Origin of the sequence: Mesorhizobium sp. M1217 (genome assembly GCF_040318275.1) — a bacterium.
Classification (GTDB): domain Bacteria; phylum Pseudomonadota; class Alphaproteobacteria; order Rhizobiales; family Rhizobiaceae; genus Mesorhizobium.
This window is the reverse complement of sequence record NZ_JAMYMA010000009.1, coordinates 57,672-111,793: the sequence shown is the minus strand read 5'-3', so window position 1 is coordinate 111,793 and position 54,122 is coordinate 57,672. Positions and strand designations below refer to the sequence as shown.

General features: G+C 61.4%; 62 protein-coding genes (2 of these 62 cut by a window edge). 28 read left to right on the top strand and 34 right to left on the bottom strand.

The window, feature by feature from the left end; genetic code table 11:
• The 9 genes from NKH37_RS17120 to NKH37_RS17080 all read right to left on the bottom strand — a co-directional run.
• Positions 1 to 518, bottom strand: the 5' portion of a protein-coding gene (locus NKH37_RS17120) for a hypothetical protein (RefSeq protein ID WP_352789699.1). 397 nt of this gene lie to the left of the window's left edge; only the first 518 of its 915 coding nucleotides appear in the window; its start codon is at positions 516 to 518; the stop codon falls past the left edge of the window.
• Positions 515 to 910: a phage holin family protein gene (locus NKH37_RS17115; protein WP_352590405.1), complete on the bottom strand. Its 396-nt coding sequence runs from the start codon at positions 908 to 910 to the stop codon at positions 515 to 517. Before NKH37_RS17115 ends, NKH37_RS17120 begins: the two co-directional genes overlap by 4 nt.
• Complete coding sequence (locus NKH37_RS17110) at positions 907 to 1,545, bottom strand: hypothetical protein (protein WP_353041242.1); 639 nt, start codon at positions 1,543 to 1,545, stop codon at positions 907 to 909. Before NKH37_RS17110 ends, NKH37_RS17115 begins: the two co-directional genes overlap by 4 nt.
• A gap of 360 nt (positions 1,546 to 1,905) precedes the next feature.
• Positions 1,906 to 2,379 carry a DUF2269 family protein gene (locus tag NKH37_RS17105; RefSeq protein ID WP_353005024.1) on the bottom strand — a complete coding sequence of 158 codons (474 nt, stop codon included), beginning with the start codon at positions 2,377 to 2,379 and terminating at the stop codon, positions 1,906 to 1,908.
• Positions 2,379 to 3,677, bottom strand: a complete 1,299-nt coding sequence (locus tag NKH37_RS17100) for an SDR family oxidoreductase (RefSeq protein WP_353041240.1) — start codon at positions 3,675 to 3,677, stop codon at positions 2,379 to 2,381. Before NKH37_RS17100 ends, NKH37_RS17105 begins: the two co-directional genes overlap by 1 nt.
• Before the next feature lie 24 nt (positions 3,678 to 3,701).
• Positions 3,702 to 4,040 carry a hypothetical protein gene (locus NKH37_RS17095; RefSeq protein WP_023716577.1) on the bottom strand — a complete coding sequence of 113 codons (339 nt, stop codon included), beginning with the start codon at positions 4,038 to 4,040 and terminating at the stop codon, positions 3,702 to 3,704.
• The gene (locus NKH37_RS17090; protein WP_353005027.1) at positions 4,040 to 4,402 is read right to left on the bottom strand and encodes a hypothetical protein; all 363 of its coding nucleotides are present in this window, start codon (positions 4,400 to 4,402) and stop codon (positions 4,040 to 4,042) included. Before NKH37_RS17090 ends, NKH37_RS17095 begins: the two co-directional genes overlap by 1 nt.
• Entirely contained in the window at positions 4,402 to 5,622 is a 1,221-nt protein-coding gene (locus NKH37_RS17085; protein WP_353005029.1) for an NRAMP family divalent metal transporter, read from the bottom strand. Before NKH37_RS17085 ends, NKH37_RS17090 begins: the two co-directional genes overlap by 1 nt.
• Positions 5,619 to 6,008, bottom strand: a complete 390-nt coding sequence (locus NKH37_RS17080) for a hypothetical protein (protein WP_245278505.1) — start codon at positions 6,006 to 6,008, stop codon at positions 5,619 to 5,621. Before NKH37_RS17080 ends, NKH37_RS17085 begins: the two co-directional genes overlap by 4 nt.
• A gap of 227 nt (positions 6,009 to 6,235) precedes the next feature.
• Here NKH37_RS17080 and NKH37_RS17075 point away from each other — a divergent pair, with 227 nt between their 5' ends.
• Genes NKH37_RS17075 through NKH37_RS17065 form a run of 3 tightly spaced genes read left to right on the top strand, consistent with a single transcriptional unit; the run spans position 6,236 to position 6,777 of the window.
• The gene (locus tag NKH37_RS17075) at positions 6,236 to 6,448 is read left to right on the top strand and encodes a DUF2934 domain-containing protein (protein ID WP_353005031.1); all 213 of its coding nucleotides are present in this window, start codon (positions 6,236 to 6,238) and stop codon (positions 6,446 to 6,448) included.
• A gap of 6 nt (positions 6,449 to 6,454) precedes the next feature.
• The gene (locus tag NKH37_RS17070; RefSeq protein WP_353005034.1) at positions 6,455 to 6,583 is read left to right on the top strand and encodes a hypothetical protein; all 129 of its coding nucleotides are present in this window, start codon (positions 6,455 to 6,457) and stop codon (positions 6,581 to 6,583) included.
• A gap of 8 nt (positions 6,584 to 6,591) precedes the next feature.
• Positions 6,592 to 6,777: a hypothetical protein gene (locus NKH37_RS17065; protein WP_353005036.1), complete on the top strand. Its 186-nt coding sequence runs from the start codon at positions 6,592 to 6,594 to the stop codon at positions 6,775 to 6,777.
• A gap of 17 nt (positions 6,778 to 6,794) precedes the next feature.
• Here NKH37_RS17065 and NKH37_RS17060 read toward each other — a convergent pair whose 3' ends face one another.
• From NKH37_RS17060 to NKH37_RS17035, 6 genes are all read right to left on the bottom strand, one after another.
• Positions 6,795 to 7,580, bottom strand: coding sequence for a GntR family transcriptional regulator (locus tag NKH37_RS17060; protein ID WP_352590418.1), 786 nt, complete (start codon positions 7,578 to 7,580; stop codon positions 6,795 to 6,797).
• A gap of 76 nt (positions 7,581 to 7,656) precedes the next feature.
• Positions 7,657 to 8,439: an SDR family NAD(P)-dependent oxidoreductase gene (locus NKH37_RS17055; RefSeq protein WP_353005037.1), complete on the bottom strand. Its 783-nt coding sequence runs from the start codon at positions 8,437 to 8,439 to the stop codon at positions 7,657 to 7,659.
• Positions 8,440 to 8,535: 96 nt separating this feature from the next.
• Positions 8,536 to 9,450 carry a PfkB family carbohydrate kinase gene (locus NKH37_RS17050; RefSeq protein ID WP_353005039.1) on the bottom strand — a complete coding sequence of 305 codons (915 nt, stop codon included), beginning with the start codon at positions 9,448 to 9,450 and terminating at the stop codon, positions 8,536 to 8,538.
• On the bottom strand, positions 9,447 to 10,646 hold the full coding sequence (gene uxuA, locus NKH37_RS17045) for a mannonate dehydratase (protein WP_353005041.1): 1,200 nt from the start codon (positions 10,644 to 10,646) through the stop codon (positions 9,447 to 9,449). The genes NKH37_RS17050 and uxuA overlap by 4 nt, the downstream gene beginning before the upstream one ends.
• A 157-nt stretch (positions 10,647 to 10,803) precedes the next feature.
• Complete coding sequence (locus NKH37_RS17040; protein WP_353005043.1) at positions 10,804 to 11,463, bottom strand: ThuA domain-containing protein; 660 nt, start codon at positions 11,461 to 11,463, stop codon at positions 10,804 to 10,806.
• An 11-nt stretch (positions 11,464 to 11,474) separates the two neighbouring features.
• Complete coding sequence (locus NKH37_RS17035; RefSeq protein WP_353005044.1) at positions 11,475 to 12,572, bottom strand: Gfo/Idh/MocA family protein; 1,098 nt, start codon at positions 12,570 to 12,572, stop codon at positions 11,475 to 11,477.
• A 265-nt stretch (positions 12,573 to 12,837) separates the two neighbouring features.
• Between NKH37_RS17035 and NKH37_RS17030 the strand changes: the two genes are divergently transcribed.
• On the top strand, positions 12,838 to 13,746 hold the full coding sequence (locus NKH37_RS17030) for a dihydrodipicolinate synthase family protein (RefSeq protein WP_352590435.1): 909 nt from the start codon (positions 12,838 to 12,840) through the stop codon (positions 13,744 to 13,746).
• Here the strand turns inward: NKH37_RS17030 and NKH37_RS17025 are convergent, their stop codons facing one another.
• The 6 genes from NKH37_RS17025 to NKH37_RS17000 all read right to left on the bottom strand — a co-directional run bounded on the left by NKH37_RS17025 (position 13,747) and on the right by NKH37_RS17000 (position 16,227).
• Positions 13,747 to 14,148, bottom strand: coding sequence for a DUF1801 domain-containing protein (locus NKH37_RS17025; protein ID WP_198030445.1), 402 nt, complete (start codon positions 14,146 to 14,148; stop codon positions 13,747 to 13,749).
• Positions 14,149 to 14,237: 89 nt separating this feature from the next.
• A complete protein-coding gene (locus NKH37_RS17020; protein WP_023716564.1) occupies positions 14,238 to 14,708 on the bottom strand; it encodes a DUF1801 domain-containing protein in 471 nt (156 codons plus the stop codon).
• A gap of 4 nt (positions 14,709 to 14,712) precedes the next feature.
• Positions 14,713 to 14,943 (bottom strand): hypothetical protein, encoded by a 231-nt coding sequence (locus tag NKH37_RS17015; protein ID WP_023716563.1) that lies wholly within the window; start codon positions 14,941 to 14,943, stop codon positions 14,713 to 14,715.
• Between the two features lie 86 nt (positions 14,944 to 15,029).
• Positions 15,030 to 15,422, bottom strand: a complete 393-nt coding sequence (locus NKH37_RS17010; RefSeq protein ID WP_353041238.1) for a VOC family protein — start codon at positions 15,420 to 15,422, stop codon at positions 15,030 to 15,032.
• 74 nt (positions 15,423 to 15,496) lie between these two features.
• A complete protein-coding gene (locus tag NKH37_RS17005; protein ID WP_353005047.1) occupies positions 15,497 to 15,907 on the bottom strand; it encodes an SRPBCC family protein in 411 nt (136 codons plus the stop codon).
• Positions 15,904 to 16,227: an ArsR/SmtB family transcription factor gene (locus tag NKH37_RS17000; protein WP_023716560.1), complete on the bottom strand. Its 324-nt coding sequence runs from the start codon at positions 16,225 to 16,227 to the stop codon at positions 15,904 to 15,906. Before NKH37_RS17000 ends, NKH37_RS17005 begins: the two co-directional genes overlap by 4 nt.
• 199 nt (positions 16,228 to 16,426) lie before the next feature.
• On the opposite strand from NKH37_RS17000, the gene NKH37_RS16995 reads away from it, so the two are divergent.
• The 4 genes from NKH37_RS16995 to NKH37_RS16980 all read left to right on the top strand — a co-directional run bounded on the left by NKH37_RS16995 (position 16,427) and on the right by NKH37_RS16980 (position 17,822).
• Positions 16,427 to 16,669, top strand: coding sequence for a type II toxin-antitoxin system Phd/YefM family antitoxin (locus NKH37_RS16995; protein WP_352493885.1), 243 nt, complete (start codon positions 16,427 to 16,429; stop codon positions 16,667 to 16,669).
• The gene (locus NKH37_RS16990; protein ID WP_353005048.1) at positions 16,669 to 17,094 is read left to right on the top strand and encodes a type II toxin-antitoxin system VapC family toxin; all 426 of its coding nucleotides are present in this window, start codon (positions 16,669 to 16,671) and stop codon (positions 17,092 to 17,094) included. Before NKH37_RS16995 ends, NKH37_RS16990 begins: the two co-directional genes overlap by 1 nt.
• Positions 17,095 to 17,194: 100 nt before the next feature.
• Positions 17,195 to 17,425, top strand: coding sequence for an AbrB/MazE/SpoVT family DNA-binding domain-containing protein (locus NKH37_RS16985; RefSeq protein WP_023676182.1), 231 nt, complete (start codon positions 17,195 to 17,197; stop codon positions 17,423 to 17,425).
• A complete protein-coding gene (locus NKH37_RS16980) occupies positions 17,415 to 17,822 on the top strand; it encodes a PIN domain-containing protein (RefSeq protein ID WP_352482870.1) in 408 nt (135 codons plus the stop codon). Before NKH37_RS16985 ends, NKH37_RS16980 begins: the two co-directional genes overlap by 11 nt.
• A 64-nt stretch (positions 17,823 to 17,886) precedes the next feature.
• Here the strand turns inward: NKH37_RS16980 and NKH37_RS16975 are convergent, their stop codons facing one another.
• From NKH37_RS16975 to NKH37_RS16935, 9 genes are all read right to left on the bottom strand, one after another.
• On the bottom strand, positions 17,887 to 19,143 hold the full coding sequence (locus NKH37_RS16975; protein WP_353005051.1) for an RNA polymerase sigma factor: 1,257 nt from the start codon (positions 19,141 to 19,143) through the stop codon (positions 17,887 to 17,889).
• 118 nt (positions 19,144 to 19,261) lie between these two features.
• Positions 19,262 to 19,630: a YciI family protein gene (locus NKH37_RS16970; protein ID WP_352482873.1), complete on the bottom strand. Its 369-nt coding sequence runs from the start codon at positions 19,628 to 19,630 to the stop codon at positions 19,262 to 19,264.
• A 399-nt stretch (positions 19,631 to 20,029) separates the two neighbouring features.
• Positions 20,030 to 20,812: an ABC transporter ATP-binding protein gene (locus tag NKH37_RS16965; RefSeq protein WP_352493882.1), complete on the bottom strand. Its 783-nt coding sequence runs from the start codon at positions 20,810 to 20,812 to the stop codon at positions 20,030 to 20,032.
• 10 nt (positions 20,813 to 20,822) lie between these two features.
• Positions 20,823 to 21,620 carry an ABC transporter permease gene (locus NKH37_RS16960; protein WP_245278504.1) on the bottom strand — a complete coding sequence of 266 codons (798 nt, stop codon included), beginning with the start codon at positions 21,618 to 21,620 and terminating at the stop codon, positions 20,823 to 20,825.
• Positions 21,621 to 21,717: 97 nt separating this feature from the next.
• Entirely contained in the window at positions 21,718 to 22,719 is a 1,002-nt protein-coding gene (locus NKH37_RS16955) for an ABC transporter substrate-binding protein (RefSeq protein ID WP_353005053.1), read from the bottom strand.
• 215 nt (positions 22,720 to 22,934) lie between these two features.
• Entirely contained in the window at positions 22,935 to 23,666 is a 732-nt protein-coding gene (gene hutC / locus NKH37_RS16950; RefSeq protein ID WP_352547392.1) for a histidine utilization transcriptional repressor HutC, read from the bottom strand.
• 31 nt (positions 23,667 to 23,697) lie between these two features.
• The gene (locus tag NKH37_RS16945; protein WP_353005055.1) at positions 23,698 to 24,720 is read right to left on the bottom strand and encodes a zinc-dependent alcohol dehydrogenase; all 1,023 of its coding nucleotides are present in this window, start codon (positions 24,718 to 24,720) and stop codon (positions 23,698 to 23,700) included.
• Between the two features lie 15 nt (positions 24,721 to 24,735).
• Positions 24,736 to 26,058 carry a histidinol dehydrogenase gene (gene hisD, locus NKH37_RS16940; RefSeq protein WP_352482878.1) on the bottom strand — a complete coding sequence of 441 codons (1,323 nt, stop codon included), beginning with the start codon at positions 26,056 to 26,058 and terminating at the stop codon, positions 24,736 to 24,738.
• 80 nt (positions 26,059 to 26,138) lie between these two features.
• Positions 26,139 to 26,912 carry an SDR family NAD(P)-dependent oxidoreductase gene (locus NKH37_RS16935; RefSeq protein WP_023716546.1) on the bottom strand — a complete coding sequence of 258 codons (774 nt, stop codon included), beginning with the start codon at positions 26,910 to 26,912 and terminating at the stop codon, positions 26,139 to 26,141.
• 197 nt (positions 26,913 to 27,109) lie between these two features.
• Here NKH37_RS16935 and NKH37_RS16930 point away from each other — a divergent pair, with 197 nt between their 5' ends.
• On the top strand, positions 27,110 to 29,215 hold the full coding sequence (locus tag NKH37_RS16930) for a N,N-dimethylformamidase beta subunit family domain-containing protein (RefSeq protein ID WP_353041236.1): 2,106 nt from the start codon (positions 27,110 to 27,112) through the stop codon (positions 29,213 to 29,215).
• Positions 29,216 to 29,224: 9 nt separating this feature from the next.
• Here the strand turns inward: NKH37_RS16930 and NKH37_RS16925 are convergent, their stop codons facing one another.
• Positions 29,225 to 30,079: an SDR family oxidoreductase gene (locus tag NKH37_RS16925; RefSeq protein ID WP_352493880.1), complete on the bottom strand. Its 855-nt coding sequence runs from the start codon at positions 30,077 to 30,079 to the stop codon at positions 29,225 to 29,227.
• Positions 30,080 to 30,273: 194 nt separating this feature from the next.
• On the opposite strand from NKH37_RS16925, the gene NKH37_RS16920 reads away from it, so the two are divergent.
• The 8 genes from NKH37_RS16920 to NKH37_RS16885 all read left to right on the top strand — a co-directional run bounded on the left by NKH37_RS16920 (position 30,274) and on the right by NKH37_RS16885 (position 36,675).
• A complete protein-coding gene (locus NKH37_RS16920) occupies positions 30,274 to 30,561 on the top strand; it encodes a winged helix-turn-helix transcriptional regulator (protein WP_245278483.1) in 288 nt (95 codons plus the stop codon).
• Positions 30,562 to 30,840: 279 nt separating this feature from the next.
• Positions 30,841 to 31,194 carry a hypothetical protein gene (locus tag NKH37_RS16915; protein WP_023716542.1) on the top strand — a complete coding sequence of 118 codons (354 nt, stop codon included), beginning with the start codon at positions 30,841 to 30,843 and terminating at the stop codon, positions 31,192 to 31,194.
• A 104-nt stretch (positions 31,195 to 31,298) separates the two neighbouring features.
• Complete coding sequence (locus NKH37_RS16910; protein WP_023716541.1) at positions 31,299 to 31,661, top strand: ArsR/SmtB family transcription factor; 363 nt, start codon at positions 31,299 to 31,301, stop codon at positions 31,659 to 31,661.
• Positions 31,642 to 32,160: an SRPBCC family protein gene (locus NKH37_RS16905; RefSeq protein ID WP_352590452.1), complete on the top strand. Its 519-nt coding sequence runs from the start codon at positions 31,642 to 31,644 to the stop codon at positions 32,158 to 32,160. Before NKH37_RS16910 ends, NKH37_RS16905 begins: the two co-directional genes overlap by 20 nt.
• 344 nt (positions 32,161 to 32,504) lie before the next feature.
• Entirely contained in the window at positions 32,505 to 32,918 is a 414-nt protein-coding gene (locus NKH37_RS16900) for a hypothetical protein (protein ID WP_353005057.1), read from the top strand.
• Positions 32,919 to 33,021: 103 nt separating this feature from the next.
• Positions 33,022 to 34,236, top strand: coding sequence for a glycosyltransferase family protein (locus tag NKH37_RS16895; RefSeq protein WP_023716538.1), 1,215 nt, complete (start codon positions 33,022 to 33,024; stop codon positions 34,234 to 34,236).
• A 1-nt stretch (position 34,237) separates the two neighbouring features.
• Positions 34,238 to 35,482 carry a glycosyltransferase gene (locus NKH37_RS16890; protein ID WP_353005060.1) on the top strand — a complete coding sequence of 415 codons (1,245 nt, stop codon included), beginning with the start codon at positions 34,238 to 34,240 and terminating at the stop codon, positions 35,480 to 35,482.
• The gene (locus NKH37_RS16885) at positions 35,479 to 36,675 is read left to right on the top strand and encodes a glycosyltransferase family protein (RefSeq protein WP_353041235.1); all 1,197 of its coding nucleotides are present in this window, start codon (positions 35,479 to 35,481) and stop codon (positions 36,673 to 36,675) included. Before NKH37_RS16890 ends, NKH37_RS16885 begins: the two co-directional genes overlap by 4 nt.
• Before the next feature lie 129 nt (positions 36,676 to 36,804).
• Here the strand turns inward: NKH37_RS16885 and NKH37_RS16880 are convergent, their stop codons facing one another.
• A complete protein-coding gene (locus tag NKH37_RS16880) occupies positions 36,805 to 37,476 on the bottom strand; it encodes a class I SAM-dependent methyltransferase (RefSeq protein ID WP_031193291.1) in 672 nt (223 codons plus the stop codon).
• Here NKH37_RS16880 and NKH37_RS16875 point away from each other — a divergent pair.
• The 4 genes from NKH37_RS16875 (at position 37,462) to NKH37_RS16860 (ending at position 42,241) form a co-directional block, all read left to right on the top strand.
• Entirely contained in the window at positions 37,462 to 37,926 is a 465-nt protein-coding gene (locus NKH37_RS16875; protein WP_353005062.1) for a hypothetical protein, read from the top strand. The two genes, NKH37_RS16880 and NKH37_RS16875, sit on opposite strands and share 15 nt — an antisense overlap.
• Positions 37,927 to 37,943: 17 nt before the next feature.
• Entirely contained in the window at positions 37,944 to 40,658 is a 2,715-nt protein-coding gene (locus NKH37_RS16870; protein ID WP_353005064.1) for an ABC transporter transmembrane domain-containing protein, read from the top strand.
• A 157-nt stretch (positions 40,659 to 40,815) separates the two neighbouring features.
• Positions 40,816 to 41,265: a cyclic nucleotide-binding domain-containing protein gene (locus NKH37_RS16865; protein ID WP_254023581.1), complete on the top strand. Its 450-nt coding sequence runs from the start codon at positions 40,816 to 40,818 to the stop codon at positions 41,263 to 41,265.
• A gap of 121 nt (positions 41,266 to 41,386) precedes the next feature.
• Positions 41,387 to 42,241 carry an MBL fold metallo-hydrolase gene (locus NKH37_RS16860; protein WP_352715985.1) on the top strand — a complete coding sequence of 285 codons (855 nt, stop codon included), beginning with the start codon at positions 41,387 to 41,389 and terminating at the stop codon, positions 42,239 to 42,241.
• A 90-nt stretch (positions 42,242 to 42,331) separates the two neighbouring features.
• Here NKH37_RS16860 and NKH37_RS16855 read toward each other — a convergent pair whose 3' ends face one another.
• Together NKH37_RS16855 and NKH37_RS16850 are read right to left on the bottom strand one after the other, a co-directional pair.
• Positions 42,332 to 43,108 (bottom strand): polysaccharide deacetylase family protein, encoded by a 777-nt coding sequence (locus tag NKH37_RS16855; protein WP_352590461.1) that lies wholly within the window; start codon positions 43,106 to 43,108, stop codon positions 42,332 to 42,334.
• Positions 43,105 to 44,193, bottom strand: a complete 1,089-nt coding sequence (locus tag NKH37_RS16850; RefSeq protein WP_352715988.1) for a glycosyltransferase family 4 protein — start codon at positions 44,191 to 44,193, stop codon at positions 43,105 to 43,107. Before NKH37_RS16850 ends, NKH37_RS16855 begins: the two co-directional genes overlap by 4 nt.
• Before the next feature lie 92 nt (positions 44,194 to 44,285).
• Between NKH37_RS16850 and NKH37_RS16845 the strand changes: the two genes are divergently transcribed.
• From NKH37_RS16845 to NKH37_RS16815, 7 genes are all read left to right on the top strand, one after another.
• Positions 44,286 to 45,446: a DUF3095 domain-containing protein gene (locus tag NKH37_RS16845; RefSeq protein ID WP_353005092.1), complete on the top strand. Its 1,161-nt coding sequence runs from the start codon at positions 44,286 to 44,288 to the stop codon at positions 45,444 to 45,446.
• 107 nt (positions 45,447 to 45,553) lie between these two features.
• Positions 45,554 to 46,897 (top strand): nucleotide sugar dehydrogenase, encoded by a 1,344-nt coding sequence (locus NKH37_RS16840; protein WP_031193288.1) that lies wholly within the window; start codon positions 45,554 to 45,556, stop codon positions 46,895 to 46,897.
• A gap of 51 nt (positions 46,898 to 46,948) precedes the next feature.
• Entirely contained in the window at positions 46,949 to 48,289 is a 1,341-nt protein-coding gene (locus NKH37_RS16835) for an adenylate/guanylate cyclase domain-containing protein (protein ID WP_352590470.1), read from the top strand.
• Positions 48,290 to 48,454: 165 nt separating this feature from the next.
• A complete protein-coding gene (locus NKH37_RS16830; protein ID WP_352715995.1) occupies positions 48,455 to 50,350 on the top strand; it encodes an ABC transporter ATP-binding protein in 1,896 nt (631 codons plus the stop codon).
• The gene (locus NKH37_RS16825; protein WP_023716524.1) at positions 50,347 to 52,245 is read left to right on the top strand and encodes an ABC transporter substrate-binding protein; all 1,899 of its coding nucleotides are present in this window, start codon (positions 50,347 to 50,349) and stop codon (positions 52,243 to 52,245) included. Before NKH37_RS16830 ends, NKH37_RS16825 begins: the two co-directional genes overlap by 4 nt.
• 2 nt (positions 52,246 to 52,247) lie before the next feature.
• Positions 52,248 to 53,246, top strand: coding sequence for an ABC transporter permease (locus NKH37_RS16820; protein WP_023716523.1), 999 nt, complete (start codon positions 52,248 to 52,250; stop codon positions 53,244 to 53,246).
• A protein-coding gene (locus NKH37_RS16815) for an ABC transporter permease (protein WP_353005066.1) crosses the window boundary here: on the top strand, positions 53,243 to 54,122 show its 5' portion. It continues 302 nt past the right edge of the window; only the first 880 of its 1,182 coding nucleotides appear in the window; it begins with the start codon at positions 53,243 to 53,245; the stop codon falls past the right edge of the window. The genes NKH37_RS16820 and NKH37_RS16815 overlap by 4 nt, the downstream gene beginning before the upstream one ends.

Sequence of the window (54,122 nt, the reverse complement as noted above, 5' to 3'; positions counted from 1 at the left end):
GCCGAGCCGACGTGCCCGGCTGTGCTTCTCAATCTTTCTTTGGCGCCGCTCGCAACGTCTGCCACAGCCTCAGTCGCACCGCCTGCCACGGACGCAACCGAACGAGCGGCATCGGAGAGCATGGAGCCGGCGGAACCTTCGCCCTCGGCACCGTACTCATCGCCGCGTGAGTCCTGCCAGGCCCCGCCCAAGCCCCTCTGGTCAGAGAAGTTTCGGGTGCCGTCAGGCTCCCTGCCGGTCGAATAGGCATCAAGTGCTGAACTGTCTACCGACGTGCCCTTGCCAAGCATCAGCCAGGCTAGGCCCGCGCCGACCAATGTAAGCGGCAACGGATTGTCCCTGACCTGAGTCTTAAGATTGCTGAGCATGGCGGATCCCTCGCCGCTGAACATCCCGGTGAATTCGTCGATCAGTTGGCCCGGTGTCATCTTGCTGCGGATCGTGTCTGCGGTATCTGCCACTCTGGCGCGCGCAATATCAGCATCGCGTTCCAACTCGGCTGCGGATTTCTCGGTCATCTTATCTGTTCCTTGATCACGCGTGCGTCGCGTTTAAGTTGGTCTTGTGTCCGGTCGGGGGTCAACTCGGAGGGAGCCATGCTTGCCTTGCCCGAGCGCAAGAGTATGACGCCCAGTACTGCCACCACGACGCCGACGAGCAGCGAGGACCATCCGGCTCCCAGGCCGGCGCTCGCCAAGGCAATCACCAGCGCCTGCAAAAGCACCATCAGGGCGGCAAGCAGGCAAATGACGCCTCCCATTACCTCCACGGCGCCGGCGCCGACCTTGCTTACCTTTTCCGACATTTCAGCCCGCAACAGCCTGCTTTCGGTTTGAAGCAGTGTTGTGACCTGCTGTGCCAGATCGCTGACAAGGGTTGTCAGGCTGCGAGTGTCCTGATTGTCAGTCATGGGTTTCGCTCCAGGCTTGCATTGGCCCAGTCATCGCCGGACTGATCGGATCCTAGCGGGGCCGGCTCAACTGCCTCTGCCGATTGCCATCCGAACTCATTCGAGCGAGGACCCGTCTCGGGCGCCCGGCCTGTTTCCGACTGGCCCGGTGCTCCGGTTTGGGCAGAGGGTGGCGAGCTCTTGATGAACCGTCCCAACGCCAGGCCTGCCAATACCGAACCGGCGATCAGCGCGCCCGAGTTTTCGCGTCCGAACGACTGAATTTCGCCAAGCACCTCGTCGAACGGTTTATCCTTCAGGGACGAGGAAAGCCGATCGAGCCCGCCTGCGGCGTCAAGGGCGAATTTCGAAGCGGTCCGTTGATCATTGTTGGCAAGATGCTCGCTTGCCGCGCGCAATGCGCCGCTGAAGGCCTTGAGATTGGCGCTCACGTCGCGCTGCGTTCCCTCCGCCTTGTTAAACAACGCTTGCTTTGCTTCCAAAGCGTAATCTCCCGCTTTCCTGGTGATCTCGTCACGCGCATCGTGGAGCGCTTCCGTCGCGGTCTGCTTTTCCCGTTGTAGTCTTTCCGAAAGCTCGCTTCTGGCTGTCTCGAAATCGGCCGTCTGACGGCCCTGATCGTCCTGGTCCTGCATGGTGTCTCCTAGTGGAATCCGAGGAAGGAGAGGATCGCAAGCACGACGACGACGAGGCCGATGAGATAAATAACACTGTTCATGGCGCAATCTCCTCCACTGCGCACCGAACTTGCCTGTGCTTCCCGTGTTCCCTCAGACGTCATCTTTTTTGGTAAGCGAAGCCTAACCAGCCTTAAGACGGGATCTTGTCCTGTGCCGATGGCGGTGAGCGCGGTTGGAAATGATACGAGACCGGACTCCGGTGCGACTTACAGGTCGAGACGCAGGTCCGTTCCGGCAGATATTCGCGCTGCATGGGCCGGGAATTTTTCCGCAGTGCTTTGACTGGGCATTATCGCAGTGGGACCTGCCTGCGACCTACCACTCAATCGCAGGCCGCGCGATCATCAGCCAGAAAATTCCGAGTACGGCAGCGAAGGCGGGGAAGCCGAAGGCGAACCACAGCCAGAAGAGCCGATGATACCGTGGCGGCAACGGCGCGCCTGCAGCGGCGGCTTGCGAGGCCAGCTCGCGCATCTCCATCTGCATCCAGACGACCGGGAGCCAGAACATTCCGGTGAAGACATAGAGCGCGATCGAAAGCACGATCCAACCTTCCCACAGCGAGTAGCCTGCCTGCCAGGCGAGCGCGGCGCCCGTCAGCGGCTGCGCGACGACGGCCGTCGCTGTGAAAAGAAAGTCGGCTACGACGACCATGCGCGCCACCGCCGCAACCGTTGACGTATTGCCCGTCCTGTGGGCGAGCAGCATGAAGAAAGCGATGCCGGCGCCGGTGCCAAGCAGCACGGCTGCGCCGATGACATGCAGAAATTTCAGCAGGAAATAGAGCATCAACGCTCCTCCAGCACTGCCAACGCCACAAAGTGCAGCACCAGAATCGGCAACACTTTGAGGAACGGCCCAAGCGGTTCGTTCCACAGCTCCGGGCGCAGGAAACTTCCGACGGCCAAGTAGAGGAGCGAGAGCGCGATGCCGCCATAGAGGCCTTTTCGCGTCGTCGACCGCCAAGCTATGAGCGCGCCGATGGCGATGTCGGCCAGAGCGCCGACGATCACGGTAGGTGCCGACAAGATGCCAGCCCCGGTGCTTTGCATCAGATCGATGCCACCGTTATAGCCGGTGGTCAGCGACACAACACCCGTCACGATCCAGAAGAAGGGCAGGACGACGAAGATCGCAGGCTTGATGAAATACAGGCGGGCAAACCATTTTTCCTGCACCGTTGCTGGATTGAGCGCGAGGAAACCCGCCAGGGTTTGCGGCCGTATGCCGGTCAAGGCGGTCCAGTTGGAGGGATCTCCAACCGCCCCTCGGGCGATCTCCCTGGCCGCGTTGGTGCGCATTGGTGGGCGCCAGCCGAACATCGCGGCAAAGTCGCCGAGGCGGTAGAGGAGGCTCGCAAGCGGTTCCGGAAGCACAAACGTGGCCGCTGGGGCCCAGCCGAGCCATCGGCGATAGCTGCCGACGACCTCGTCCAGGGTCAGCTGTTCGGGACCGACAAGTTCCAGCACGACGCGAGACGGACTGGCGGGAGCGAGAAGGAAGACGACGGTTGAGACCACGTCGTCGAGTTGTACCACCTGGAGCCGGCCGGTGCCGGGCATGGACGGCAGCACCGGCAGCGAGGCGAGACCCCGAAACAATGCGCTGGCTCCAAACACCGGCCGCCCGAGCACCACGGACGGGCGCAGGATCACCCAGTTCAGATCAAGCGCCATTAGCGCTTGGTCGCCGGCCAGTTTCGTCGCCGAGAACGTCGAAGGCTGCGCCCGATCGACGCCTATCGCCGAGAAGTGGATCACCCGGGCAACCCCTACCCTCGCACAGGCGAGGAAGAGTGCTGCCGCCGCATCGCGATGGACTTCCCGCGTCTTTTCACGGGGGCTGTCCTGCAGAACGCCGGCACAATTGACGACGGCGTCGATGCCCGTGAGATGCGGCAACCAGTCTTCGGGCTGCAGCGCCACCGCCATGTCCAGCACCAGCAACTGATAATTGCCGGCCCGGTTTGCGCCGGGGCTGCGGACCAAGCCGATCACCTCATGCCCTTCGGAAAGAAGGCGTGCGACGACCGAGGCACCGATCAGGCCGGTGGCGCCGGCAACCAGAACTTTCACACTGGACCCCATTCTCCGACGGCGGGACAGTATCGTTCATTCCCGCTTATCGCCCTCGATACTCCCCTTCATAGCGGAAAGTTCTTCCTCCGTGCATAACAACCGCGGCCGCGCCGGGTCGGAGATGTCGAGCTTGTCCCAGGGAATGCGGTACATGCTGTCGCGACTGCGCATTCGAAAGACGTCGAGGACCGCAATGCCGATGGCCGAAGCGGACAGGCGCTCGAATGCTGCGTAGATGCCGACATGGTACTCGGTAACCACGAGGTCATCGCCATCCGGTTCGGCGCGTATCTCCTCGATATGGCCGATGCTTTTGCCGCGCTGCGAAAGCACATTCCTGCCAGCCAATTGCTCAAGATTGACGGTGGCCATCATCCAGCTCCCGGGATACGCCCAATAACATGATCGCGCAGCCAGTCCTGCCAGTCGAAAATCGCCGTTTCGCGGACGTCGATATCGAACTCGATGTCGACGCCGATGTCGCGCACCTTGTTCCATGCGATGCGGTGCGGCTCGGCATGGCGCCTGCCGCCGAGCCTTGCCGCAAGCCGCGCCATCCAGCGCCCGGGCCACTCGCCAAGCCGGCGCGCCAGCGTGATCGAACCGAGCTCGACCGCAATAATTTTTGGCGGCTTGCCTGGCCTGAGTTCGGCCACCAGCCCGTCCACCTTGCCGATCTTGACCTGCTCGCGGTCGACCACTTGCTTGTCCAGGATGTCGCGCAGCAAATCCATCAAGTGCCTCCGAATATCTGCAAAGGAATAGTCACGACTGCGAGCACGAAACCGAGCGCTATGATGAAGATGACCGCGGCATTCGCGATCAGGCCATTGCGGTGCTCGCCGACATAACGCTCGTCGTTCAGCAGGAAGAGGAACGGAACCACGGTCAGCGGCAGGCTGGCGGCCGTCAGAGCCATGGAAAAGATGGTGAGCTTCAGCGGATCGAGACCCAATGCGATCGGAATGGCGGCGAGAAACAACGAGATCGTATAGACGGTGCTGAAGCCGGGATCGTCGCGCGGTTTCAGGTCCTCGCCCCAGGTCCAGCCGAAACCCTGCGCCACAAGGTACGCTTGCTGCAGCCCGATTTCGAGCGCGGCACCGAAGCAAGCTATGCCTAGTGAAGCAACGAACAGGACGAACCCCCAGAAACCGAAGATCGGAATCAGCATCAGCGGCAGTTGGTGGTAGTCGTCGATCTGCTCAATGCCGTGCGCCGCCAGCACCAGCGCTGCCACGATCAACACACCGATAGCGATTGTGCCGCCAAAACACATGCCCAAGCCGGCAATGGCCCGATTGGCTCCGAGATAGCTCTTGTCCCATTGGCCCTCGATCGCTCCCGACGAATAGAACATGAACAAATAGGGCGAGATCGACGCACCAAGAATGCTGACCGCCATGAACCAGTAATTGGCCGCGTCGTGCTCGGGCAGAGTGGGCACGGCACCGGCCGCAACCTGTCCCCAATCGGGCTTCAGCATGACGGCGCCAACCACGAAGCACAGCGTGACCAGCCCGAGGACCGCGACGCCTTTTTCGATGAATCCGAACGTGCCTTTCCAAAGGAACAGCCATGCCAGAAAAGCGACCGGCAGCGCCCACCACTGAAAGTCGATGCCGGTGGCGAGCTCGAGCGCAATGGCAACACCGCCGATTTCGGCTGCCATGACCAGGAAGTTGACCAGCAAAGTCGCAAGCAACGGCCACAGAAAGGCGTTGAAGCCAAACCGTTCCCGGATCCCGTCGGCGATGGTGTGATGGCTAACGGCGGCGAAGCGTCCGGCCATTTCGACCAGGAAGATGATGCAGATCGTGCCCAGGACGACGGCCCATATCAGCTGGAACCTGAACGCCGCGCCGGCCTGAGCTGCGGTCGCCATCGATCCGACCTCGAGAAAGCCGCCAACGCTGGTGACGACGCCGAGCGAAATTTCGAGTAGCTTCTTCATGATTTCGGCGCGAAATATCTGGCGTAGGATGCGCTCAGATCGGCGGCGGCGGCCCGCAGATCCTGTTGCGCGTGTTCCACGTCCGAACGGTTGCCGTTCTGCACTGCGGTCGCTGCGCGTGTTACCGCCGCCGAAAGCTGTCCGACCGCCGTCGTCAGACCGGCTTGCTCGCTGGGCTCAGGCGACTTGGCGGACTGGATTTGCGCACCGGCATCGGCGAGCGCCTTGCCGACCGATTGCAACGTGCGCGACGTGTATTTCGAAGGGGCTGCCCCAGCGACCCAAGCCTCCAGGACCAGCGATGCGGTCTGTGTGGCGGAAGCCGCGATTTTCGACTGCTGCTCGACTTGGTCGGAAGACGTGCATGCCGTCAGTACAGATATCATCAGCAGCAAGCACAGGCGGTCTGGTCGAAGACCGACGGCTGTAACGGCATTTACAATACGTGCTCGTAGCGTTGCTGCCACACGATTGTTCTCCCCGCACCAAGCGACTTCGGCGTGAAGTTTGATCTAGAGCGCCCGGTAATCACGTCAACTGAACCGGAGGAACGGCGCTGGCAGCGCGGAACAAACCAGCGATCGCCGGATTAGGTGACGAGGAGGCAAAGGCCATGGACAGGGAAGAGCGTATCAGGCAGCGAGCCCATGAGATCTGGGAGCGCGAAGGCCGTCCGCAAGGACGCGAGCGCGAGCATTGGGATCAGGCCGTGCAGGAGATCGAAGCTGAGGGTTCCGAGGCCGAACGCGGTCCGGTCGTGCCCGATCCAACGGTCGGGGCCGGCTCCAATCCCGAGGCGCGCGGAAGCAAGCGGCGGGGGAGGTGAGGCCCAATGCCTCGTCTCGTCGCCTGGATCGTGGTCGTCCTGGTCGTGCTGTTCGCCGCCTGGCTGATGATTGGGCGCGACAGAACCGGCGGCGGAGGTCAGCCCACGCCGCACGCAATTGATCAAAATGAATAGTAGCCGACATGACGGGAACCGATGCTCCTGAACAAGACCCGGCGGAAGGATCGCGATCGATAGTGGAAAAGCAGCTCCGCAAGGAGCAAGGCGGCGAGGGTCAGAATCGCAAAGCCGAGCCAACTTCCGACAAATCCGGCAGCAAGACCAAAACGCCTTCGGAAGAGCGCAAGAAAGGCTCAGGCTTGGATTGAGCCGGCTGACCGCGGGCTCACACCGCTGGTTGACGTTCGACCGAACTGCCGCCATCTGCTTCGGTCCTCTTTCCCGCAGGGCCGTTTGCCTCGAAATAATGGGGATAGCGCTCCTGGACGATTTCGAGGACCTCGAAGATACGGCGAAGATGCGTTCGCATTGCTTCTTCTGCCGCAAGCGCGTCGGCCTGCTCGAGCGCATCGACAATCCGCCGATGCTGGCCGAGGACCACCGACATGCTGTCGAGGCGCGGGAAAGACAGAAAGCGGAAGCGGTCCATGTGCAGCTTCGCCGCGCTGATGTCGGCCCAGATTCCGGGGAACCCGGCATGGCTGGCGATGTGCTGGTGGAACAGCTCGTCCGACTTGAAGAAGCGCCTGTCGTCCGCAATGGAGGCGAACGTCTCCTGGACCGCCAGTTCGCCTTTGAGCACGGCAAGCAGGTCGGCACGGCGCAGGCTCTCGACCGCACGATTGATCAGGCCGACTTCGAGCGATTCGCGCAGGAACTGCGATTTCTCGAGATCGGCGATCCGGAGCGGCGCCACCATGCTGCCGCGCTGCGGATAGATGTCGATCAAGCCAAGACCGGCCAGCCGGGCGAGCGCCTCCCTGACAGGTGTGCGACTCACGCCGAGGGCTTCCGACATCGCCTTTTCAGAAATCAGCTCGTGCGGCTTCAGGCGGAAGGTCAGGATCTGGTCGAGCAGGACCTCGAACGTCCTGGCCGCAACTGAAGCGCCGGGGCCGGTTTCGCCCAGCCGCCCCTCGGTGAGGGTCCGCATTCCCAAAAGCCCTGCCATCGGCGATCCCCTTATAGGCTCTGCAGTTTCAAGCCGTTCATGAAATGCCTGCGCAGCAGCAAGAACAGCGCCGGCGTTATTCCTTGCGCGGAGAACCGCCGATGCGCGCCAGCAGCCCGCCATCGACGCGCACGACCTCGCCGGTGACGAAGGAGGCATCGTCGGACAGCAGGAAGGAAACGACGGCGGCAATCTCTTGCGGTCGGGCGGTGCGGCCGAGCGGATGCATGTTGTCGAGGATGCGCAGTATCTCGTCGGGCTTATCGTTGAGCTTGACCGCATCCCGCAGCATCGGCGTGTCGACGGCGCCCGGAGCGACGGCATTGACGCGCACGCCGAGGGGCGCGTAGTCGACGGCCATCGATTTGACGAGGCCGATCAGGCCGTGCTTGGCCGTGCTGTAGGCCAGAACTCCTTCCTGGCTGGCCAGGCCCTGCACCGAGCTCATATGGACGATGGCACCGCGGCTTTGGCGCAGCAGCGGCATCGCCGCACGCGACAACAGGTAGGCAGCCTTGAGGTTGACGTTCATCACCTCGTCCCAAAGCGCCTCGTCCGTAGTCTCCACTGTTCCGTAACGCTGGATGCCGGCATTGTGGGAGAGCATGTCGAGCCCGCCGAACACGGACCGGGCAAGCTCGACGGCGCGGCCGCAGGCTTCTGTGTCGGCGGTTGAGCCAAGCACGGTGCGCACGGTCACGCCGCGCGCTGAAAGTTCTGCCGCTACCTCATCCAGCTGATCGCCCGCCCGGTCGAACAGGATAAGGTCGACGCCTTGCTCGGCCAGCCTTTCGGCGACGGCACGGCCGATGCCCATGGCCGCGCCGGTAACCAGCGCGCGTTTTCTGAATTCAGCCATTTATCCTCCCAAGAACAGTTGCCGATCGACTACCATGGTAGTCGATCGCCACTTGACGTGCTCTTTTCCCACGAGCCGGCCCAAGCGTGTTCGGCATCATGCAGATCCTTGTAGGAAAGCCAGCGTTTCCGCGCGCGTCGGTGCGCCAAGACGTCCGCCAAAGCGCAGGCATTTCAGCGCGGCGGCGGCGCTGGCCACTGCTATGGCCCGCTCTTCGTCCCAACCTTCGGCCAGACCGAGGGCGAAGGTGCCGTGAAACACGTCGCCTGCCGCCAGGGTGTCGACGGCTTCGACCCGCGGCGACGGCAGGTGACGGACATCATTGCCACCCGGGTGCTGGAACGCGGTGCCGTTCGCCCCATCGGTGACGGCCACGAAGGCGCCGGTCCGTTCGCCGAGGATAGCAACGGCAGAACCGGCGGATATCTCCGAACCGCAAAGGATGCGTGCCGCCGGCAGCGAAGCAACGACATGCGAGGCGATCGGCAGCAGCCGGTCCAGCACCGGTCGCGACGCGACATCTGCGTCAAGGACCGCCGGAATGCCGTATTCACGAGCTTTCGCCAGCGCGAGGGCGGCGGCTCCGGGCCAGCGGACATCGACCAGCACGGCGTCGAACTGGGAAAAATCCGCGGGTGGAAGGCGGTCCGGATCGGCTTGCGTGACGGCATCGTAGAAGGGCACGATCATACGCTCGCCGGCGGCATCGACCAGGATCGTGGCAATGGCCGAGCGGCCACCCTCGACCCTGCGCACCAGCGAACAGTCGACCCGCTCCGCCTCCATCTGGCCAATGACATCGCGGCCGACGGCATCGTCGCCGACGCTTGCCCATAGCCAGACCTGCCCGCCCTGGCGGCTGGCCGACGCGGCGGCGCTGGCCGCCATGCCGGCCGCGATCTGCACGGCCTCGCTTGGCAGGAACTTGCCGGCGCCGGAGGGCAGGACATCGAGGCGCAAGATCGTGTCGTAGGTGAGCGCGCCGACGCAGAGCAGGCGGGGCGCCGTCATTGCAGCCGGTAGCCGCGCTGATGGGCAATCGCCCTCATCACGCCTCTCAGTTCGGCAAGGCCGCGAAGACGGCCGACGACGGGGTAGCCGGGATGGGTGTGCCGCGCGGCGTCATCGATCAGTTCGTGGCCATGATCCGGGCGAAACGGCAGCAGCGCCGCCGGTTCACCGGCGTCGCGACGGCGTTGCTGCTCGTCGAGCAAGACCGAGACCACCGAAACCATGTCGACATCGCCGTTCAGATGCTCGGATTCCATGAACGAGCCGTCCGGGTCCTTGCTAACATTGCGCAGATGCACGAACTTGACCCTATGCGCAAAGCGCCTGGCGATGGCAGGCAGGTCATTGGCCGGATTGGCGCCCAGCGACCCTGTGCACAAAGTAAGGCCGCTATGGGCCGATGGCACGGCATCCAGGATAAAGGCAATGTCGTCGGCGTTCTTGACGATCCGGCACAGGCCGACGAGATCGCGCGGCGGGTCGTCCGGGTGGATCGCCAGCGTGACGCCCGCCTCTTCGGCGGCCGGCAACACGTTTTCGAGAAAACGGACGAGGTTCTCGCGCAGCCGGTCGTGCGACAGGCTCGACTGCTCGGCAACCACTTCGCGCAATTCCGCTATGTCGTAGCGCTTGAAGGCGCCCGGCAGGCCGGCCATGATGTTGGCGAGCAGACGCTCTTTTGCCGTGTCCGGCGTCGTCTCGAACCATTCGCTTGCCCGCTGGAGAACATCGGACGCATAGTCGCGCTCCGATCCCTTGCGCTGCAGCATGTAGCAATCGAATGCGGCAAGCTCGTGCATGTTCATGCGGAGCGCCCGTCCGCCGCCCGGCAGCGGCGCAGCCAGGTCTGTGCGGGTCCAGTCGAGGATCAGCATGAAGTTGTAGCAGACCGTGCGCACGCCGCAGGCGCCGAGATTGCGCAAGGTCTGCCTGAAATTGTCGTAGAGCCGGTCAAGATCGCCGCGGCCGAGCTTGATGTCTTCGTGCACGGGGACGCTCTCGACGACGCTCCATTTCAGGCCCATCGCCGGATCCGCCTCGATCAGCGCCTGGCGGTGCCTGATGGCGTCGATCGGCCAGACTTCGCCGTAAGGGATGTCGTGCAGTGCCGTCACGATGCCGGTCGCGCCGGCCTGCCTGGCATGGGCAAGCGTTGCCGCATCGCCCGGGCCAAACCATCGCCACGTCTGCTCCATTCGACCCCCAACTGCGGAATTCCCCGATGACCGGTGGTGTATTGGATGCTACCATGGCAGTCAATCGATTGCAGTTCGGGGACCCTGCGAGATACCGTCGGGGGCGGCTTTGCTCCTTGAAAAGACTGCAACGACACCTGGCGTTCAGATCGAACGGCTACGCAAGGTCCGAGTTTCGGCTGGCCCAAATCGCGCCGCGTTCGAACATCGTGCGCATTTGCGGCACGGCGAACTCATCGGCGGTGTGGCCGAGCGCGCTATAGAAGACGCGGCCCTTGCCGTAGCGGCGCTTCCAGACGACCGGCATGACGACGCCGGCGATGAAGGCGAGATGCTCGCCGGTAAACGTCGTTGTCGCCAGCACCGCGTTGGTCGGATCGACATGCATGTAATACTGCTCAGAACGGTAGGCGAAACTATCGATGCCTTGCACGATCGGATCGTCTGGACTGGTGATATCGACGTGATAGTCGATGATGTTGCCGGGATGGGCGACCCACTGGCCGCCGGTCATGAACTGGTATTCCGGCTCGTTGCGGAAGCTGTCGCACATCGTGCCGTGAAAGCCCGCAAGGCCGGTGCCGGCCCCGACGGCGCTAGTCAGGTTTTGCAGCTCCGGCTTTTCGATCGTCGACATGGTGATCACCGGGACAATGAGATCGAGCTTGCCCAGTTGCGGATCGGCGAGTGCCGAGGTCCCCTGCTCCAGCCGCACGTCGAAGCCGTTGCCGGTCAGCATCTCCTTGACGATTTCGGCGCTTCGGGCCGGGGTGTGACCTTCCCAGCCGCCCCAGAAAATCAGTGCCGTCTTGCTCATCGCATTATTCCCTATTCCAGAATTCCGAAAGGCAGATCGGCGTGCATCGGCGCCGGCCGGGCGCAGCCATATCTCAGGTCGATACGCTGGCCTATCTCTGCTGAAGAGATGATCGATTCCATGATTTCCAGGACATGGAGGGAAAGATCGAGGCTGGCGCGGTGTTGCCTGCCGGAGACGATCGCCTGCGCCATGTCGGCGAGGCCGAGGCCCCGGTAATTGCCGTCGCCATAGGAATGGATCTGATCGGCCACCGTCCAGTCGCCCTTGCGCTGGCTCGTCCTGACGTCGCCCTGGAACTGGTTGGGGTCGGAGACGATCATCGAGCCGGTGGTGCCGTAGAGCTCAATGTGATTGTGATCGTGCTTCCAGACGTCGAAGCTGGTGGTGATCGACACCGCCGCGTCATTCTCGAATGCGAGCAGGCCGGAAATATGGGTCGGCACCTCGACCTGGATGGTTTCGCCCTGGCGCGGTCCAGAACCGATGGTACGAGTGGCATAGGATGACTTCGCCTGCCCGGTCACCGACTTTACCGGGCCTAGGAGATTGACCAGGCAGGTCAGATAGTACGGTCCCATGTCGAGCATCGGCCCACCGCCGGGCTGATAGTAGAAATCTGGATTGGGATGCCAGAGCTCGTGGCCGGGCACCTGCATGAAGGCAGAGCCGGCGACAATGCTTCCAACGGTGTCCTCATCGACCAGCCGCCGCGCCGTCTGGTGGGAGCCGCCAAGAAAGGTGTCGGGTGCGCAGCCGATACGCACGCCCTTTTCGCGTGCGGCCGCGACGAGCCGCTCCGCGTCGCTGAGCGTCGTTGCTAGCGGCTTCTCGGAGTAGACGTGCTTGCCTTGCCCGACAGCCTGCAAACCGACCGGCACGTGATGCTGCGGCGTGGTCAGGTTGAGCACGATCTCGACGCGGGGATCGGCTAACAGCGCCTCGATCGGCATGGCAGCCAGGCCGTAGGCCGCTGCCTTGGCCTCAGCTGCCGTCCGGTTGATGTCGGTGACGCCGACAATGTCGAGCACCGGGAATTGTGGCGACGCCTTCAGATAGGCGTCTGAAATGTTGCCGCAGCCAATGATGCCGACACCGATCCTCCGCATGGGCTTCTCCTCAAAAGGCGGCATTGATGAAACAGCAGAACTCGTTTGTCACCCCCTTTTCGGCCAGGCGATGTTGTCCCGTGAAAAGGATTTACCTCGAGAGCCTCAGAACCGCGGCCCGATCACAATCGCGCGCCTATGCGCGAGCCGCTTGCTTTCGAGGTCGAACGCCCGGTACTCAGCAACACTGCTTCATGTAGCTTGCTCGACATTCTTGATGCCGGCGTTGAGCACTGCACCGATTTTCACCGGTAGAAGGACGCACATGATCCGCCCACAAGGAACCATCGCACCGATCCTGACGCCGTTCGAAAACGACGGCCGCATTGCCCGCGACCTCTGGATATCACACGCCAAGTGGGTGCTGGATCAGGGAGCGCATTTCCTGTCGCCGTTCGGTACCACGGGCGAGGCGTTGTCCGTCTCGTTGCGCGAGCGCATGCAAGCGCTGGAGTGGCTGGTCGAGGCCGGCATTTCGCCAAGCCATCTGATGCCCGGCACCGGTGTCACAGCACTTGCCGAAACCGTCGAGCTGACGGCGCATGCGGTCGGTCTCGGCTGTGCCGGGGTGATGGTGCTGCCGTCGTTCTTCTATACGGCCGCCGGCGACAACGGACAGGCCCGCTACTACAGCGAGCTGATCGAACGGGTGGCGAACCCGGCGATGAGGATGATCCTCTACCACATCCCGCAGAATTCCGGCGTACCGGTGAGCCCGGCGCTGACCGCCCGGCTGAGCGAAGCGTTTCCCGATGTCGTGGTGGCCTACAAGGACAGTGCCGGTGACTGGAACAACACCGCGGCGGTCATTGCGGCAGCCCCAAAGGTCGCGGTGTTTCCGAGCTCGGAAGCACAGCTGACGAAAGGCCTCGCCAACGGTGCTGCGGGGTGCATCTCGGCGACGGTCAATCTGAATGCGGCAGCGATCCGGGCCCTCTATGACGCAACGCTGGCGGGAGAGGACATTACTGACGCGGAGGCCGGCATCAAGGCGTTCCGCAAAATCATCCAGGATGCCGGCCTCATCGCTGCGATGAAGGCGGTCCTGTCAGCACGATCGGGCGACAGGCGCTGGCTGAACCTGCGCGCGCCGCACGAGAATGCAACGCAGACCAGCGGCGAAGCTTTGCTCGCCGCTCTCGGCCCGCTGGCCGACCATATCGGCCGGAGCTGACTATCGGGCAGCGTTCAGGGCGGCAGCAGCGCGTATCAGCGCCTTGAACGCATTCTCATCTATAGCCTCGCCCTCACGGATATCGATGGCGCGCCTGGTGTTGCCTTCGAGGCTGGAGTTGAACAGGCCTGAAGGGTCCTGCAGCGAGGCGCCCTTTGCGAAGGTCACTTTCACGACGTTCTTGTAGGTCTCGCCAGTGCAGATTATTCCGGCGTGCGACCACACCGGAACGCCTCGCCACTTCCACTCCTCGACCACTTCCGGGTCGGCCTGCTTGACGAGAGCGCGGACATGCGAAAGCGTCTGGCCTCGCCAATCGCCCAGCTCGCTGATCCTCGCATCTATCAGCTGAGAGGGAGAGTTGCCTGCATTTCCTTCCATCGAGCCACTCTTCATCGTCATTGTCGCTTTCCCTAGGGTTGTTGCCGCTCGCCCGTCACATGAATACCGCTAGTCGGCACCTGGTTTGCGGGAATGACTGGCATTCCCACTCACATTCGCTCGCCCGGCAATTGGCTGGCTTGCTTCACCCAGGCGGCCAGTTGAGTTTCGTCCAGCTGGTCGTCCTGGCGGATATCGAGGTAGCGCACGTCCTTGTGCTTGGACTCGCCTGGAGGGACAGGATGCAGCGACGCGCCGCGGAAGAAAGCCAGCTTGATGTACTTTGTGAAGCAATGGAAGTTGAGGAACCAGCCTTGACCCTCTACGCCATAGAAGGGCGAGTTCCATTTGACGGCCTTGCGCACGTTGGGCACGCTGCGCACGATGAGCGCGTCGAGGCGGCGCCCGACGTCGCGTTTCCAGCCCGGCATGGCCGCGATGTAGGCTTGCACAGGGGCGTCGCCATCGGCCTTCGCTATCTGCGGGTTGCCGCCTGCGAGGAGGACCGGCTTGGCAGCGGCAGGGTTGGCGGCGGGCTTCTTCGCGACCGCCAATGACCTGATGGACGTCTTGTTGGCCATGCGTTCACTCCAATGCGCCGGTGCCCCCTGCGTTGCGCCACTTGGGAGCGTAAGGCAGCACGAACATGTACAGACCGGTAAGCAGGAGCAAGCCGAGCGGAAACAGCGGCAAAAGGTATACCCAGTAGGCGGGTTCCTTGCCTGCTCCCAGGCTGATGAAGATAGCGGCGACGACCGCCGCAAAGATAATCGACAGCCAGCGGTGGATCTGCCGAACCCATTTGTTCCAATCCATTGAGACCTCCTCTGAAGACGAACCGAAGCGGATCGGCGGCCCGTTTGGCGACTCCCGCCGGGCAGCCACGCCACTGAACGCGTGCCTTACCAGCGCGCCAGCTGGGTGATTTGAACGAGATTACCGCAGCCGTCGTTCAGCTGGGCGATGGTCGAGCCGGTTACTTCGGTCGGCGGCATGGTGAATTCGGCGCCGCGCGCTTTGATACGCTCGTAGTCGCCCTTGATGTTGTCGCTGAAGAACATGACCGCGGGCTGGCCCTGCTGGAACATGGCTTTCTGGTAGGTCTTTGCGGCCGGGTTGTCATTGAGCGCGAGTTGCAGCTCGGCACCGTCCGGCTCGTCGGGTGATGCGACGGTCAGCCAGCGAAACGGCCCATTGCTGAAATCGGCCTTCTTGGTAAAGCCGAGCGTTTCGGTGTAAAAGCCCAGAGCCTTTTCCCGGTCATCCACGTATACTTTGATCAACTTGATCTTCATTGGCTTGCCTCCATTATCGCCCCGCCATCTGCCGCTCTGTAACAGAGCCCGTGCTTGAATAGCGCCCGCGGACCTCAGTCCGTCCGCGCCAGAACCTGCTCCAGATCGTCAAAGAACCTCGGCCAGCCGACTTTGGCACCCCGGAAGTAAGGCTGCTGATCCGGCCGGAAGCCCGACTGCTCCATGCGCAAGCGGACCCCGGTACTCGTGGGGGTGAGGGTCCAGGAGACGACACTCTTGAGATCCTTGGTATCCCACGTGTAAGTCAGCGTTCTGTTCGGCTCGACCGTCTGGACCTGACATTCGACAGCGCCCCACTCTGCGTGAAGGTTGAAACGGTGGTCCGCGACAGGCTTGAAGTCGTTTTTCATGAGCCACTCCTCGATCAAGTGTGGTTGCGTGAGCGCGCGCCAAATCTTCTCGGGCGGATAGGCGATCTCCCGTTCGACAACGACGGAGAGTGTTTCGGTCGACGTTCGGTTCACTGGTCCATCCTTTTGAGCAGGTCTTCGAGGTCGTCGAACCGGCTCTGCCAAAACCCGGTCATCTGGCTTGTCCAGTCGATCAGGGGGGCAAGCGCAGCAAGCTGCGCGCTATAGTGGGTCTGTCGTCCTGCATGGCGGTCGCGCACGAGCCCGGCCTGTCTCAAAACGCCGAGATGCTTCGACACGGCCGGTTGCGAAATTCCGGCCTGAGCCGTCAGAGCCCCGACCGTCTGCTCTCCTTCGCGACACAGTCGCTCAAAAATAGCGCGCCGAGTCGGATCGGCAAGCGTTCTGAAGAGTACATCGTGAGCGTTTGGCATTGGGATCGATAACCCTTCGGCTATTGATCGATGTATAACCATTGGGATATGTATTAGTCAAGCGGAAAGCGGCATAATTCTCGTTGCAGGAGCGATCACCTGCTTCGCTCACGCAGCCAGTTGCTCATTCGCCGTACTCTGCGCTGGAATCGTTAAGCGTGATGCGCTATATGACCATCTACATGGTCAGGAGCGTGACATGGACGTGGTCAATCTGGCGGACGCCAAGGCACATCTGAGCGAGCTCGTCGACCGGGTCGAGGCTGGAGACTCGATCGACATCACCCGGCGCGGCAAGCCGGTCGCCCGACTCACGGCTGTGGCCCGCCCCCGCAGGCGGATCGACGCCGTCCTGCTCCAATCCCTGACCGCAACCATGCCTCTGCAGGCTCAGGCCGCCGCCGATCTGGTGCGATCGATGCGAGATGGCGATCGCTATTGATGCTTTATCTCGACACTTCGCTGATTGTAGCAGCGCTATCCAACGAAGCCATGACCGCGCGCGTTCAGGGCTGGCTGGCGGAGCAGGACCCAGTGCAACTTGTGATCAGCGACTGGACCATCACCGAGATGTCCTCCGCCATGGCGATCAAGCTTCGGACCGGACAGATTGACCTGGAGCAGCGCGCAGCAGCGCTCGCGATGTTCAACAAGCTGGTCGCCGAGAGCTTCACCGTGCTGCCGGTGACGGGCGGGCATTTTCGGGTCGCCGCGAAATTCGCCGATCAGCATACGCTCGGGCTTCGTGCTGGCGACGCCCTGCACCTCGCGACGGCATCCGAGCATGGCGCCACGGTGCGAACCCTCGACCAGCGGCTCGCCGAGGCAGGGCCGATACTCGGCGTGCCGACGCAGTTGCTGGCATGATCAAGGCTCCTCCTTCAAATGCATATATCCCGAGTTGCCTTGATCTCGACCACTTCTGGATATACATTTCTCCTGGCGTATATCTAGGAGAGGAAGTGGCATGCAGGTCGCCAAATGGGGAAACAGTCTCGCGGTCCGCCTTCCCGCCGCTGTGGTCGAAGCGCTTGAACTCAGGGAAGGCGATGAGATCGAAATCCATGTCGCTGACGCCCGCCAGCTTGGCGTGGCGCGGAAGCCCGGGCGCGAGGAGTTGCTGAAGCGTCTCCGCGCCTTCCGTGGTCGGCTCCCCGCTGACTTCAAATTCGATCGGGACGAGGCGAATGCCCGTTAGTTTTTTTGATACCAATGTCCTACTTTATATCGCGTCAAGCGATACGGCGAAGGCTGATCGGGCCGAGGCGGCCATCGCTGCTGGCGGGGCGATCAGCGTGCAGGTTCTCAACGAACTCGCCAACGTCGCGCGTCGGAAGATGCAAATGTCATGGACCGACACGCATGCGCTGCTGACCACGCTGCGCGGCCTGTTGACGGTTCATCCGCTCACGCTCGAGACCCACGAAACAGGATTGAGGCTCGCCGAGCGGTACAGCCTTTCTACCTATGACGCGATGATCGCGTCCGCGGCGATTCACGCTGGCTGCGATACACTTTTGTCAGAGGATATGCAGCACGGAATGGCGCTCGGCGATGGCTTGCGCATCGTTAATCCCTTTCGCGTTGCGGGTTGATCTCGCTCATTGAAGGCGGCTTTCGGCCTTGCCGAGCGGCGTTTCAGGCACCGAGGGCGATGCTTCAACCACAAGCGTCGGCGCGGGCGAGGAGAAAGGCCGCTTCCCGCACGTTGCGGGTGAGCTTGGCCGCCGCCTCGAATTCGGCGCGGGCCTCGGCCAGCCGGCCGGCCCGAAACAGAAAGTCGCCCCTCGCTGCCGGCAATGGCGCATAGTTGCGCAGGGCGGCGGCGCCGGCAATCTCGTCTACCAGCCGCAGGCCCGCCTCAGGCCCGAAGGCCATGCTGTGGGCGACCGCTCGATTGAGATCGACCACCGGCGAGGGCATCACTGCTCGCAGCCGGTCGTAGAGCGCTGCGATGCGGGGCCAATCGGTATCGGCCGGACTGCGCGCCCGCGCATGGCAGGCTGCAAGCGCGGCTTGTAACGCATAGGGGCCATCGCCCCCGAGAGCTTCGGCGCGGGCCAGCGCGTCAAGGCCTCGGCGGATCAGCAGTTGGTCCCAGCGTGCGCGGTTTTGCTCGGTCAGGGTCAAGAGGGCGCCGTCCGGCCCGATGCGTGCGGGCAGGCGCGATGCCTGGATTTCCATCAGAGCCAGCAGGCCGAACACTTCGGCATCCTCGGGCATCAGCCCCGCCAGCATACGGCCCAGCCGTTGTGCCTCCAGGCACAGGCCCGGCCGGACAAGGTCGTCGCCGGCCGTGGCAGCATAGCCTTCATTGAAGATGAGATAGATGACCTCCAGCACCGAGGACAGACGCGCCGCACGCTCGGCACCGCGCGCCACCTCAAAGCTGAGCCCGGCCTTTCCGATCGTCTTCTTTGCGCGGACGATGCGCTGGGCGATCGTCACCTCGCTCGACAGGAAAGCACGGGCGATCTCGTCCGTCGTCAGACCGCCGATGACACGCAGCGTGAGCGCCGCGCGGGCGTCGGCCGAAAGTACGGGGTGGCAGGCTGTGAAGATGAGGCCCAGCAGCTCGTCGCCAAGATCGTCGTTGATGGCCATTTCGATCACCTCGGCCGCGCCGTTGCACTCGCCGTCAAGCTCCCGCGCGATCTCCTCATGCTTGCGCCCGCGCATCTTGTCGCGACGGATCGCGTCGATGGCGCGGCGTTTGGCGACCGTCATCAGCCAAGCGCCGGGATTGGCCGGCACGCCGGCCTTGGACCATTCGGACAGGGCTATGACCAGGGCGTCTTGCACCAGTTCCTCTGCAAGGTCGACATTGCGCACGAGGCGGACCAGACCCGCGATGAGTCGGGCCCGTTCAATGCGAAAAATCGCTTCGATCGCCTGGTGCGTCTCGCCTGCAGTCATGCTGCCTTGTCGGCCAAAGCCATAACGGAGGCAAGCAGATTGCGGCCGACAGTCTCGGTTGCCGCTGAGCTTCTCGCGCGTTCGGTCATGGATTTCCGTGACCTCCGGCATCAGATTTTCATTGCCAATCAGCCATCTCGTACAGCGGCCGGATTTCGATCTCGCTCGGTCCCGGCATGGGATTGGGGCAGCGCTTCACCCAGGCGACCGCCTCGTCCATATCCTTGACTTCCCAAAGCCAAAAGCCGGCGACCAGCTCGCGGGTCTCGGCGAAAGGCCCGTCGATGACGGTGCGGCGGGAACCATCAAACGCAACGCGCTTGCCCTGCGAGGAGGGCTTGAGGCCGTCGGCGTCGAGCAAGATGCCGGCATTGCGCAGCTCATCGTTAAATCTGCCCATCGCCTCCATCGCCTCCTTAGCCTCGGGCGTGGGGAGAAAGCCCTTTTCGCTGTCCTCGGTAGCCTTCACGAGCACCATCACACGCATCGTCTGTCTCCTTGTTTGAGCCGGCCTCATAGGCCGGCATCGGAACGACGAACGGAGTTTAGGAAATCGACATTGTCCTGCAAATTTTTTTCGACGGCTGAGGCGCGGGACGCCAATGGCCCCTTCCGGGTCAGGAATCGCGACGGTGCGATATTGAGATTGGGCGCTTGACGGGCGCCCGAGTCACAAGCTCGAACACGAGTTTCATGAACGCCTTGATCGGGCGAAGCTCCTGCTACCCTTCAGACGGCCGCGAATGAACCTGTGAACCGGCTTGTGATCGGCAATCCGTAGCGGCATCAGGCGTCATCCGGCTGAAACTCCGTCTTCCGAGACGATCCCCGCGCCCAGCCGCGTTCGTTGCGCTGCTCTTGGACCTGACACGCATGAGTGACCCGCCTAAACCATTTCGGGACGTTTTGAAGCCTCGCGGATCGCCTTGTGCACGCTGCGCTGCAAATCCATGAAAGCCGGGGTTTCCATGACCTCTTCCCGGCGCGGGCGCTCGATGTCGACATTGAAGGTCTGCATGATGCGTCCCGGGCCGATCCCCATCACAACGATGCGGTCCGACAGGTAGACCGCCTCTTCCACATCATGGGTGACGAAGAGCACGGTGAGCCTGTGCTCCTCCCAGATCTGCGTCAGGAGTTCCTGCATCTGATGCCTGGTCAAGGCATCGAGCGCGCCAAAGGGCTCGTCCATCAGAAGCATTTTGGGTCGATAGGAAAGAGCACGCGCTATAGCCACACGTTGCTTCATGCCGCCCGAAAGCTCAGACGGATAGCGATTGGCGCTGTGCGGGAGCTTGACCAGATCGAGATGCTCGCGTGCTATCCTGCGGCAGGTCGCGCGATCATGACCCGCGGCCTTGAGCGCGAACTCGATATTCTGCTGCGCCGTCAGCCAGGGAAGCAGGGTGTAGGACTGGAAGACGACGCCGCGGTCGAGACCCGGCTGCAGGATCGGCGAGCCATCGATGGCAAGATCTCCTGCGTCGAAATCCTGCAGTCCGGCAACGATCGACAGCAGCGTGCTCTTGCCGCAACCCGACGTGCCTACCAGCGAGACGAACTCGTTGTCGGCAAGATCGAGATTGATATCGCGCAACACTTCCGTGCGCCGCGCGCCCGTGCCGAAGCTCTTGTGGAGACCTTTGATCCCCAATTTGGGCAAACTCATCGGCCCGGCCTCATTGCACGTGGCCCTCCTGCCGGAACAACACTTTTCCCAGTGCCTTCATGACCTGGTCGGTGATGAGACCAAGCACGCCCAGCAGCAGGATGTAGCCGATGATGGTGTTTGTCTGGAAATAGCGCTGGGACACGGTGATGCGGTAGCCGAGGCCTGATGTCGCCGCGACAAGTTCCGCCAACACCAGCCAGGTCCATGCCCAGCCGAGACTGATGCGCAGCGTATCCCAGATGCCTGGCAAGGCGCTGGGAACCACGATGCGCGTCAGGATCTTGCGATCCGGCAGGCCGAGCGTCCTGCCAAGGCCAATGAAATCAGCGGGAACCCGCTTCACATTGTCCATGATCATCAGCACCTGCTGGAAGAAGGTGCCGATGAAGATGATCAGGAACTTCTGCGCATCGCCCGTCCCGGACCACAGGATGGAGAGGGGCACGAACGCGACCACCGGCATGTAGCGGATGAAATCCACAAGCGGCTCGATCGCCGCTTCCCAGGTCCGGAAGCTGCCGATCAGCACGCCAATCGGAATCGCCAGGGCCGAGGCGATGAGGAAGCCAATGGAAATACGGTATATCGAGGTCCTGAGATCCAGCCACAGCGTGCCGTCACCCGCGAGCTTGCCGAGTTGGGTCACCACGCTTCCCGGCGAGGGCAGGAAAATCGGCTTTACCAGCCCCAGCCCCGTTGCCGCCCACCAGGCGAGGCCGAGGCCGGCAAAGACGGCCACCGCTATCATCAGGAAGCGCGAGCGTGCGATAGGCGCGCCGATCCCGGAGGATCGGCGACGGCGCATCGGCTGTTTGGTCACCGGCCCCGGTGCTGCGTGAGACGGGCTTGGCTTGGTCGCACGCTGCTCGGACATTTGCGTCACCACCGCGAGCCGGCCCTCGTCATTTCGCGGCCTTGACGAATGACGGGTCGATCATCTGCTCCGGCGTCACGTCCGCCTGAAGCAGCCCGGCGTTCTTGGCGGCCGCCTCGACATCGGCGAATGTCTTGGTGGAAAATTCGCCCGTCAGCGCATCCTTGTTTTCGGCGAGAGTATAGTAACGCACGCCATCAAAGGCGGTGTTGAGGTCTTCGACGCTCGAACCGACCGCCTTGGAGATGATCGCCCGGCCGTCGGGCGTGTCGGCGTTGTAGGCCTTCAGGGCCGCATCCCAGGTCTTGATCATGGCAAGCACCTGGCCGGGACGCGACTCGATCACCTCATCGCGCACCACGAACACGTCGCTGATCAGGCCGGGATCTTCGCCCGCGGTGAAGAGCAGCTTGACATCCTTGTTCTGCGCCCTGGCCGCGGTGAGATAGGGCTCATAGGTAACCGCGACCGGCACCTGGCCAGCGATCAACGCACTGCCGGCATCCGCCGCCGGCATCGGAACCGGCTGGACATCGGCGATGGACATGCCGTTCTTGGCCAGCGCGTATTTGAGCAGGATGTCGCTCGTCGTGCCTTCCTCGAAAGCGACCTGCTTTCCCTTGAGGTCAGCGACGGACGCGATGTCCTTGCCGGCGATCATGGCGTCCGCCGTCATGCTGACGTCGAGCAGAAGCACGATCTTCACCGGCAGGCCGGCCGCAACCATGCCCATGGCCGTGTGGGTCGCGATATTGGCGGCATCGAGCTGGCCGCTGGCCAAGGCGGCGTTGATGTCCTTGTCCTCGGCGAAGTTCACGATCTGTACGTCGGACAGCCCGTTTGCCTTGAACAGACCCTTGGCTTCGGCGACGTGCCACTGGCCGTAGCCAAGCCATGGCTCGATGCCGATCTTGAATGTTCCTGCCTCAGGCGTCGCCGGAATGGTTGTATCGGTCGCGTAGGCCGCCGGGGCGAACCCGACGGCAGCAACCATAACGAGTGCCCGAAATTGTCCTGCTAGGTTATGCATCGTCTTGTTCCCCTTGATGATCAGGCCGCTTTTTTTGAACCAAACATCCGGCCTGGTGAGAATGCGGGCTTCTGCTCTTGCGGCACCGTGCCTCGGCATCTTAGCGTCAGTTCAACCGAAGTGCGACGACACTTCAACGTCAGCAACAGCGGATGTCAAGGCTAAATACATACATGCATATACAAGTCAGACCTCTCTGAATCGCTTCACTGCGATCAGGTTTTTTTGGACGGAGAATACCGACTGCCAAGCGAGTAGCGGCTTCCAACGTAAGTCAGCTTGCTGATCGTGGCAACGACGGCGCCCGTCCATGTCCGGCGATGCAGAAGCAGGCAGCAGCTGCCGGCATCGATGCCCAGATGCCGCGCCGTTTCGGCATCGGCAGGGGTCGCCGAAATGATATGCTCGACCTCCGTCACCGGGGTTTTCTGCATGAGATAGTCGTAGGTTGCTGTCCTGGAAAAATCCTGCTTGTCATAGTCGGGTATCAGGCCCGGGTTGACGAAGCGCTCTTCCAGTTGCACAGGCAGGTCGTTCTCGAAGTTGACGACAATGGAATGATAGATCGACGCGCGCTTTGCGAACTCGAACGAAAGCGCGAGTTCCTTTGTCGGCATGATCTCTTCGAGGACGATAACCGCGGAGCGATGCCTGTTTCCCCGCGCGACAATTTCCGCTGCGATGTTGTTGATTTCGATCAGTGCGGATTGCGGTCGAGGTGGCGCGATGAATGTGCCGACGCCCTGGAGCCGGATCAGAAAACCCGCAGAGGTCAACTCCCGCAAGGCACGATGGACCGTCATCCGAGACACGCCGAGTGTCGCCACGAATTCATTTTCGGACGGCAGCTTCCGATCCTTGCTCCATCGCCCCGTTCCGATGTTCGTCAGGATGTAGTCCTTGACCTTCTCGTAAAGAGGGCTGGCGGTGTCGGGCAAAGTGATCATTTCAAAAATCCTTTCCGGCAACGTTCGGAAATCACACGCGCCCGGCAGACCGCATCCGGATGATTGTTTTCAAGCCATCGCCCTGCCCCGCCAACAGCCGCTCATAGGCTGCGGGAACATCATCCAGACCGATCTCGCGGTCGATCAGTTCGACCATGGGCTCGGTCAATTCGCCGAGCATCCGGATGGCGTCGGGAAGCTCATCTGCAAAGGCGTGGCATCCCAGCAATGTGATTTCGCGTTCAACCAGGATGTTGGGATCGATATCGAGGCGCCCATGGAATATGCCGACCATCGCAACGGTGCCGCCGGCATCGAGAACGCCGAGCAGCTGGCAGAGTGCTGCGATACTGCCGGTCGCTTCGACGGCAGCGAGCAAGGGGGCATCCGCGGTCGCCGCGGCAATGGCGTCCCGGTTCAAGTCGACGATGCTGGCGTCTGTCACCCGCGCCACCCGGGCGCATCGGCCAGGGTTGCGATCGGCGACGAGCACGGTACCTGCGAAGGTTCGAGAGAGCAGCAGCGCGGCAAGACCGCCAATGGTGCCGCAGCCGACGACAAGAACGGAGCCGACCGTTTTCGGCAGACGCCGCACTGCATGCAACGCTACAGCCAGCGGCTCGGCCATCGCCGCGACCCGTTCGTCAAGCGCGGTATCGACGACGTGCAGCAGGCGTGCGGGCAGAACCGCTTGTTCGGCAAATCCGCCGTCGCATATTTCGCCAACAAAGCCCAGCGACGTGCAAAGATGCCGCCTGCCTGCATGGCATTGCGCGCACTCTCCGCACCAGAAGCGGGAATCGGCGACCACTCGGTCGCCAACAGCGACGGTGTCCACGCCCTCGCCGATGGCGATCACCGTGCCTGTCGGTTCATGGCCTGCCGTCGAAGGCGACCGGCTTATCCACTGGCCCGTGCGGAAGTTGTGGAGATCGGAACCGCAGATGCCTGCGGCATCGACCCTCACCTTCACCCAGCCCACCTCGGGAGCGCCTGGCGCGGCGATATTCTCGACGCGCAAGTCGCCGGGTCCATGGAGTCGTGCCGCCCTCATCATCATCGTTTCCGCTCAGCCGGCGAGATAGCGATCGCGGATCTCCGAAACCGCGTTCTCGTGCGAGCTGAACCCTTCGTAACGGGCGAGCCTGCGGGCATGCAGTGCGAGTTCCGGATAGGCGGCCGAGGTCACATAGCCGACTGATGATCTCTTGACGAAATCCGTCACAGAAAGCGGTCCGAAGGTTCGCGCCCACCGGCTGGTCGGCAGCACCGCATTGGGCCCGAGGACGAAGTTGGCGAGGGTCACCGGGGTATGCGGCCCCATGAGGATCTCGGCGGCTTCTGTGATACGTCCGAGATGCGCAAATGGCTCCGTTGACAGAATCTCGAGATGCTCCGGCGCATAGTCGTTGATGAAGCGGTAGCTGTCCTCCAGCGATTCGGTCAGCACAATACCGCCGCGTTTTCCGGTGAGCACGGCGCGCGAGAACTCCACGCGCTGTTCGGTCATCCGGGACCAGTGTTCCGGTATCGCAATCAACGCGGCTTCGGCGACCTTGCGGCTGTGCGTCACCAGATAGGCGGACGAATCCGGCCCGTGCTCGGCCTCGATCAACAGGTCAAGAGCGGCCAGGCCGCCGTCGATGCTGTCATCGGCAAAGATGATCGCTTCGGACGGACCGGCGGGGAGACCCGTGTTGACGATCGGGGACAACACGCTCTTTGCCGCCACTACCCACGGGCTCCCCGGTCCGACGATCTTGACGGCGGGCTTCACAGTCTCGGTTCCATAGGCGACAGCGGCAACCGCATGGGCGCCGCCGCACTTGTACACGGTCTCCACGCCGGCGAGGCGGGCGGCAACCAGCGTCGCGGCATCGACGGAACCATCCGAAGTCGCAGGCGTCACGATCGCGATCTGCGGAACCCCGGCAATCACCGCCGGAACCGAGGTCATCATCGTCACCGAGGGGAAGGCGCCTTTGCCGCGCGGAACATAAAGCGCAACCGAAGCGATCGGTGTGTATCGGTCACCCGCATAGGCGCCAGGCCGAACTTCCTTGAGCCACATCGTCTCCGGGCGCTGCTCCTCGTGGAAATGCCTTATGTTCTCGATGCCAAACCGGATACTCTCCACGACATCCTTGTCGACCTTGTCGAATGCCGCATCGAACTCCGCTTCCGAAGCTTTCAGTCCACCGTCGGCAACATCGGCTTTGTCGAGCTCGCGCGCAAACCGGAGCAAGGCCGCGTCACCTTCATTCTTGACGGCCTGGATGATTGGACGGACCTTTTCGATGAAGGAAGACAGATCTCCTTCGGCGCGTTTAAGTAAATTGGCGCGCTGATCGACACTGAGGGATGACAGGCGGTGGAAGCTGACGTCAGACATGGCGGCTCCTTTTCTTAGTACGCAATCACGGTTAGCGCTTGTCGATCACTTCTGGGACACGTCTCCAGTCCCTGAAGCCTTCAAATCGATGCGAGAAAGCCTCCATCCACGGGAATGGACTGGCCCGTTATGTAGGCTGCCGCATCCGAAGCGAGGAACACCGCGATTCCGTGCAGGTCCGAGAGATCACCAAAACGGCGCTGCGGAATCTTGGCGAGCATCGATTGCTGCCATGCCTCGTTGCTGTAGAACACGTCTGTCATCGCTGTCCTGAAATAGCCAGGCGCGATGGCGTTGACCCGGATCCCGAGATCGGCCCACTCCGCCGCAAGCGCCCGCGTCATGCCGAGGAGGCCTGATTTCGACGAGCCGTAAGGCACCGCCGTGGGAATCCCGACCTCGGAGGTCAACGAGCAGAGATTGATAATGACGCCGGGCCGTCCGGCGTCTCTCATCTGCCGCGCGGCGGCTTGGGCGCAGAAGAAGGCGCCTTTGAGATTCGTATCGACAATCCTGTCCCACAAGGCCTCGTCGACATCGAGCGAGGGCCGGACCTCTTCCACACCCGCATTGTTGACGAGAATATCGAGACCTCCGAGCAGGCTGCCGGCCTCGGCTGTCGCCGCCCGGCATTGGTCGACATCGGTGACGTCCAGGGCGATGGCATGCGCGGCCCCGCCGGCAGTGCGGATGGCGGCCACCGTCTCCTCGAGCGAGGCCACGCTGCGCGCCGTGATCGCGACGTCGGCGCCGGCTGCGCTGAGCGCCTCGGCGATGCTGCGCCCGATGCCACGGCTTGCGCCGGTTACAAGCGCCTTCCTGCCTGACAGGTCGAAGAGAGATGCGTTGCGCATGTCATCCTCCTTGGTAATGTCGCGCTTGGACCGATCGCGTCGAGACTATCCGAATGCAGCTTATCTATACAAGCATGTACATCATGGCGGTAGTGCGCCATGCGGAACTTTGCTTGTCAGAGCGGCAGCGTATTGGCCGGCATCGGACGGGTCTGCGCGGTTCGCCGCAGCCCATCTGGAGTTCATCGGGAGGATAGATGAAGCGCGCAGTAGACCACGACGCGATGAGCGTGGTTGGTTATACCACCCCCTGGAGTGCCAAAGCAGGCCAGCAGATCAACCTCAGCCTGTCATGCGATCGGCCGATAAAGGCCACACGAATTTGCCGACTCGACAAGCCGGCTCCGGAATTTCTGGCCTGGCCCATCGAAGCGGTGGGTGAACCACGGCATCGGCATTTCGACCAAGGGTCGTTCCTGTTCGTGCGAGCCGGCGAACTGGCCAAAGTACAAGCCGTCCACGGCATTCGTTTTGAGCTGTTCCTCACGCGCAACGGAGGTGCGCGTACGATCCTGGAAGCAGGCGCCCTCAAGCTGCGCCTCCGCGACGGCGCATTTGCCCTGGAAATCGGCGGCGAAACCTTTGTCGAGAGGAAGGCGCCAACTGGTGTGTGGCTCACTGTCGAGTTGGATCTGCGGCAGGAGCAGCCGCGTCTGCGGATCAAATCGCATGATCTCCTCGCGCCTTACGAACTTCGTGAAGGTTTTGGCAGCCCTGCGCGGAACCTTCAAGCGCACGGCATCCATTTCGGCGCAAGTGCTACTCACCACGAACCTACCCTCAACGCGAAATTTGCCGCGATCCGGCTCGAGACACCGCAGGGGACCATTGCCTGGGACTTCCCGACGCTGTTACCAACGCAGCCGATCCTGTCGTCGGGCAGAGCAGATCCGCTGCTCCTCGATGTGATCAATCAGCCAGCCTTCTGCATGACTTCGGCACGCTGGGACGGATCGAGCTTCGAACCTCGCTTCGTGCCGTCGCACTACGACGCTATCCATTGCCACGACGACGACATCGGCCCGCTTGAGTGGCCGGCATCGCACTGCGTGACAATCCCTGAAAACGCACGCCCAGGCGTCTACGCGTTCCAGATCGAATGGGAGGATAGCTACGAACGCGTGGTGTTCTTCGTCACCTCATCACAGGTTTCGTCGCCGCTGTTGTATCTCGTGCCGACGGCCACCTATCTCGCTTATGCGGACGAATATCTCCCAGATCATCTTTATGAATGGAAAAGCGACGACCGGGGACATCGCTTCGCGGTCGCCAACAATCTGAAGTCTCTTTACGACTACCACTCCGACCTTAGCGGCGTTTCTATCTGCTCCTACAAAAAGCCGAAAGTGACGCTCAGGGACGATTACGATTATCCCCTCTGCGGCTGCCCACACAATTTGCCGGTCGATCTGCACTTCCTCCGATTCTGCCACGACAATGGAATCGTGTTTGACGTCATGACCGATCATGATTTGCACGAATGCGGTATAGACGGTCTGCGTGGACACCAAGCGGTCGTCACCGGCAGTCATCCCGAATATATGTCGATCGAGATGGAGCAGGCGCTGCGGCAGTTTGTGGCCGAAGGCGGCAGCATCGCCTATCTCGGCGGAAACGGCTTCGCCGCCACTGTGGCTTTCAAGGACGATCTGATGGAGCTGCGGCGCTCGCCGCTGGAGGCCGGCCGCACGTGGGACGGCCCGGTCGCCGAACAAGCGCTGTCGATCACCAACGAACCAGGCGGCTATCTCCGCTCCCGTGGCCGCGGCGAATTCTCGCTGATCGGTGGCGCGATCTCACTGATGGGATTCGAAGGCGCACGCCCCTTCACGCGCACTGACGAAAGCCATGAAGCAGGATGCGCATGGCTGTTCGAAGGCGTTGAAAATGCGACCTTCGGTTCGGACGGCATCGTGCTGGGCGGTGCCGCGGGCTACGAAGTGGATGCGACGGATCCAGCCCTCGGCACATCCGCGGACACCGTCGTGATCGCGCGTGCGACGGGATTTCCCGACAGCTTCTTCCAGGATCCGACGCGCTGGTGCGAGGGCGGGGATACGCAACGCATCGCCCGCCGCTGCGCCGAAATGACCCTGCGAAAGCTCGCAGCAGGCGGCTTGATCTTTTCGGCAAGCTCGGTTGCCTGGTGCGGCGCGCTGCCAGCCGCAGGCGCCATGAACGATGTCGGCAGGATCACGTTTAATCTGCTTAACCGCCTCGGCGCGACGAAAGGAGAACCCGGCCGAGAAATCGATAAGCTGATTGGTCTCATTACGAGAAAGACCGCATCCTCAAGTCGCTGAGCCCAGCCTTCAACCGCGCAATGCGGCCGCGACGAGGCTTTGCATCGAAGTGGTCGGACGACCGATCAGCCGCCCGAGGGCGCCTCCGTCATCGAACAACGCTCCGCGTGAGGCTGCGGCGTCGGTATCGGCCAGAAGCGCAGCGAGGTCGGCCGGCAGCCCGGCCCCCGCCAACACATCCTGATAGGCGGCTTGGGAAAAATCGTTGTAGGCGATAGCCTTGCCCGACTGCCGCGAGACCTCCGCCGCAAGCTCGGCGAGCGTAAAGGCTTGGTCTGCGGCGAGCTCGTACGTCTTTCCCGCATGGTCGTCGGTCGTCAGCACCACGGCTGCGGCCTCGGCATAGTCCCGCCGCGCTGCGGACGAGAAACGCCCGTCTTTCGCGGCGCCGACGAAGGCGCCGTGCTCCAGAGCCGCCGGAAGCGCCAGCAGATGGTTCTCGGTGTACCAGCCATTGCGCAGGATGACGGCGGGAACGCCCAAGTCCGCGATGACCTCCTCCGTCTGCCGGTGCTCGATTGCGAGCGTTGCGGAAGACGTGTCGGCATGCAGCATGCTGGTGTAAGCGATCAGCGAAACTCCGGCGCGTTGGGTTGCCTCGATCACCGCCCGATGCTGCGGCAGGCGGCCGCTGACCTCGGTCGACGAAATCAGTAGCAGTTTCTGGACGCCGGCGAAGGCCGGGGCGAGCGTGTCGGGACGGTCGTAGTCCGCCTCCCTTACGATCACACCGAGCTCCGCCAGATCGCTGGCCTTTGCCGGATTGCGAACCGCCGCGACGATCCGGTCGGCGGGAATGGTCTTCAGCAGTGCCTCGATCACGAGACGGCCAAGCTGTCCTGTTGCTCCAGTTATTGCATACATCGTTCAGTCCATTTCGTGGTTGTGTGATTGGAGAGCCTTCGAATAGCGGCCATCGTTACCATTGGAAACCACGTATCTTGCGGTTACCGCCATTTTCCGGTAACCAACTGGAAACTCCTCGAGAAGGGTGTGCGATGGTTCTCAAGGCGCGAAAGAAGGTGAAGGCTCCCCCCGGCTGCCCCATGTCGAGATGCATGGCGCTGCTTGGCGGCTGCTGGACACCCGAGGTGCTCTGGTCCCTGAGCGAAGGCCCGCGTCGGTTCTCGGAACTCCGCCGCGATATCCCAGCCGTTTCGGCGAAGGTACTGACCAGCAGACTGCGGGATCTCGAGGAGCGCGGCGTCCTCGGTCGCAACGTGATGGCGACCTCGCCGCCGACGGTGGAATATGAGCTGACCTCGTTGGGGCAGGAGCTGCTGCCGGCTATCAGGTCTATCGTGGAGGTCGGGTCGCGCCTGCTGCTCGGTGATTCTGTTCTTTAGAGAATCGCGAGCACATCAGAGAATCGCGAGTTTGTGGCGTCGACACTACTTTCGGCCTGCGCTTAACAGCGAGGATGACGCTTGATGTGCGTGTTGATCTGGTGGTGGAGCAGTTCCGCCCGCCCAGGTCAGCGTTCAAAATAGATGGCCAACCTTAGCCTCGGGTCATCATTTCGGACTGAAAGATACGGAGCGCCAAAGGGTGGTAATGCGCAGTGACTTGGGCCCTCCAGGAGTCTAAGCTAGCATGCTTCTGCCAGCACGAAGAAAAACCGCCGCATGCCCCGCTTTCTTGCCGTCTACACCATGAAGCCCGAAGACCTCGCCCGCTTTCGCAGCCTGCCTAAGCCCGAGCAGGATACGATTGATGCCGTCGGCTTACAGCTGTGGGCGGACTGGGAGGAGAGAAATGCCGCATTTTTCCCCGATCGCGGCGGCATGGTCGGTAAGACGAGGCGCGTTACCAGGGACGGCATCGCCGACGCCGTGAACCCTTTCTGCGGCTATATTGTCGTCGAGGCCGATACCATCGATGCCGCCGCCCGCCTGTTCGAGAACCACCCGCATTTCACCGTCTTCCCAGGAGACGGCGTGGACATCATGCCCTTCCTCACCGACCCTGCTCCGACTTGAACATCCGCTAATCGCTTGCGATTTACCAGAAGGGGCGGCCGGCAACGCAGCCCACTCGGTCTCCCCTTGCACGCCGCCAGCCCGTCTGTTAAATACTGAACCATATGGTTCAGTATTTAATGCCCCACCTCGATGCCTCATTCGCCGCGCTCTCGGACGCCACCCGGCGCGGCGTTTTGGAGCAACTCGGACGAGCAGACGCCTCGATCACGGACCTTGCCGAAAAGTTCCACATGACCCTCACGGGCATGAAGAAGCACGTCGGCGTCTTGGAGAAGGCGGGGCTCGTCACCACGGAGAAGGTTGGGCGCGTGCGGACCTGCAAGCTTGGCCTACGCGCACTGGAGGAAGAGGCGGCATGGATCGAGAGGCACCGCCAGCTCTGGGACGCACGCTTCAACGAGTTGGACAAGGTTGTCGAGGAATTGAAACGGAAGGAGAAAGTCGATGGACGAAACAAGAGCTAGTGAGCCCACCCCCATGCAGAACCGCACGATGGTGGAACGGAAGTCCGACCGGGAGCTGGTCGTTACGCGAACCTTTGACGCGCCGGCACGCACCGTGTTCGAGGCTTGGACCAAGCCCGAGCTGTTCATGCGGTGGTGGGCACCGAAGTCGATGGGCATGTTCCTGCGTTCCTGCGAGATGGATGTTCGTGTCGGGGGCAGGTACCGTTTGGTATTCGGCCACGATGCCTCAAACCCTGACGAGTTCTTCGGTAGGTATATCGAAGTGACACCGCACTCGCGCCTCGTCTGGACCAATGACGAAGGTGGTGACGGTGGACCCATCACCACGGTGACCTTCGAGGAAATAGGTGGCAAGACGCTGCTGGTCATGCACGAGCTCTATCCCTCAAAGGAAGCTCTCGACGCTGCCGGCACCGGGGCGGCGGATGCGATGGGCGAGACGTTCGAGCAACTGGACGAGCTTCTCGTCACGCTAGGCGCGAGCGTGCGACGGTGATGAAGTCGTCGATCTCCCGGTCGGCAGCCTGGATCTTCAACTAGGCGGAAGAGAACCCCGACGAGATCGTCGCCGCCCTCTGTGAACCTACGAGGCCAATCATCAAACTCATTGAGGTTTCGCCAACTATCGGGACCAATCGAGTGATTTTCGCACCTCGCGACGTTCGGCGACGCGCTCAGGTCGTCTCAAAAAGGACCGTCACCGCCCCAGCTAAGGCATTAGCCAGAGGCCATAGCGATCGACAAGTAACCGGTGTTGCACACACTCTGCCGCAGGCGGTGTGTTGTGAGCGCTGGCGTCCACTCGATTCCTGCCGAAATTCCGGCTAGCTTGGGCGATAGATGGCTCAGTTCTGGTCGGTGAATCATAATCAGACCGCCCGTCAAGAGATTGATGGGCAGCACTTTTGGTCCCCCAAGACCGAGAGCAATGGCGCGCGAAATGAGTTCTACAACAACATGCGCCGTGCGACGCCCGGTGACCCTGTCCTTTCGTATACCGATCAAGCAATTGACTATATGCGCAGGATAGCGGAATTCGCTTTCACCGCTCGGAAACCAACCAAGTTCGGAGAGGCCTTATTGGAATCAAGAGCGATGACTTCTGCCGATCTTTTGGACACCGCTTTCCCCTTCGATCCCCAAAACAACAACAGGGAGTCTCGACCCGCTCCCGCCGAGGCGATATTCGCCAATCCATCTAGTTTCGGACTCAGGCAATCAGAAAGTTATCTGACAGGCATTCCACAGAAGTAATACAAATTGAAAATCGCGGCCTCATGTTTCAAAACCAGGATGGTTTCGAAGCCGGCGGGTCGCTCACGGTCCTCAAAGCGAGAATTCTAAGAGACGTTCAACAATGACCCAGCACGCAGAAAACGCTCGAATTCTCATGTACAGCCACGACACGTTCGGGCTCGGCCATTTGCAGCGCTGCCGGACTATCGCGCATTCGCTGGTCGAGGATTTCCGCGGACTTCAGGTGCTTATCATTTCGGGTGCGACTATCGCTGGCGCCTTCGACTACCGCGCCCGTGTCGACTTCGTGAAGATCCCCAGCGTCATCAAGCTGCGCAACGGCGAATACACCTCGCTGGAAAAGGACATCGATCTGCATGAGACGCTAAGGATGCGCCAGTCGATCATCCGCCATACAGCTGAGACCTTCCGGCCGGATATCTTCATCGTCGACAAGGAACCGCTCGGCCTGCGCGGTGAGATCGAGGACACGCTGTCCTACCTCAAGACGCGGGGCACCACTCTCGTGCTTGGCCTGCGCGAGGTAATGGATGCGCCGCATCTGCTCGAAGCAGAGTGGGCACGCAGGGATGTGATGCGCAAGATAGGCCTGTTCTACGACAAGGTCTGGGCCTATGGCCCGCCGGATTTCTACGATCCGTTGACCGGCTTGGATGTGCCGCCGGCTGTCAGGGCAAAGATGAGGTTCGTCGGTTTCCTGCAACGGAGCCTGCAGCGGAACGAGTTGCCCGGCCACCGGCCCGAGGGCGACTATATCCTCGTTACTACCGGTGGCGGCGGTGACGGCGCCGAACTGATCCACGACGTCATCGATGCCTATCAGCAGGATCCGCAATTGCAGCATAGGGCCCTGATCGTGCTTGGGCCTTACATGCCGGCGCGCAAGCGCAACAAGCTGCTCAAGAAGGGGTCCAAGATCCCCTACATCAAGATCATCGAGTTCGACAACCGCATGGAAGACCTGATTGCCGGCGCCAAGGCGGTAGTGGCGATGGGCGGTTACAACACCTATTGCGAGATACTGTCTTTCGACAAGCCGGCGCTGATCGTGCCGCGCGTCGAGCCCCGCCAGGAACAACTGATCCGCGCTCGGCGCGCAGCCGAACTTGGCCTCATCGAGATGCTTTTGCCGGAGGAAGCCAAGGATTCCCAGCGGTTTGCCGATGCACTGGTGGCGCTGCCGGACCGGCCCCACCCATCACAGAGCAATCCGCATCTGACGCTGGAAGGGCTGCCTCATATTTCCGAAATCGTCGCGGAACTGCTCGACCGGCGGGCCGGCCATCACCTTTCGGTCATTGAAGGAATGACCTGAGTTGCAACATCCCAAGATCGTCGTGGTTCTGAAGGGCTATCCGCGGCTGTCCGAAACCTTCATCGCGCAGGAATTGCTCGGTCTGGAGCGTGCAGGGTTCGACCTGATACTCGTCGCGCTCAGGCGGCCGACCGACGAAAAACGCCACCCCGTGCATGACGAGATCAAAGCGCCGGTCCATTATCTGCCGGAATATCTGCATGAAGAGCCGCTGCGCGTGCTTCGCTCGCTGTTTGCCTATCTGCTGCGGCCGTGCTTCTGGCGCACGCTCGGATCGCTGGCTGCCGATCTCCCCCACGACTTTACGCGCAATCGCGCGCGCCGCTTCGGGCAAGCGCTCGTGCTGGCGGCCGAATGGCCGGAAGACGCGGGCTGGCTGCATGCACATTTCGCGCACACACCGGCATCGGTGACGCGCTATGCCAGCCAGCTTCGTGGCCTGCCCTGGACCTGCTCGGCCCACGCCAAGGACATCTGGACTTCGGCGGACTGGGATCTGGCCGGCAAGCTTTCCTCGGCGCGCTGGACGGTCACCTGCACGAAAACCGGCTTCGACCGTCTGAAAAAACTCGCTAACGGCAACTCGTCTATACATCTGAGCTATCATGGGCTCGACCTTGATCGCTTCGGCAGTTTCGGCGAGGCGCGAAAGCAGCATGACGGCTCGGCGCCGGACGAACCGGTTGTCGTTCTGAGTGTCGGGCGCGCCGTTGAAAAGAAAGGTTACGATACGTTGCTGCAGGCCCTTGCCCTGTTGCCCGGTGATTTGGCGTGGCGTTTCGAGCATATCGGCGGCGGCGAGGAACTGGAGCGGTTCAAGGCGCTGGCGCAAAAGCTCGGACTGGATGGTCGCGTCTCTTGGAAAGGCGCGCTTGCGCAGGAGGAAGTGCTTGAGCACTACCGCCGCGCCGACATCTTCGCCCTGGCCTGCAGGATCACCGCAAATGGCGATCGTGACGGTCTGCCGAATGTTCTGGTGGAGGCGGCCAGCCAGCGGCTTGCCTGCGTGTCGACCGATATTTCCGGCGTGCCGGAGCTTTTATCGCCGGATGAAACCGGGCTGCTGGTTCCGACGGAAAACCCAATTGCCCTGGCACAGGCGCTGGAGCGCCTGATCCGTGATCCCGTACTGCGCGCCCGCCTCGGCGACGCCGCAGAGCGGCGCGTGCGCGGCAATTTCGATCATATGGCAAGCATTGGACAGCTCAAGGAACTGTTCGAGCGGGAGTGGCGGGCCGCCGAATGAAGCGGCTGCGCGCTTTCTTCTATGTCCAGCACCTGCTCGGCATCGGCCATCTTGCGCGCGCCAGCCGCATTGCGGCGGCTCTGGTCGATGACGGGTTTGACGTGACCGTCGTGACCGGCGGAGCGCCGATCGCCGGGTTTCCGGGACTCGGTGTAAAATCTGTAATCCTGCCACCTGTCACCTCCGGTGATGAAGGATTTTCCGGACTTGTCGACCTGGAGGGCAACCCGATCGACGATGATTTCAAGAAATGGCGTTCAGAGATGCTGCTGCAGGCATTCCGGGATTGCAGGCCTGATATCGTCATTCTCGAGGCGTTTCCATTTGGACGCCGACAGATGCGTTTCGAACTCTTGCCGCTGATCGAGGCCATCGACGCGACGTCGCCCAGACCGCTGCTGGCGACGTCCGTCCGTGATATCCTTCAGGAGCGCGTCAAGCCGGGCCGAAACGAGGAAACGGTCGATCTCATCAACAGGCATTTCGACCTTGTTATGGTCCACGGCGATCCGGCTTTCGCAACCATCGACAAGACATTTCCGCTGGCTGGGACGATCAGGGCCGAGGTCACCTACACAGGGCTCGTTGCCGCGCCGCCCTCGCCCCCGGCCTCCGAGCGCTTCGACGTTCTGGTGTCGGTTGGCGGCGGGGCTGCCGGAAAGAGCCTTGTCAGCTCCACCATCGCAGCGGCGCGGAATGCCAACAACGCTCGGAAATGGTGTTTGATCACCGGCCCAAACCTGCCGAAAGACGAATTTGACGCGATCGCACGCGATGCCACGCCGGGCCTGTCCATCTTCCGGTTCCGCGAGGATTTCGCCAGCCTGCTGACAGGCGCCCGCCTGTCAGTCTCGCAGGCGGGTTACAACACGGTCTGCGATGTCCTGCGCGCGGGTTGTCGCTCCCTGCTCGTTCCATTTGCAGCCGGCGGGGAAACCGAACAGACGGTTCGCGCCCTGATGCTCGAAGAACTCGGTCTTGCAACGGTGCTGATGGAAAAGGACCTAACGCCTGAAGGTTTGGCGCAAGCGATCGAACAGGCGCTTGTGAGACCGACGCCATCCGCGCATCGTCTCGATCTGGAAGGCGCGCGTCGCTCCGCGCAGATCCTGCACGAGCGGTATCGAACATGGTCCCTAAAAGTGGAGCCCGGTTTCGGAAAAGCTCATGATCAAACAGACGATAGATCCTAGTCCTACTGCGTTACTGACTCAGTAGGACTAACGCACGTCGCGTCTGGTGAGTTTCGTGCGACGCGCTTCAAGTCCTGTTTTATGCATGTCGTTGTCCGAAAACCGCTACGCACTTTTGGGCGAAATACATTAAACAGTTCCAATCAGCATGAAGCGCGTATAATTTTTTGTCGGCAGTTCGCCGGAGAACCGCACCTCCCGTAGCGCCGCCATTGCTTCGAAGGTTGCAAGTGAAGCCACGCAGTTGATGTGCGTCGGCTCGCTGAAATAATCGTTCGATTGCAGCAGTACATTCGTGCCCCGCGGAAGCAGAGCAAGCCAGGCGCGCAGATCGGCTATGTGTTCGCAGCTCGTATTGACTATCAGGTCGGGCCGGACGGCCGCATAGTCGAGTGCGTACATATCTGCCGTTAGCGCCCGGAACCGGTCGCCGGCTTCCCGGTTGAGGGTCCGGGCGACCGGCGCGACTTCGGGATCGATGTCGATGCTATCGACCGCCGCGATGTCGAAGCGGGCGTCGTTAAAAAGCATTGCCGGCAATACGCCGTACCATCCACCCAGAACCCATATGCGCCCGAACCGGCCGCCGCAGCTTTCGAACAGCCTGTCGAGCGCCCACATCTTGCAGGCGACCTGCTTGTGGTTGAAGGCGTTGGCGATATCGGCCTTCGGATGCTTGGTGACGACGCGCGCCAGCCCTGCCACGAGAGGGCAGTTGACATAAGCAGCAATTCCCCGCGTGAGGTCCAAGGCTTGCTCGTGCCAGTCCATACCGGCATTGCGTGGTTGCGTGACATCCATCATATTTGTCTTGTATGTTGGGATTTCGGGCGACACAACGCAATCTTGCCTCCCGCAAGACTGTTTGATTCCGCGGACGTGATTATGCTGCAAGCCGCTTGGCTATTGCCCGGTGCCGGAGAGAGCCTGTTGCATCTGTCCGGATCATCGGCGTCCATCCGCCACCACCAGCCGCGCAGCTGCGGCCTCGTGCTGCTCGGCTATTCGCCAAAGCCCTGCGGAAGCCGCGAACCGTCTGGCCAGCTGCCTTCTTCGCTGATCAACAATGCCCATGTCGTTGTCATCGACCATGCGCCGGAACTGGATCGCGCCGCCTCGCAGGTTCCTTGCATCGTTGAGCACAGGACAATATCCGTGCACTGCAGCTTCGACTTTGTCGTTGGCGACGAAGAAATTGCCGATACGCCATTCGCCAGCAGGTGCGTTTACATCCTGCATCCTTTCAACTGAAGGGTCCGCAGTCGCATATGGAACCCAGCCTAGCCCGCTATATCTGGACGCACACCAAGAAGCAGCAGCTCTGGATATTGATGATCGTCGTGCTTTCGATGATTCCGTATTTCATGTCCTTCGACCTGCCGAAGCTGATCGTCAACGGCCCGATCCAAGGTAGGGGCTTCGAGCAACCGGGCGCGACCCAGCCATTCATGAGGCTACACTATAACCTGCCGTTCATTGGAGAGGTCCAGTTCTTCTCCGGTTTTCAGCTCGACCGCAAGGAGACGCTGTTTGCTCTGAGCCTTGTGTTCCTCTTGCTAGTCGTCATCAACGGCCTGTTCAAATTCTACATCAACACCTACAAGGGCCGCCTCGGCGAACGCATGCTGCGGCGTATCCGCTTCGATCTGGTCGACCGTGTGCTGCGTTTTCCGCCGGTTTACTTCAAGCGGGTGAAATCCGCCGAAGTGGCGACCATGGTGAAGGACGAGGTGGAGCCACTGGGCGGCTTCATCGGCGACGCCTTCCTGCAGCCGGTACTGCTCGGCGGCCAGGCGCTGACGGCCATGCTGTTCATCATGATCCAGAACGTCTGGCTCGGAATGATAGCGGTCGTGATCGTGGTGATCCAGATCGTGCTCATCCCGCGAATGCGGCGGCGGCTGATCGTGCTCGGGCGCCAACGGCAGTTGACGGCGCGCGCGCTTTCGGGCCGGGTTGGCGAAATCGTCGACGGCATCGGCGCGGTTCACGTCCACGATACATCAAACTACGAGCGCGCCGACATAGCTGCCCGGCTCGGGCTCATCTTCAAGATCCGCTTCGATCTTTACCAATGGAAATTCATGGTGAAGTTCCTCAACAATTTTCTCGCGCAGCTCACGCCCTTTCTGTTCTATATGATCGGCGGGTATCTGGTCATCCAGGGGAGGCTGGACGTCGGCCAGCTCGTGGCCGTGATCGGCGCCTACAAGGACCTGCCCGGACCGATGAAGGAACTGATCGACTGGGATCAGGATCGGCAGGATGTCCAGGTCAAATATCAACAGGTCGTTGAACAGTTCACCGTCGAGGGTCTCATCGCGCCGAAAATCGGGGCATTGACGATCGACGATCCTGATCCGATGACCAATCCCCTATCGGCGATCAATCTGTCTATAGCAGACGATGGCGGTGCAATGCTCCTCAACCGTATCTCCCTCCAGGTCAAGCCGGGTGAGACGGTGGCGCTGGTCAGTACCGCAACAGGTGGAGCGGAGGCGCTTGCAGAAGCCTTCGCGCGGCTGAACTGGCCGGACAGCGGAAGGGTCGCTTCGGGCACCGACGACCTGCTTGAACTGCCCGAGGCAGTGACCGGCCGGCGCATGTCCTATGCCTCGTCGGATGTTTTCCTGTTCCAGGCAAGCCTCCGCGACAACCTGCTCTACGGGTTGAAGCATGCGCCGCTGACATCGGTGCCTTATGACGGTGCCGCGGCAGACCAGCACCGCTGGAATATCCACGAGGCGCGCCGGTCGGGCAATCCGGATCTCGATATCCACAGCGACTGGATCAACTATGCTTCCGCCGGGGCTACCGGCCCGCACGACCTCTTTGAAGCCGTGCGCCGGGTGCTCGACGCGGTTGTTCTGTCGCGCGACATTCTGGATCTCGGCTTGCGCTCTTCGGCCGACCTCACGCGTCACACGGAGCTTGCCAGGCGGATCGTTGAACTGCGTGCGGCGCTGCGAACCCGGCTGGAACAAGAGGGGCTGAGCGGACTGGTGGTTCCTTTCGAACCGGGCGCCTACAACAAGGAAGCAACGATCGGCCAAAACCTGCTCTTCGGCGCTGCCGCCGGCCCCGAACTGGCCGACAGGGCCTTGGCGGCCAATCCCTATTTTGCTTCTGTGCTGAGGCAAGCCGGCCTCGACCGCACGCTCTACGAAATGGGCTTGGAGATCGCCAAACAGGCGATCGAGCTGTTTGCCGACCTGCCGCCCGATCACCAGTTCTTCCAGCAGCTCGCCTTCATGAGCGCCGAGGAGATACCCGCCTACGAAACCTTGCTACAACGGCTCAAGAACCGTCCTCACGAGGCGGTTTCAGAGAACGATCGCGCCATGATCGTCACCTTGAGCTTTGCCTACATCGAGCCCCGGCATCGCTTCGGCCTGCTGAGCGACGAGCTGATGAGCAAGATCGTCGCTGCACGCAGCCGGTTCTATGAAAACCTGCCGCCTGAACTGCAAAATGCGGTCGAACGGTATGACCCTGCCAAATACATTGCCGCGGCCACCGTCATGGATAACGTCCTGTTCGGGCGTGTGGGCAACAACCATCCCGACGCACCGGACCGCATACGCTCCATCGTCTATGACATTCTTGACGAACTGGGGCTTTATGCCGAACTTCTGGATGTCGGCCTGGACTTCAACGTCGGCTCCGGCGGCAGGCGGCTGACCGGTGGACAGCGACAGAAGCTCGATGTTGCCCGGGCCCTGCTCAAGCGTCCCGATTTTCTCATTCTCAACCGGCCACTTTCGGCGCTCGACCAGCGCATGCAGGATAAGGTGCTGCGAAACGTGCTCGAGGAAGCCAGGCGCGACGGCCATTCGCCGGCAATTGTGTGGGTCGTGACGAATCCGGCAATGGCGATGATGTTCGATCGCGTTATCGTCTTCGACTCGGGTCAATTGGCGGAAGACGGAACACACGAGACACTTTTGGCAGGGAACGGTATCTTTAAGGAACTGTTGTCATAGAGCAACGGACATTCAGATGGGATCATTCTGCCGGTGCACGACATCGGGCTCGCCACCTTTCGCGTGGTTTGTCTCGCCGTCTCGAAAAGAGAATTGATTCCATCTGGGCGTCCGTTGCTCTAGTCTGGCAAACGCGAATTTTGGAAGGTTTGCGACAATGCTGCTCAAGGATGAAGTTGGAATGCTGCAACGCGTTCCCTTGTTCTCTGCCATCGAGCCGACAAAGCTCAAGCTGCTTGCGTTCACATCCGATCGTGTGAGCTACAGCGCCGGCCAGATCCTTTTCCGGCAGGGCGACGAGGGAGACGCCGCCTATGTCATCCTTTCAGGCAGGGCGGATATTCTTGTCGATTCCGACAGCGGACCAATAAAAGTTGCCGAACTGGAGCCAAATTCGATCGTTGGCGAGATCGCCATATTGTGCAACAGCTCCCGCACTGCCACCGTCAGAGCGGCAAGTCCGCTGGAAGTCCTGAGAATCCGCAAGGATCATTTCCTGAGGCTTATGAGGGAGTTCCCGGAAATGACCATCGAGATATTGCGGGTTCTTGCCGATCGCCTAAGCCATACGACCGCGGATCTGATCGACGCACGAAGCGCGAAATAACGAAGGACGTGCGCTCGATCCTCGCCGTCGTGACGGCACTGTCCTCTCGCTGAGAAGATCACCCGGAGAAAGCCTGTCTCGCCTAGCAGCAGTTGTTTGGATATGATGGCGAAGGGGTAGCATGGACGACAACGTTTTCCTGGTCAGGTTTTGGGGTGTCCGCGGCAGCATTTCGGTATCAGGGCCAGAATTCTCTCGCTATGGCGGCAACTCAATCTGCGTCGAGATGCGATGCGGTAAGCATACGCTTCTGTTCGACGCAGGCTCTGGCCTACGGCCTGCCGGCGCGGCGCTTCAGGCGTTGGGCGTGACCGATTTCGACCTGCTTTTCACCCATTGCCATTACGATCACATCATCGGGCTGCCGTCCTTTGCGCCGATCTATGACCGGGGCGCCAAGGTTACGCTTTGGTCCGGGCATCTTGCAGGACACATGACGACCCGGCAGATGGTCGATGAGTTCATGCGGCCGCCGTGGTTTCCGGTGAAACTGGAGATCAGCAAGGCAAGCCTCGACTATCGCGATTTTGTATCCGGAGACGTGCTTCGCCCGCGCGAAGGGGTGGTGGTCCGAACCGGCAGTCTTATCCATCCGGGCGGCTGCATAGGCTACCGGGTCGAATGGGGCGGCCGCGTCGTGGCGGTGATCACAGACACTGAGCACGAGCCGGACAAACTCGATCAGACGGTGCTCGGCCTGATCGAAGATGCCGACCTCGTCATTTACGATTGCACCTACACCGAGGAGGAAATGGAACGCCGCCGCGGTTACGGGCACTCGACATGGCAACAGGGCGTCAAGCTCTGTGAGGCGGCCGGTGCGCGGGGGCTTGCGCTGTTTCACCACGATCCGACACGCACCGACAAGGAACTGGACAAGATCGAGAAACTGGCCAAGGACAGGTTTACCGGCGCTTTTGCCGCGCGGGATGGCCAGACGCTCAAACTTCCAGTCTCATTGCGCAAAAAGCGCTGAGCTATTTTCCTCTAGAGCGCTTCACCGTTTCACAGAAGCGGCGAAGCGCTCTATCTCTTTGTTTTGACGCAATTCCAGACGGAAAATCGTTCACACTTTTCCTGGAATTGCTCTACCGGCGCTGCGCCCGATCAATGTCCTGATCGGAAGCCATGCGCAGGCTTCAGTCCGTGCGGTGACGGCGAACAGCCGTTCGAGGAAAAGCCAGGCCGATTCATCGTGTACGAGATGGTGGGTGAGCAGACCGACCGGTTCGCCGCCATCGAATGCATGCTGCAATTGCGCGATGATAGCCTGAACCAATAGGCCGTGATCGCGGCAGCCGCGCGTGCCATGCCAATCCATGATGTCGACATTGCTGTTGATGACCGCCAGTGAAGCACGCCTCGGCGGCCCATAGACCGACAATGCCGCAAATCCTATCGATCCAAGGTCGGATACCAGGCCGGCGTCGATCCTGTTCCAAGGTGGCACCAGCATCGGAACGGTACGTGCGCCGTGCAGGCCGGTTACGTGCGACAGCCCGCGAGCCAGATCATTGAGCACCGCCTCGCGTGGCCGATGCGCGCCGAGCTCCTGCTTTTTCTGGTCCTCGGGCGCATGATTTCGGTGCGCCCAGCCATGGATGGCGACCGTGGCATGCGGCGCCTCGTCAAGCCGGACGACAAGCTTCTCATCAGTCAGGGCCGGAATGACGGCCAGAGTCACCGGAACCGCGAATTCACCGGTGAGGTCGAGCAGCCGATCAAGCGCAGGCGTCGGATCCACGGCGTCATCGTCGCGCAGCCAAAACTCTGCCTTGCGATCTGCCCGTTGCCGGCACGCCAGTTCTTCCACCAAGGGCTGCCAGATCTGATCGGATGTCATGAAACCGGGATCTTCGCAAGGAGTTCGGCCAGCCGCGCCACTGCAGCACCGAGGGAACGTTCTTCGAGGATGAAACGTCTGGCTTCCGCGGCCATGATGGTTCTTTCGTCGTTACGGGCCAGAAGCCTTTCAATGGCAGAAGCGAACGCCGCCACATCGCCCGGCGGGGTGAGAAACCCGGTCTGGCCATCCCGCACGACCTCCGGCACGCCGGCGATGTCCTGAGCCACCACCGGAAGGCCGGCGGCCTGTGCTTCAAGATAGGCAACGCCATAGGCCTCGCCGCAACCCGGCCAGACGTAAATTCCCCCACTGTAGAGGACATCCGGCACGGCGGCTGGCTCAATCGCGCCAAGCCATTCGATACGGTCGGCGGGCAAGCCGGCGAATTGCGCTTTGACCTCGTCACGGGCAGGCCCATCCCCGACGACCGACATGGTCCAGGGCAGGTGGCCGATCGGACCGAGCGCTTGCGCCAGCATGCGATAGCTTTCGACTTTGTCGCCCGGGCGCATCATGGCGACGGTGACGAGGCGCGTCGGACAACTCCGTGCCGGCGTTTCCCGGAATACCGATGTGTCGATGAAGGGCGAAAGCATGCCGAAAGCGGCGTCGGGAATCGCATCTGCCAGTCCCTGACGATCCCTTTGCGTGAAGCAGATGTTCAGCGCTGCCTGTTCGACGGCTCGCGCCACCAACGCTTGCGTATCGGCCCACAAACCGGTGTTGCGCCGCCTCGAATAGGAGGCTTCCGCTGTCACATAGGGGACACCAAAGGCCAACGCCAGCTCGGGCCCGATCAGGTCGGGCGCCTTGTAATAGGGATGATAGGTGAACCACAGACCGGGCTTGCCGTCACGATCCCAAAGCCTTGCCAGCCGCGCGGCTTCCTCCCGGGCCTCGATCTTGAGCGCGTCGAAACTTTTCGAATCCGGTTCGCGTAGATAGAAGCGTAATTCGGATGCTAGTTCGACGCTATGCCCTCCATGCTCCAGCGCCTTGACCAGCATCCGTGCCATCTGGCGGTCGCCGGAGGCAACGGGATGATTGGGCGACTTCAGCGGCGCGTAGAAGGCAATTCGCATCGCCGGACCCTATCATCGGAAAGCCTGCGCAAGTCAATTTCGAAGCATGATCGACTTCACCTTCAAGCAGTGGAATGTGCTATCTGATGCTCATGGAAACAGCTGCCGCGTCCGATCCGTTTGTCGCTTCCCTGCCGGTCTTCGCAAAGTTCGAAAGCGTTGCCGATATCAATAACTATCGGCCTCTCCCCGATGGCTGGGCGCTGGCCACCGCCGACATCGTCGGCTCGACCAAGGCGATCGGGGCTGGGCGCTATAAAACCGTCAATATGGCCGGTGCCAGCGTCATTTCGGCGCTCCTCAATGCGCTGGGTCGGCAAGATCTTCCCTTTGTCTTCGGCGGCGACGGCGCGCTCGTGGCATTTCCCGGCTCGGCGCTGGAGATCACCCGCAACGCGCTGGCGGCTGTCCAGAGATGGGTGGCGGACGAACTGGACCTGACCTTGCGTGCCGCAATCGTGCCGATAAAGGATATAAGAGCGCAAGGCCTCGACGTTCGCGTGGCGAGGTTCCAGGCCTCCGAAGCGGTCTTCTATGCCATGTTCGCCGGCGGTGGCGGCAGTTGGGCGGAAGCCGAGATGAAAGCGGGGCGCTACCGCATCGATCCTGCGCCGGCCGGTGCGCGGCCGGATCTGACCGGCCTCTCCTGCCGCTGGAACCCGATCGAAGCCCGGCACGGCGAAATCGTCTCGATCATAGCCATACCGGGGGCGTCGCGCGACGTGCGCGATTTTCAGTTTCTGGTCTCCGACATCATCGCCCTTGCCGGCAGGCAGGAACGCGATGGCCACCCGGTGCCGGTGAACGGGCCGGGCTACAGTTTGCTGCCCGCCGGCCTCGATATCGAGGCGCGCGCCACGGCGCCGGCAGGACGGCGGTGGCTGTCGAAGCTGTGGATAGTGTTCCTGATGACGCTTACGGCCGTCACCGATAGATATGGCTGGACGATCGGCAGATTCGATCCGAAGATCTACAAACGCGACGTGGCCAGCAATTCGGATTTCCGAAAGTTCGACGACGGCTTGAAGATGACCATCGACGTTGACGCGGATGTGTTGCAACGGATCGAGAACCGGCTGAAACAGGCGGAAGAGGCGGGCATCTGCAACTATGGCCTGCACCGCCAGAAATCGGCCTTGATGACATGCCTCGTCGCCTCGCCGCTGCAGCGCGATCACGTTCATTTCATCGATGGCGCCGCCGGCGGCTATGCGATGGCTGCAGCAAGCCTGAAGGCGAAGGTGCCGGTCTGACAGCTTGCGGACATCGATTTTCCGCAATATGCCTCGGGGTTCTTGGGACCAAGTGAGCCTCGCCATGGAAGCGGACGGGTCTGTCCGAATTAAGGGAAAGCAGATTTTTGGACGCCTCACGATCGACATATGACCGTCTTCTGAACCGGATTTCGACGCGCGCCGCGCAAGTCGGCGTGATCGGACTGGGGTATGTCGGGCTGCCGCTGGCGGTTGCGATCGCACGCGCCGGCTTCCCGGTTTCCGGCTTCGACGTCGAAGCCCAGAAGGTCGAGAGCCTGAACAACGGCCAATCCTATATCGAGGCGGTGACGTCGACAGCCCTTGCCGGCCAGGTGGCGAGCGGACGGTTCCGCGCCACTGCGGATTTTGCTGAACTGGCCGTCTGCGATGTCATCATCATCTGCGTTCCGACACCGCTGACGAAAAACCGTGAGCCGGACCTCTCCTTTGTCAGGAACACGGCAGGCACCATCGCGAAGCATCTGCGTCTCGGCCAACTGATCGTGCTGGAATCGACCACCTATCCCGGCACCACCGACGACGTGATCAAGCCCATACTGGAAGAAACCGGCTTGCGGTCGAAGATAGATTTCTTCCTCGGCTTCTCGCCCGAACGCGAGGATCCCGGCAACCGAAGCTTTGAAGTCGCGACGATCCCCAAGATCGTGGCAGGCGACGGCATTGAAGCGGCGACACTCGTTCAGGCTTTCTACCAGGGCGTGGTCAAGACCGTTGTTCCGGTTTCCACCACGGCGACCGCCGAGGCGGTCAAGCTGACGGAAAACATCTTCCGCTCGGTCAACATAGCCCTGGTCAACGAGTTGAAGGTCGTGCTCGGTGCGATGGGCATAGACATCTGGGAGGTGATCGAGGCGGCAAAGAGCAAGCCCTTCGGCTACATGCCTTTCTATCCCGGCCCCGGACTTGGCGGCCACTGCGTTCCGATCGATCCCTTCTACCTGACGTGGAAGGCGCGCGAATATGAACTGCCGACCCGCTTCATCGAGCTGGCGGCAGAGATCAACACGGCGATGCCGCGTCATGTGGTCGATGAACTGGCGAAGGCGCTGGACCGGCGCTGCGGCAAGGCGCTCAGCCGCTCGCGCATTCTCATCATCGGGCTCGCCTATAAGAAGAATGTGCCCGACATCCGCGAAAGCCCCTCATTGCGGCTCATTGAACTCATCGAGGAATGGGGCGGCAAGGCGGAATTCCACGATCCGCATGTTACGGAGATCCCGACCACACGGGAGCATATGGCGATCAAGGGGCGTCGCTCGGTCGAATTGACCGAGGCGGCCTTGAAGGATTTCGATGCTGTCGTCGTTGCAACCGACCACGACGCGATTGACTATCAGGCGATCGCGGATCACGCTCTTCTGATCGTCGACACACGCAATGTTTTTGGCCGCCTCGGGCTAACCCGAGAGACGGTGGTGAAGGCCTGACGGCGTCCGAGCCGGCGAATTTGTGGCGGATCAAGGAGATTTCGAGATAGCATGAGCACAGCGCAAGCAGAAATTTCTGCCATTCTCATGGATAAGGTTGCCGATTGGCTGACCCAATCGGCGCTGGCGGGCGACGACCTGGAAACATTGGTAAAGGGCTTTTGTGAACGGCTGGCTGCTGCCGGCCTGCCGCTGAGGCGGGTGCATTTGAGCTTTTCGATGCTTCATCCGCTTTATGACGCGCTTGGCTTCACCTGGCTTCGCGGCCAGGGCTTGGAAGTAGAAGGCTTCCGTCATGACGACGGCGTTCCTTCCGACAGATTCCTGACCAGCCCATACTACCATCTGCTCAGCCACAAACTCGACCATCTGCGGCGCCGGCTCGACCCGTCGGTGCCGTCTGAATTTCCTGTTTTCGATGACCTCAAGCTTATGGGCGTCACCGATTACATGGCTTTCGTCCATCCCTTCAGCGGCAACACCAGTCAGGGCATGATCGGGTCTTGGTCCACCGACAGTGCTGCAGGCTTCAGTGACAACATGATTTCGGCGCTGCTGCGGATCCAGAACCATCTCGCTATCGCAACCAAGATGGCGGTGCTCACCAAGCTCGCCGACAACATGATGACCACTTATCTCGGCGGCGACGCCGGCAGGCGGGTGCTGGACGGCCAGATCAAGCGCGGCGAGGGCGACACAATCCGGGCTGCACTGGTCATGGCCGATATGCGCGGGTCGACAAGGCTTGCCGAAACCTCCGGCCGCGAAATCTATATCGATACGCTGAATCAGTTTTTCGATGCCATTGCTGCACCTTTCAATCGCAGAGGCGGGCAGATCATGAGTTTCCTGGGGGATGGCTTCATTGCCGTCTACCCTTGCGAAAGGCACCGTGCGCAGTCCGAGATCGCCTGCCGGGCTGCCCTTGCGGCAGCGCACAAGGCCACCGGGCGCATGATGGATCTCAATCTGCGCAGAAAGGAGCAGCGGTTGGGCGACATTAAATTCGGTATCGGCCTGCATGTCGGCAATGTGATGTTCGGCAATGTCGGGCTTTCCGACCGGCTCACATTCTCTGTCTTTGGCTCGGCTGTAAACGAGGTCCAGCGCCTTCAGACCCTGACCAAGAAATATTCGCACAGCGTTCTCGCCAGCGAAGATTTCGCCGGCTATTGCAGCGCCAACAACTGGCTGACGCTCGGCAAGGAGGAACTGGCGGGCATCAAGCAGAAGCTGACGGTGCTTTCACCCGATTTGTCGGGTGCTCTTGCACTCGATGAAGACGGTGCGCTGGAGCCGATTTACGACCGAATATCGGACGCCGAGCAGGTCATGCTGCTTCATCGCGATGCCGCGCGGCTGTCGGCGGGCGACCCGAGGAAGCTCCAGTAACCGTCACGATCTGATGCGAACGCCTTTGGTATGCAGTCCGGTCGCCGGTTCCGCCGGGGAACTGGCGACCGTTTCGAATCCAAGTTGCTCTAGGCTGGCAATGCGCTAGTCTCGCTTTTCTGGGCCTGCCGACCGGCAGGCCGCCAGAGTGGGGCTGGTGTGAGAATGAATTCGAGCGTTGATCTGCTGCGGATCGAGGATGTTGGCATCTCTTTTGCCATTATAGGGGGACCGTTGCATGCCGTCAGGCGTGCAAATCTTCGCGTCCTGCCCGGCAAGGTTACCGCGCTTGTGGGCGAGTCCGGTTCCGGAAAATCGGTTCTCAGCCAGGCAGTTATGGGCATTTTGCCGAACACAGCCCATGTCCGCGGCCGTATCCTGTTTTCCGATCCTGAAAAGCCCGGCACGACGCAGGATATCCTGCAAATGCCGCGTGACGGACCCGAAATCCGGGCGTTGAGAGGCAGCCGCATCGGCAAGATCTTTCAGGAGCCGATGACATCGCTGTCGCCGTTGCACACGATTGGCAATCAGGTCAGCGAATCCCTGCAGATTCATACGCCCATGGCTCGGGTGGAGCGCAAGGCGCTGACCAAGGAAATGCTCGGCCTTGTCGGCTTTCCCAACCCCAAGCGCGCCTATGACATGTATCCCTTTGAACTTTCGGGAGGATTGCGTCAACGCGCAATGATCGCCATGGCGCTTATCTGCCGGCCCGCCCTGTTGATCGCCGACGAGCCGACGACGGCGTTGGACGTCACCATCCAGGCGCAAATCCTGCAATTGCTGCGCGAGCTTCAGACGAAGCTGAACATGGCGATGCTGCTGATCACGCACGACCTTGGCGTGGTCGCCAATGTCGCCGACGAGGTGGTGGTCATGTACCATGGCGAGATCATGGAAGCGGGACCTGTGGAGGCGATATTCCGCCGGCCAGGTCACCCTTACCTGAAGGGCCTGATGGCAGCCGTTCCGCATTTCGACCTGAAGCCTGGCGAAAGGCTAAAGGCGCTCCGCGAGGTGCCGGTGAATGTCGGGAACCTGCTCGGCAAGCAGACGGCGCTGGCATCGAAGGGGCCGGACGACATCCTGCTGTCGGTCAGCGATCTGACAAAGACCTTCACGATCCGCAAGTCCGGATGGTTCGGCGGAGATCATCAAACCCCTGTTCGCGCCGTGGACGGCGTGAGCTTCGATATCAGGCGGGGTGAGTGCCTGGGTCTTGTCGGCGAAAGCGGCTCCGGCAAAACCACGGTCAGCAAGATCCTCATGCGGGCTGTCACCCCTAGCGGCGGCTCTGTGATCTTCAACGGCCGCGATGGTCCGATCGACGTCTTGGAAGCCGAGGGAGACGCCCTGCGCCTGCTGCGCGCGAAAATCCAGATGGTCTTCCAGGACCCGGTTTCGTCGCTTTCACCTCGCATGACGGTGGAGAACATCTTGAGCGAGCCGCTGGAAATCCATCAACGTGGCAATGCCGCGTCCCGACTCGCCACGGTCAAGAGCCTGATGCAGGCAATCGGGCTCGATCCGCGCTTCATAAAGCGTTATCCGCACAGTTTCTCCGGCGGGCAGCGTCAGCGTATCGGCATCGCGCGCGCGTTGGCGCTGGGACCTGAACTCCTGATCTGCGACGAGCCGGTTTCGGCACTCGATGTCTCTGTCCAGGCGCAGATTCTGAACCTTCTGAAGGACCTGCAGAAGGAACTGGGCCTGACCTACCTGTTCATATCCCACAACCTGGCGGTGGTGGACTACATGGCAGACCGCATCGCGGTGATGTGCGGCGGGCGTATCGTCGAGCTCGCGCCGCGCGAAATTCTGCTTAGGAAACCTATCCACCCCTACACGCGCTCACTGGTCGCCGCAGTACCTTTCCCCGATCTCGACAGGCCGATGGATTTCAAGACGCTGAAGCTCAGCGGCGCTTCCGACACCAGCGCATGGGGACCGCAATTCCGCGACGAGGGCGACGAGGATATGCTGTTGCCGCTCGATCTTGGCGGCGGCCACCTCGTGCTGGCCCGACGTTCGGCCGATGTCAGCGAGCTACGCCATTGATCAGCCGGCGCACCGTCCTTGGGCTCATGGCTTCGGCATTTCTGCCGGGCACGTTGCGCGCCGGCGATCTGGAGCCGGAATTTCTTCAGCCGCAGCTGAAGGCCAGGGCGCTGCCGGCCCTCGCCGAACGCCTGCCCAAGCGCCCGCGCGCATTGAATCTCGCTGCGATGGGTCGGCAGCCCGGCCAGTATGGCGGCACGCTGCGCACGATCATCGGCAGCCAGAAAGATATCCGGATGATGACGATCTACGGGTACGCTCGCCTGGTCGGCTATGACGAAAAGCTTAACTTGCAAGCCGACATTCTCGAAAGTTTCGATGTAGCGGATGATCGTGTCTTCACTTTCAAGATACGGGAAGGACATAAATGGTCTGACGGTAGCCTGCTGACGCCGGAGGATTTTCGCTATTGCTGGGAAGATGTCTGGCTGAACGATGAGCTTTCGCAAGGCGGGCTCGCCCCGGCCCTGCTGGCGGATGGCAAGCCGCCACGCTTCGAGATCGTCGATCCGTCGACGGTCCGCTATAGTTGGGATGCGCCCAATCCCGACTTCCTGCCCAAGCTCGCCGCTGCTTCGCCGATATCGCTTGTTCTGCCAGCCGCCTATCTCAAGCAGTTCCACAAGAAATACCAGGATCCATTCCGGCTCGCCGGCCTAATGAAGGAGAACCGGGCCCAGAAATGGACGCTCCTGCATATCCGCATGTCGCGGCAGTATCGCCCGGAGAACCCGGAACTGCCGACGCTCGATCCCTGGCAGAACCGGACCAAGCCGCCGGCCGAGCAATTCGTCTTCGAGCGCAACCCGTTCTTTCATCGAATAGACGAGAATGGCCGGCAACTGCCCTATGTTGACCGGATCGTCATGAATGTCAGCTCGTCGGCGATCATCTCCGCCAAGACCGGTGCGGGCGAGAGCGACCTGCAATGTATGGGAATTGACTTCAGCGATTACTCCTTCCTGAAAGACGCGGAGAAGCGCTACCCTGTGAAGATGCATCTCTGGAAACGCACACAGGGTTCGCGGCTGGCGCTGCTGCCCAATCTGAATTGTGCCGACCAGGTGTGGCGTGGCCTTTTTCGTGACGTGCGAGTGCGCCGCGCACTTTCGCTCGCTGTGGACAGGCGCGAGATCAATTTGGCTGTGTTCTACGGATTGGCGCAGGAAAGTGCCGATACGGTCCTGCCGGAGAGCCCGCTCTACCGGCCGGAATTCGCGAAAGCCTGGGTCGCCCATGATCCCGACCAGGCCAATGCCCTGCTCGACGAGGTCGGGCTTCAGGCGCGTGACGATGACGGCCTGCGGATACTTCCCGACGGACGCCCGGCGCAGCTCGTAGTGGAAACGGCCGGCGAAAGCACGCTGGAAACCGACGCGCTCGAGCTCATCACCGATCACTGGCGCAAGATCGGCATCGCCCTGTTCATCCGGACTTCGCAGCGCGACATCTTCCGCAGCCGCGCGCTTGGTGGCCAGATCGTGATGTCGATGTGGTCGGGCATCGACAATGGCGTACCGACCGCCGACATGAACCCGTACCAACTGGCCCCCACCGTCGACGACCAGCTGCAATGGCCGCTCTGGGGTGCTCACTACTTGTCTCATGGCAAGGTCGGTGAAGCGCCCGATCTTCCGCCTGTGGTCGAGTTGATGGCTTTACTCAAGCGCTGGAACGCATCGACCGAAGCCACGGAGCGCGCCGAAATCTGGAATTCAATGCTGTCGATCTATACCGATCAGGTGTTTTCGATCGGCACGGTGAACGGAACGCATCAGCCGATTCTGGCGTCCTCGCGGCTGCGCAATCTGCCTGACAAGGCGCTCTACGGCTACGACCCGACCGCCTATTTCGGTGTCTACATGCCGGATACATTCTGGCTTGGAGAGTCCTGAGCGTGCTTCGATATTTTGTCTGGCGCATCGCCGTGATGGTTCCAACGCTGCTGGTCATATCGGCACTGGTGTTCACGATCATCGAACTTCCACCAGGCGACTATTTCGACAGCTATGTTGCCGAGCTTCGGGCTCAGGGCGAAGCGGTGGATTCCGATCGCATCGAGATGATGCGCAAGGAATATGGTTTCGACCAGCCACCGGTCATTCGCTACTTCTACTGGGTCGGCGGGATGCTGCACGGCGATTTCGGCTATTCCTTCGAATATGAGCTGCCGGTTCGCGACGTCGTCGGGGACCGAATGTGGCTGACCGTGCTGGTTTCCTTCGTCACGATCATCTTTACCTGGCTCATAGCCTTTCCGATCGGCATGTACTCCGCCACGCATCAATACAGCTGGGGCGACTACGGCCTGACTTTGTTCGGCCTTCTCGGCCTAGCCATTCCGAACTTCATGCTGGCGCTGATCCTGATGTATTTCGCCAACATCTGGTTCGGCACGTCCATCGGCCATCTCATGGACCAGCAATATCTCGGCGAGCCGATGAGTTGGGCCAAGGCGAAGTCGATCCTCGCCCATCTCTGGATCCCGGTCTTGATCATCGGCACCGGGGGCACGGCAAGTATGATCCGGCGGCTGCGCGCCAATCTGCTCGATGAGCTACATAAGCAATATGTCGTGACCGCGCGCGCCAAAGGCCTTCATCCCTTCAGGGCGCTGGTCAAATATCCGCTGCGCATGGCGCTCAATTTCTTCATTTCAGACATCGGCTCTATCCTGCCGGCCATCATCTCCGGCGCCGAAATCACGGCGATCGTGCTGTCTTTGGAAACGACCGGGCCGATGCTGATCAAGGCGCTCCAAAGCCAGGACATGTATCTGGCAGGGTCGTTCCTGATGTTCCTCGCCTTCCTGACGGTCATCGGCGTCCTGATTTCCGACCTGGCGCTGGCGCTACTTGATCCGCGAATTCGTTTGCAAGGCGGCAGCACCAAATGAACACGCAATCGCCGCTGCCCGCTCCGGGTGCCCCACTGCAACACTACGTTTCCATCGCGCCCTTTGACCTGCAGTCGGTCGAGGTGATGACGCCGGAGCAGTCGAAGGTCTTTCAGGCGTCGCAGTTGCGGCTGATGTGGTGGAAATTCCGGAAGCACCGGCTTGCCGTCATATCCGGCATATTCCTGGCGGCGCTTTATTTCGGGATACTGATCTGCGAGTTCCTGGCGCCCTACAATCTGCACACGCGCAACATGGACTACATCTATTCACCGCCGCAGCGGGTGCACCTGTTCCACAACGGCCAGTTCGTCGGGCCGTTCGTCTATGGCCGTCAGATGACGCTGGATATGGACACGCTCAAGCGGAACTACATCGAGAAACAGGATGATGTTCAGCGGATCCGTTTCTTCTGCAAGGGCGACAGTTACCGGTTCTGGGGCCTGATCGAAGGTGACAGGCATTTTGTCTGTCCTGCCGAAAACGGCCAGCTCTTTCTGGCGGGCACTGACAGGCTGGGGCGCGATGTGCTCTCGCGCATCATCTATGGTGCACGCATTTCACTGACAATCGGCCTCGTCGGCATCAGTTTCAGCTTCCTGCTCGGCATTGTCATCGGCGGACTGGCCGGCTATCACGGCGGTATCTTCGACCTGATCGTTCAACGGATAATCGAAGTTCTGCAATCGATCCCCAGCATTCCGCTATGGCTGGCACTGGCGGCGATCATGCCGATAACCTGGAGTCCGATCCTGATCTATTTCGGCATCACCGTCATCCTCGGGCTGCTCGACTGGACCGGACTGGCGCGGGCCGTGCGTTCAAAGCTTCTAGCCTTGCGCGAGGAGGATTACGTTCTGGCCGCGCAATTGATGG

What these genes read in the sequence shown, in the direction of transcription:
- NKH37_RS17115 (WP_352590405.1), bottom strand. Translation starts at nt 910, where the DNA reads ATGACTGACAATCAGGACACTCGCAGCCTGACAACCCTTGTCAGCGAT.
- NKH37_RS17110 (WP_353041242.1), bottom strand. Translation starts at nt 1,545, where the DNA reads ATGCAGGACCAGGACGATCAGGGCCGTCAGACGGCCGATTTCGAGACA.
- NKH37_RS17105 (WP_353005024.1), bottom strand. Translation starts at nt 2,379, where the DNA reads ATGCTCTATTTCCTGCTGAAATTTCTGCATGTCATCGGCGCAGCCGTG.
- NKH37_RS17100 (WP_353041240.1), bottom strand. Translation starts at nt 3,677, where the DNA reads ATGGGGTCCAGTGTGAAAGTTCTGGTTGCCGGCGCCACCGGCCTGATC.
- NKH37_RS17095 (WP_023716577.1), bottom strand. Translation starts at nt 4,040, where the DNA reads ATGGCCACCGTCAATCTTGAGCAATTGGCTGGCAGGAATGTGCTTTCG.
- NKH37_RS17090 (WP_353005027.1), bottom strand. Translation starts at nt 4,402, where the DNA reads ATGGATTTGCTGCGCGACATCCTGGACAAGCAAGTGGTCGACCGCGAG.
- NKH37_RS17085 (WP_353005029.1), bottom strand. Translation starts at nt 5,622, where the DNA reads ATGAAGAAGCTACTCGAAATTTCGCTCGGCGTCGTCACCAGCGTTGGC.
- NKH37_RS17080 (WP_245278505.1), bottom strand. Translation starts at nt 6,008, where the DNA reads ATGATATCTGTACTGACGGCATGCACGTCTTCCGACCAAGTCGAGCAG.
- NKH37_RS17075 (WP_353005031.1), top strand. Translation starts at nt 6,236, where the DNA reads ATGGACAGGGAAGAGCGTATCAGGCAGCGAGCCCATGAGATCTGGGAG.
- NKH37_RS17070 (WP_353005034.1), top strand. Translation starts at nt 6,455, where the DNA reads ATGCCTCGTCTCGTCGCCTGGATCGTGGTCGTCCTGGTCGTGCTGTTC.
- NKH37_RS17065 (WP_353005036.1), top strand. Translation starts at nt 6,592, where the DNA reads ATGACGGGAACCGATGCTCCTGAACAAGACCCGGCGGAAGGATCGCGA.
- NKH37_RS17060 (WP_352590418.1), bottom strand. Translation starts at nt 7,580, where the DNA reads ATGGCAGGGCTTTTGGGAATGCGGACCCTCACCGAGGGGCGGCTGGGC.
- NKH37_RS17055 (WP_353005037.1), bottom strand. Translation starts at nt 8,439, where the DNA reads ATGGCTGAATTCAGAAAACGCGCGCTGGTTACCGGCGCGGCCATGGGC.
- NKH37_RS17050 (WP_353005039.1), bottom strand. Translation starts at nt 9,450, where the DNA reads ATGACGGCGCCCCGCCTGCTCTGCGTCGGCGCGCTCACCTACGACACG.
- uxuA (WP_353005041.1), bottom strand. Translation starts at nt 10,646, where the DNA reads ATGGAGCAGACGTGGCGATGGTTTGGCCCGGGCGATGCGGCAACGCTT.
- NKH37_RS17040 (WP_353005043.1), bottom strand. Translation starts at nt 11,463, where the DNA reads ATGAGCAAGACGGCACTGATTTTCTGGGGCGGCTGGGAAGGTCACACC.
- NKH37_RS17035 (WP_353005044.1), bottom strand. Translation starts at nt 12,572, where the DNA reads ATGCGGAGGATCGGTGTCGGCATCATTGGCTGCGGCAACATTTCAGAC.
- NKH37_RS17030 (WP_352590435.1), top strand. Translation starts at nt 12,838, where the DNA reads ATGATCCGCCCACAAGGAACCATCGCACCGATCCTGACGCCGTTCGAA.
- NKH37_RS17025 (WP_198030445.1), bottom strand. Translation starts at nt 14,148, where the DNA reads ATGACGATGAAGAGTGGCTCGATGGAAGGAAATGCAGGCAACTCTCCC.
- NKH37_RS17020 (WP_023716564.1), bottom strand. Translation starts at nt 14,708, where the DNA reads ATGGCCAACAAGACGTCCATCAGGTCATTGGCGGTCGCGAAGAAGCCC.
- NKH37_RS17015 (WP_023716563.1), bottom strand. Translation starts at nt 14,943, where the DNA reads ATGGATTGGAACAAATGGGTTCGGCAGATCCACCGCTGGCTGTCGATT.
- NKH37_RS17010 (WP_353041238.1), bottom strand. Translation starts at nt 15,422, where the DNA reads ATGAAGATCAAGTTGATCAAAGTATACGTGGATGACCGGGAAAAGGCT.
- NKH37_RS17000 (WP_023716560.1), bottom strand. Translation starts at nt 16,227, where the DNA reads ATGCCAAACGCTCACGATGTACTCTTCAGAACGCTTGCCGATCCGACT.
- NKH37_RS16995 (WP_352493885.1), top strand. Translation starts at nt 16,427, where the DNA reads ATGGACGTGGTCAATCTGGCGGACGCCAAGGCACATCTGAGCGAGCTC.
- NKH37_RS16990 (WP_353005048.1), top strand. Translation starts at nt 16,669, where the DNA reads ATGCTTTATCTCGACACTTCGCTGATTGTAGCAGCGCTATCCAACGAA.
- NKH37_RS16985 (WP_023676182.1), top strand. Translation starts at nt 17,195, where the DNA reads ATGCAGGTCGCCAAATGGGGAAACAGTCTCGCGGTCCGCCTTCCCGCC.
- NKH37_RS16980 (WP_352482870.1), top strand. Translation starts at nt 17,415, where the DNA reads ATGCCCGTTAGTTTTTTTGATACCAATGTCCTACTTTATATCGCGTCA.
- NKH37_RS16975 (WP_353005051.1), bottom strand. Translation starts at nt 19,143, where the DNA reads ATGACTGCAGGCGAGACGCACCAGGCGATCGAAGCGATTTTTCGCATT.
- NKH37_RS16970 (WP_352482873.1), bottom strand. Translation starts at nt 19,630, where the DNA reads ATGCGTGTGATGGTGCTCGTGAAGGCTACCGAGGACAGCGAAAAGGGC.
- NKH37_RS16965 (WP_352493882.1), bottom strand. Translation starts at nt 20,812, where the DNA reads ATGAGTTTGCCCAAATTGGGGATCAAAGGTCTCCACAAGAGCTTCGGC.
- NKH37_RS16960 (WP_245278504.1), bottom strand. Translation starts at nt 21,620, where the DNA reads ATGCGCCGTCGCCGATCCTCCGGGATCGGCGCGCCTATCGCACGCTCG.
- NKH37_RS16955 (WP_353005053.1), bottom strand. Translation starts at nt 22,719, where the DNA reads ATGCATAACCTAGCAGGACAATTTCGGGCACTCGTTATGGTTGCTGCC.
- hutC (WP_352547392.1), bottom strand. Translation starts at nt 23,666, where the DNA reads ATGATCACTTTGCCCGACACCGCCAGCCCTCTTTACGAGAAGGTCAAG.
- NKH37_RS16945 (WP_353005055.1), bottom strand. Translation starts at nt 24,720, where the DNA reads ATGAGGGCGGCACGACTCCATGGACCCGGCGACTTGCGCGTCGAGAAT.
- hisD (WP_352482878.1), bottom strand. Translation starts at nt 26,058, where the DNA reads ATGTCTGACGTCAGCTTCCACCGCCTGTCATCCCTCAGTGTCGATCAG.
- NKH37_RS16935 (WP_023716546.1), bottom strand. Translation starts at nt 26,912, where the DNA reads ATGCGCAACGCATCTCTCTTCGACCTGTCAGGCAGGAAGGCGCTTGTA.
- NKH37_RS16930 (WP_353041236.1), top strand. Translation starts at nt 27,110, where the DNA reads ATGAAGCGCGCAGTAGACCACGACGCGATGAGCGTGGTTGGTTATACC.
- NKH37_RS16925 (WP_352493880.1), bottom strand. Translation starts at nt 30,079, where the DNA reads ATGTATGCAATAACTGGAGCAACAGGACAGCTTGGCCGTCTCGTGATC.
- NKH37_RS16920 (WP_245278483.1), top strand. Translation starts at nt 30,274, where the DNA reads ATGGCGCTGCTTGGCGGCTGCTGGACACCCGAGGTGCTCTGGTCCCTG.
- NKH37_RS16915 (WP_023716542.1), top strand. Translation starts at nt 30,841, where the DNA reads ATGCCCCGCTTTCTTGCCGTCTACACCATGAAGCCCGAAGACCTCGCC.
- NKH37_RS16910 (WP_023716541.1), top strand. Translation starts at nt 31,299, where the DNA reads ATGGTTCAGTATTTAATGCCCCACCTCGATGCCTCATTCGCCGCGCTC.
- NKH37_RS16905 (WP_352590452.1), top strand. Translation starts at nt 31,642, where the DNA reads ATGGACGAAACAAGAGCTAGTGAGCCCACCCCCATGCAGAACCGCACG.
- NKH37_RS16900 (WP_353005057.1), top strand. Translation starts at nt 32,505, where the DNA reads ATGGCTCAGTTCTGGTCGGTGAATCATAATCAGACCGCCCGTCAAGAG.
- NKH37_RS16895 (WP_023716538.1), top strand. Translation starts at nt 33,022, where the DNA reads ATGACCCAGCACGCAGAAAACGCTCGAATTCTCATGTACAGCCACGAC.
- NKH37_RS16885 (WP_353041235.1), top strand. Translation starts at nt 35,479, where the DNA reads ATGAAGCGGCTGCGCGCTTTCTTCTATGTCCAGCACCTGCTCGGCATC.
- NKH37_RS16880 (WP_031193291.1), bottom strand. Translation starts at nt 37,476, where the DNA reads ATGGATGTCACGCAACCACGCAATGCCGGTATGGACTGGCACGAGCAA.
- NKH37_RS16870 (WP_353005064.1), top strand. Translation starts at nt 37,944, where the DNA reads ATGGAACCCAGCCTAGCCCGCTATATCTGGACGCACACCAAGAAGCAG.
- NKH37_RS16865 (WP_254023581.1), top strand. Translation starts at nt 40,816, where the DNA reads ATGCTGCTCAAGGATGAAGTTGGAATGCTGCAACGCGTTCCCTTGTTC.
- NKH37_RS16860 (WP_352715985.1), top strand. Translation starts at nt 41,387, where the DNA reads ATGGACGACAACGTTTTCCTGGTCAGGTTTTGGGGTGTCCGCGGCAGC.
- NKH37_RS16855 (WP_352590461.1), bottom strand. Translation starts at nt 43,108, where the DNA reads ATGACATCCGATCAGATCTGGCAGCCCTTGGTGGAAGAACTGGCGTGC.
- NKH37_RS16850 (WP_352715988.1), bottom strand. Translation starts at nt 44,193, where the DNA reads ATGCGAATTGCCTTCTACGCGCCGCTGAAGTCGCCCAATCATCCCGTT.
- NKH37_RS16845 (WP_353005092.1), top strand. Translation starts at nt 44,286, where the DNA reads ATGGAAACAGCTGCCGCGTCCGATCCGTTTGTCGCTTCCCTGCCGGTC.
- NKH37_RS16835 (WP_352590470.1), top strand. Translation starts at nt 46,949, where the DNA reads ATGAGCACAGCGCAAGCAGAAATTTCTGCCATTCTCATGGATAAGGTT.
- NKH37_RS16830 (WP_352715995.1), top strand. Translation starts at nt 48,455, where the DNA reads ATGAATTCGAGCGTTGATCTGCTGCGGATCGAGGATGTTGGCATCTCT.